General features: G+C 46.8%; 35 protein-coding genes, 5 tRNA genes, 1 rRNA gene, 1 pseudogene and 1 riboswitch (1 of these 43 running past the window's edge). Of the genes and pseudogenes, 34 read left to right on the top strand and 8 right to left on the bottom strand.

All coding sequences use genetic code 11. The annotated features are described in order from the left end of the window. The 7 genes from AC1DLI_RS12330 to AC1DLI_RS12300 all read left to right on the top strand — a co-directional run. A 23S ribosomal RNA gene (locus AC1DLI_RS12330) occupies window positions 1–145 on the top strand; the annotation flags it as partial. Window positions 146–303: 158 nt separating this feature from the next. Continuing rightward, window positions 304–380 (top strand) — tRNA-Met (locus AC1DLI_RS12325). Between the two features lie 40 nt (window positions 381–420). Further along, window positions 421–497, top strand: a tRNA-Asp gene (locus AC1DLI_RS12320). 30 nt (window positions 498–527) lie between these two features. Next, window positions 528–602 (top strand) — tRNA-Gln (locus AC1DLI_RS12315). A 32-nt stretch (window positions 603–634) separates the two neighbouring features. After that, window positions 635–714 (top strand) — tRNA-Leu (locus tag AC1DLI_RS12310). Window positions 715–975: 261 nt separating this feature from the next. Continuing rightward, window positions 976–1,050 (top strand) — tRNA-Gly (locus AC1DLI_RS12305). A 759-nt stretch (window positions 1,051–1,809) separates the two neighbouring features. Continuing rightward, window positions 1,810–2,406: a P-loop nucleotide/nucleoside kinase family protein gene (locus tag AC1DLI_RS12300; protein ID WP_477602898.1), complete on the top strand. Its 597-nt coding sequence runs from the start codon at window positions 1,810–1,812 to the stop codon at window positions 2,404–2,406. A gap of 114 nt (window positions 2,407–2,520) precedes the next feature. Here the strand turns inward: AC1DLI_RS12300 and AC1DLI_RS12295 are convergent, their stop codons facing one another. Together AC1DLI_RS12295 and AC1DLI_RS12290 are read right to left on the bottom strand one after the other, a co-directional pair. Then, window positions 2,521–3,909, bottom strand: a complete 1,389-nt coding sequence (locus AC1DLI_RS12295) for a DUF5808 domain-containing protein (RefSeq protein ID WP_477602896.1) — start codon at window positions 3,907–3,909, stop codon at window positions 2,521–2,523. 10 nt (window positions 3,910–3,919) lie between these two features. Further along, window positions 3,920–4,315 carry a GntR family transcriptional regulator gene (locus AC1DLI_RS12290; protein WP_477602894.1) on the bottom strand — a complete coding sequence of 132 codons (396 nt, stop codon included), beginning with the start codon at window positions 4,313–4,315 and terminating at the stop codon, window positions 3,920–3,922. 196 nt (window positions 4,316–4,511) lie between these two features. Between AC1DLI_RS12290 and AC1DLI_RS12285 the strand changes: the two genes are divergently transcribed. The 4 genes from AC1DLI_RS12285 (at window position 4,512) to AC1DLI_RS12270 (ending at window position 8,694) form a co-directional block, all read left to right on the top strand. Continuing rightward, the gene (locus tag AC1DLI_RS12285; protein ID WP_477602892.1) at window positions 4,512–5,507 is read left to right on the top strand and encodes a Gfo/Idh/MocA family protein; all 996 of its coding nucleotides are present in this window, start codon (window positions 4,512–4,514) and stop codon (window positions 5,505–5,507) included. Window positions 5,508–5,610: 103 nt separating this feature from the next. After that, complete coding sequence (locus tag AC1DLI_RS12280; protein WP_477602890.1) at window positions 5,611–6,375, top strand: NUDIX domain-containing protein; 765 nt, start codon at window positions 5,611–5,613, stop codon at window positions 6,373–6,375. 23 nt (window positions 6,376–6,398) lie between these two features. Beyond that, a complete protein-coding gene (locus AC1DLI_RS12275; protein WP_477602888.1) occupies window positions 6,399–7,208 on the top strand; it encodes a ribose-phosphate pyrophosphokinase in 810 nt (269 codons plus the stop codon). 1 nt (window position 7,209) lies between these two features. After that, a complete protein-coding gene (locus tag AC1DLI_RS12270) occupies window positions 7,210–8,694 on the top strand; it encodes a nicotinate phosphoribosyltransferase (protein WP_477602886.1) in 1,485 nt (494 codons plus the stop codon). A 71-nt stretch (window positions 8,695–8,765) separates the two neighbouring features. On the opposite strand, the gene AC1DLI_RS12265 is transcribed toward AC1DLI_RS12270, so the two are convergent. Next, complete coding sequence (locus AC1DLI_RS12265) at window positions 8,766–9,227, bottom strand: SRPBCC family protein (RefSeq protein ID WP_477602920.1); 462 nt, start codon at window positions 9,225–9,227, stop codon at window positions 8,766–8,768. A 379-nt stretch (window positions 9,228–9,606) separates the two neighbouring features. On the opposite strand from AC1DLI_RS12265, the gene AC1DLI_RS12260 reads away from it, so the two are divergent. The 7 genes from AC1DLI_RS12260 to AC1DLI_RS12230 all read left to right on the top strand — a co-directional run bounded on the left by AC1DLI_RS12260 (window position 9,607) and on the right by AC1DLI_RS12230 (window position 20,955). Further along, on the top strand, window positions 9,607–11,025 hold the full coding sequence (locus tag AC1DLI_RS12260; protein ID WP_477602884.1) for an RtcB family protein: 1,419 nt from the start codon (window positions 9,607–9,609) through the stop codon (window positions 11,023–11,025). Between the two features lie 252 nt (window positions 11,026–11,277). Continuing rightward, window positions 11,278–12,060 carry a nucleotidyltransferase domain-containing protein gene (locus tag AC1DLI_RS12255; protein ID WP_477602882.1) on the top strand — a complete coding sequence of 261 codons (783 nt, stop codon included), beginning with the start codon at window positions 11,278–11,280 and terminating at the stop codon, window positions 12,058–12,060. Window positions 12,061–12,100: 40 nt separating this feature from the next. Beyond that, window positions 12,101–13,366 carry a methyltransferase domain-containing protein gene (locus AC1DLI_RS12250; RefSeq protein ID WP_477602880.1) on the top strand — a complete coding sequence of 422 codons (1,266 nt, stop codon included), beginning with the start codon at window positions 12,101–12,103 and terminating at the stop codon, window positions 13,364–13,366. A 5-nt stretch (window positions 13,367–13,371) separates the two neighbouring features. Next, window positions 13,372–15,957, top strand: a complete 2,586-nt coding sequence (locus AC1DLI_RS12245) for a metallophosphoesterase (RefSeq protein WP_477602878.1) — start codon at window positions 13,372–13,374, stop codon at window positions 15,955–15,957. 119 nt (window positions 15,958–16,076) lie between these two features. Further along, a riboswitch (cyclic di-GMP riboswitch) is annotated at window positions 16,077–16,163 on the top strand. 79 nt (window positions 16,164–16,242) lie between these two features. Further along, on the top strand, window positions 16,243–19,149 hold the full coding sequence (locus tag AC1DLI_RS12240; RefSeq protein WP_477602876.1) for an EAL domain-containing protein: 2,907 nt from the start codon (window positions 16,243–16,245) through the stop codon (window positions 19,147–19,149). A 120-nt stretch (window positions 19,150–19,269) separates the two neighbouring features. Beyond that, on the top strand, window positions 19,270–20,079 hold the full coding sequence (gene speD / locus AC1DLI_RS12235) for an adenosylmethionine decarboxylase (RefSeq protein ID WP_477602874.1): 810 nt from the start codon (window positions 19,270–19,272) through the stop codon (window positions 20,077–20,079). Between the two features lie 6 nt (window positions 20,080–20,085). Beyond that, window positions 20,086–20,955 (top strand): SDR family oxidoreductase, encoded by an 870-nt coding sequence (locus AC1DLI_RS12230; RefSeq protein ID WP_477602872.1) that lies wholly within the window; start codon window positions 20,086–20,088, stop codon window positions 20,953–20,955. A gap of 8 nt (window positions 20,956–20,963) precedes the next feature. On the opposite strand, the gene AC1DLI_RS12225 is transcribed toward AC1DLI_RS12230, so the two are convergent. Then, the gene (locus AC1DLI_RS12225; RefSeq protein WP_477602870.1) at window positions 20,964–21,848 is read right to left on the bottom strand and encodes an SDR family oxidoreductase; all 885 of its coding nucleotides are present in this window, start codon (window positions 21,846–21,848) and stop codon (window positions 20,964–20,966) included. Between the two features lie 133 nt (window positions 21,849–21,981). Here AC1DLI_RS12225 and AC1DLI_RS12220 point away from each other — a divergent pair, with 133 nt between their 5' ends. From AC1DLI_RS12220 to AC1DLI_RS12205, 4 genes are all read left to right on the top strand, one after another. Further along, window positions 21,982–22,938, top strand: coding sequence for a helix-turn-helix transcriptional regulator (locus AC1DLI_RS12220; protein ID WP_477602868.1), 957 nt, complete (start codon window positions 21,982–21,984; stop codon window positions 22,936–22,938). A 128-nt stretch (window positions 22,939–23,066) separates the two neighbouring features. After that, window positions 23,067–24,299 (top strand): aminopeptidase, encoded by a 1,233-nt coding sequence (locus AC1DLI_RS12215; RefSeq protein WP_477602866.1) that lies wholly within the window; start codon window positions 23,067–23,069, stop codon window positions 24,297–24,299. 721 nt (window positions 24,300–25,020) lie between these two features. Then, window positions 25,021–25,281 (top strand): hypothetical protein, encoded by a 261-nt coding sequence (locus tag AC1DLI_RS12210; protein ID WP_477602864.1) that lies wholly within the window; start codon window positions 25,021–25,023, stop codon window positions 25,279–25,281. A gap of 198 nt (window positions 25,282–25,479) precedes the next feature. Further along, complete coding sequence (locus tag AC1DLI_RS12205; RefSeq protein ID WP_477602862.1) at window positions 25,480–25,773, top strand: hypothetical protein; 294 nt, start codon at window positions 25,480–25,482, stop codon at window positions 25,771–25,773. A gap of 201 nt (window positions 25,774–25,974) precedes the next feature. Here AC1DLI_RS12205 and AC1DLI_RS12200 read toward each other — a convergent pair whose 3' ends face one another. Next, complete coding sequence (locus AC1DLI_RS12200; RefSeq protein WP_477602860.1) at window positions 25,975–27,024, bottom strand: sensor histidine kinase; 1,050 nt, start codon at window positions 27,022–27,024, stop codon at window positions 25,975–25,977. A gap of 244 nt (window positions 27,025–27,268) precedes the next feature. Here AC1DLI_RS12200 and AC1DLI_RS12195 point away from each other — a divergent pair, with 244 nt between their 5' ends. The 10 genes from AC1DLI_RS12195 to AC1DLI_RS12150 all read left to right on the top strand — a co-directional run bounded on the left by AC1DLI_RS12195 (window position 27,269) and on the right by AC1DLI_RS12150 (window position 38,418). After that, window positions 27,269–27,784: a DNA topology modulation protein gene (locus AC1DLI_RS12195; RefSeq protein WP_477602858.1), complete on the top strand. Its 516-nt coding sequence runs from the start codon at window positions 27,269–27,271 to the stop codon at window positions 27,782–27,784. Window positions 27,785–28,069: 285 nt separating this feature from the next. Then, window positions 28,070–28,270: a hypothetical protein gene (locus tag AC1DLI_RS12190; RefSeq protein WP_419871458.1), complete on the top strand. Its 201-nt coding sequence runs from the start codon at window positions 28,070–28,072 to the stop codon at window positions 28,268–28,270. A gap of 159 nt (window positions 28,271–28,429) precedes the next feature. Further along, window positions 28,430–28,774 (top strand): hypothetical protein, encoded by a 345-nt coding sequence (locus AC1DLI_RS12185; RefSeq protein ID WP_477602855.1) that lies wholly within the window; start codon window positions 28,430–28,432, stop codon window positions 28,772–28,774. Further along, the gene (locus AC1DLI_RS12180; RefSeq protein ID WP_477602853.1) at window positions 28,761–29,552 is read left to right on the top strand and encodes an alpha/beta hydrolase; all 792 of its coding nucleotides are present in this window, start codon (window positions 28,761–28,763) and stop codon (window positions 29,550–29,552) included. Before AC1DLI_RS12185 ends, AC1DLI_RS12180 begins: the two co-directional genes overlap by 14 nt. A gap of 649 nt (window positions 29,553–30,201) precedes the next feature. Beyond that, complete coding sequence (locus AC1DLI_RS12175) at window positions 30,202–31,185, top strand: ABC transporter permease (protein ID WP_477602851.1); 984 nt, start codon at window positions 30,202–30,204, stop codon at window positions 31,183–31,185. 17 nt (window positions 31,186–31,202) lie between these two features. Next, the gene (locus tag AC1DLI_RS12170) at window positions 31,203–32,084 is read left to right on the top strand and encodes a carbohydrate ABC transporter permease (RefSeq protein WP_364151227.1); all 882 of its coding nucleotides are present in this window, start codon (window positions 31,203–31,205) and stop codon (window positions 32,082–32,084) included. A 65-nt stretch (window positions 32,085–32,149) separates the two neighbouring features. Then, window positions 32,150–33,718: an extracellular solute-binding protein gene (locus tag AC1DLI_RS12165; RefSeq protein ID WP_477602848.1), complete on the top strand. Its 1,569-nt coding sequence runs from the start codon at window positions 32,150–32,152 to the stop codon at window positions 33,716–33,718. A gap of 104 nt (window positions 33,719–33,822) precedes the next feature. Next, complete coding sequence (locus tag AC1DLI_RS12160; RefSeq protein WP_477602846.1) at window positions 33,823–35,583, top strand: sensor histidine kinase; 1,761 nt, start codon at window positions 33,823–33,825, stop codon at window positions 35,581–35,583. Beyond that, complete coding sequence (locus tag AC1DLI_RS12155; RefSeq protein ID WP_477602844.1) at window positions 35,561–36,274, top strand: response regulator transcription factor; 714 nt, start codon at window positions 35,561–35,563, stop codon at window positions 36,272–36,274. The genes AC1DLI_RS12160 and AC1DLI_RS12155 overlap by 23 nt, the downstream gene beginning before the upstream one ends. A gap of 134 nt (window positions 36,275–36,408) precedes the next feature. Then, entirely contained in the window at window positions 36,409–38,418 is a 2,010-nt protein-coding gene (locus AC1DLI_RS12150) for a beta-galactosidase (protein ID WP_477602842.1), read from the top strand. 59 nt (window positions 38,419–38,477) lie between these two features. Here AC1DLI_RS12150 and AC1DLI_RS12145 read toward each other — a convergent pair whose 3' ends face one another. Beyond that, window positions 38,478–38,756 carry a sensor histidine kinase gene (locus AC1DLI_RS12145; protein ID WP_477602840.1) on the bottom strand — a complete coding sequence of 93 codons (279 nt, stop codon included), beginning with the start codon at window positions 38,754–38,756 and terminating at the stop codon, window positions 38,478–38,480. Between the two features lie 17 nt (window positions 38,757–38,773). Beyond that, window positions 38,774–39,235, bottom strand: coding sequence for a hypothetical protein (locus AC1DLI_RS12140; protein WP_364151558.1), 462 nt, complete (start codon window positions 39,233–39,235; stop codon window positions 38,774–38,776). Here AC1DLI_RS12140 and AC1DLI_RS12135 point away from each other — a divergent pair. Together AC1DLI_RS12135 and AC1DLI_RS12130 are read left to right on the top strand one after the other, a co-directional pair. Beyond that, window positions 39,195–39,935, top strand: a pseudogene (locus tag AC1DLI_RS12135) (group II intron maturase-specific domain-containing protein); the annotation flags it as partial. The gene AC1DLI_RS12140 and the pseudogene AC1DLI_RS12135 overlap by 41 nt on opposite strands. A 261-nt stretch (window positions 39,936–40,196) precedes the next feature. Then, window positions 40,197–40,673, top strand: a complete 477-nt coding sequence (locus tag AC1DLI_RS12130; protein ID WP_477602838.1) for an N-acetyltransferase family protein — start codon at window positions 40,197–40,199, stop codon at window positions 40,671–40,673. Window positions 40,674–41,197: 524 nt separating this feature from the next. On the opposite strand, the gene AC1DLI_RS12125 is transcribed toward AC1DLI_RS12130, so the two are convergent. Continuing rightward, on the bottom strand, window positions 41,198–42,494 hold the 3' portion of the coding sequence (locus AC1DLI_RS12125; protein WP_477602836.1) for an alpha-amylase family protein. 785 nt of this gene lie beyond the right edge of the window; only the last 1,297 of its 2,082 coding nucleotides appear in the window; its start codon lies off the right edge, out of view; the stop codon is at window positions 41,198–41,200.

Raw genomic sequence — 42,494 nt, 5'->3', positions numbered from 1 at the left:
GAAAGCATCTAAGCGTGAAGCCCCCCTCAAGATGAGATTTCCCAGTATGTAAGACCCCTTGAAGACGACGAGGTTGATAGGTTCGGGGTGGAAGCACAGCAATGTGTGTAGCTGACGAATACTAATCGGTCGAGGGCTTATCCTAAACAYGTTTGCATGGACCCATACATCCGGCAGACAGCAGCTAATAAGGTTTCAGCAAACCTAACTTTCGTATCCAGTTTTCAGGGCGCAATCTGCTAATGTTTACATTAGTAAACGTCCGACTAAGTGGCGTTTGTTCTGATTATAAGCAACAATTGACGCGGGGTGGAGCAGCCCGGTAGCTCGTCGGGCTCATAACCCGAAGGCCGCAGGTTCAAATCCTGCCCCCGCAACCAATCCTTGGTTTTACTTTCGGATTTATCCGAGCATACATATGGAGCTGTGGTGTAGTGGCCCAACATGCCTGCCTGTCACGCAGGAGACCGCGGGTTCGAATCCCGTCAGCTCCGCCATTTTAACAAAAGTGTACGAAATATAGATGTTGGGGATTAGCCAAGCGGTAAGGCAACGGACTTTGACTCCGTCATTCTCAGGTTCGATCCCTGAATCCCCAGCCATTTTCTTTAAACGGCTGGAATTTTTTAATTGCGCGCGTATGGCGGAATTGGCAGACGCACTAGACTTAGGATCTAGCGGGCGACCGTGGGGGTTCAAGTCCCTCTACGCGCATCATACGAAGAAAGAGTCCTTGCTTAGCAGGGGCTTTTTTTTATGCTCTTAGGATGGTTTTCTGGGAACTTTATTATATAAGTTCGACGTATTTTACCCCTGTGGGCAACTTTAATTAGAACGATTTTATAATTAACTTGAAAATAATCAACAAAATTAATTATTATTTTTTAGAAAACACTTGTAAAACACTCATCATAATGTTATTATATTTCTTGTCGCCGAAAAATCAAATCTGAAATACGGTCGATAAAATTACATGCGGAAGTGGCTCAGCGGTAGAGCATCGCCTTGCCAAGGCGAGGGTCGCGGGTTCGATTCCCGTCTTCCGCTCCAATATTACCATTCAAAACACCTTGCGCTGCAAGGTGTTTTTTGTTATGTATTTAGAGGGACAAAGTGAAGTGTCCAGGCCAGGATACCTCTAGAAGACAGCTCTCCAGAAGCAGGCTGATACTTCGTCTTATTTTAGCAGGAATATTTCCATCTAATTATCTTGAAAAAAATCTATGATTTAAATAGATGGATTTTCACCGGTTAATTAAACGGATTTCGCTTGGCAGCAGGGAAAAGACGTGAATTAGATGGGGTTATTCCTGCTAATTATCAAGAATTACAGTACATTAGCGGGAGAAATTCCATCTAATTGGAAAGATCCTGGCAAAGCGTAAATATGAAGCAATATGATCTTCTGAAAGTGTGGAATGACAGTACTCTAGGATAGGATGAAGAAATAGTCGAGAGCTGGCGGTTATGATATAAGATGAAGGTAAAGTCGTGAGCTGGCTGTTGGAGTTAGGATGAAGGTCAAGTTGAGAGCAGGCCGGTTGGAGTTAGGATGAAGGTAAAGTCGAGAGTTGGCTTGTTTGGAGTTAGGATGAAGGTAAAGTCGAGAGCTGGCTGTTAGGAATTAGGACGAAGGTAAAGTCTAGAGTAGGCCGGTTGGAGTTAGGACGATAGTATAGTCGAGAACTGGCAGTTGAGATCAAATGAAGTTAAAGTCGAGAGACAATAGTTTCGGGTTTTGACGGAGGGATATCCGTATTGCGCAAGCTAGGTATGAATAATGAAGTGTTAAGGGAGGAAGGGATTTTTATGCGTAAACTTGTGTTTTTTGTAGGCGGTGCAGGAGCAGGCAAGACAACGCTTGCGAAAGCTTTGGCGAAGAAACGGGGCGTTTCGATCATCGACATGGATACGGTGCTGCGACCGGCTGCAGTTGCGCTCATGACGCAGGCAGGTCTGGATCCAAGTGACCGGGATTCCAGCAGCTACAAAGCGTTATGCAGGGATTTAGGCTATCGCATCACGATGGATGCCGCTCTAGAGAATATTGCTAATGATGTCGATATCTTTGTGATTGGGCCGTTTACAAAAGAAACAGAGACCCCGGATTGGATCGAGCAGGAGCTCTCATCAATAGGGGCCTCCTTATTGGATGTTGAGGTAAAGGTCGTATTCGTTTATCTCCGAGACGATAAGCTCCACTACGAACGGATCAAGCACAGAGGCTTGATACTCGACCAGTACAAGTTGGACAACTGGAGCGATTTTAGCCGCTCGCTTGTGAAGCGAGAGCTGAAGTGGCGTATTCCAGCGGCATCGGTGCTTTATTTTGACAACTCTCATGGCTTAAACGAACAATCGCTGGAAATGCTTGAGCAGTTTATTTACAGCGCCAGATCCTCCTAGCTTGCATTGCATGGAGTTCTCCTAACTCGAAGTGCTGTAGTAGCCCTTCTAGCTTGCAGTGCTATATGAGCCCTTCTAGCTCGCAGTGCTAGGGCGATCTTCTAGCTGACAGTATTATGGCGTTATGTGCGCATTGAGCTCGTTAAAGAGTGCTTCAGTCTTTGCTGCATCTTTTTCATTGAAAATGACAGTATGGTCTTCTAACTGAATGAAAATGTAAGGCGGCGAATTTTTGAATACATAAAGCTTGGCTGCTCCCAGCTTCTCTAAGGAAAAGCTGCCTCGTGCATATTCTGCCGTCGCTGTGCCATTCGTCCTGAAGCCGCTTGGGAGAGACTCTTCCAGCGTAATCCCCTTTACGTCGCTGAGATTAAAGCTGTAATCATACAAAGGGTAGTCAATCGATACGGTGCCGCTGTCAGCAATCGTCAGTGCCGGCGACGTATGGTCGGACTGCACGGCAAAAGCAGCAAGCGGAAGGATGATAAGAAGGGCCAACGCCATTCCGCCGTATTGAATCCATTTTCCGCCTCGCGTGGCCATATTCAGTGTCGTACCGACACCCACGCGTTTGGGTACCATGACGGATTTATCATCTGGGTTGTAATAGGTAGAGCCATTGATCCAGAAGCCGTCGTCGTCGCTCGGAATAGCCTCCCCGTCCGTCTCTGCCAGACTCTCCTCCAAAGCGCGTACCTTGTTATGAACAAAAAAGATGCTGCCTAGCGGTACTAACGACACCATCACAATGCCGATCATCCACTGTGTAAAGCTAAGTGAGCTGCTTCCTGTTGTTAAAATCAAATAAGCGACATAAGCGTTGATGCTCTCAAAAATGGCGAGAATAGGCCAAAGCATCGACCAGTAGCGCCGTGCTGCGCGATTAATAGCGGCATTGATATCGATGTTATCGCTGTAAACCTTCGTTTTCATATTGCCGAAGGCAGCGTATATAACGTACAGGATGACGGTCATCGCCAGCGAAGCGATCCCGGTCATTCTTAATAGTACGTCTTTGTTCTGAAAGGATAGAAGAATGGGGACGATGGATAGCAGTGCGGGAATCAGGAACCAGTATGGCGATACGAGCATCGCTTTTTTTAACTGCGTGATCTTGGTATCGATTCGAATCATTCGTTTCTCACCCACGAACCACTCGTTTTCCCGTTTTAGAGCCGCGGCTTTATAATGGATGCTGTTGAAGGGGAGCTTTGACGTGTAAAGAAATGCGGCAATCCAAACGATCATATAGATAAGCGATAATGAGAAATATTGGCCGAGAAAGAAAAACGGCACCAGGGAAAGCAGCATGGCAACCCCATAGATGGTGTATGATTTTTTATATTCGGCTTGAAGCTTCTTCATCGTTTCATCCTCTAAGGCATGCGAAGGAAGCGTGACGCCGAATAATATTTGATTGTTTGGCACGGCTTGCTTTAGAAACAGCACAAGAATACTGATATAAGCAATTACGGCTGGAATAACGAAATAAAAATTGTTCATAAAAAGTCTCCTATTCTGGTAGGGGATGATTTTTGCTGGCTGCTGCTGTAAAGATATTCGAGCAAATTTGCATAAACTCCTCTTGCCCGACTCCCTTAAGGCTGGCTTCCGAAATGACAAGCTCTAATTCGCGTTCAAGTTTACTGTTGAAGTCTGCCTGCTTGTTCCATACGGTACAAACCGTAGCGCCGCGCCGCCTGTCAATGGATATGTAACCCTCGGCTTTCAAAATGGCATAAGCTTTGTTTACCGTCATGGCATTGACGCCTAGATCATCGGCGAGCTGCCTAACCGTAGGCAATCTTTCGCCATAACTGAGCCCGCCTACGCCGATTCCGATGACAATTTGGTTGCGGAGCTGTACGTAGAGCGGAAGGTCACTGTTGTAATCAAGCTTCAAAATCATCGGATCACCCCTTGCAACAATGTATTATTTGTATTGCAAATACTAATACAAAAGAACCGGTAAGTCAAAAATAGGGGCGGCAGTCTTTGGACATGCTGTCCCCGGGTTGGCTATAATAAGCAGATGCGGATTTCATATCCAAACCATTAATGAGATTAATGTTTTACCCAATAAAATCGCTCAAGGAGAGAATAAAATGATTAAATTCGGCATTATCGGAACGAACTGGATTACGGAAGCATTTATTGACGCAGCGCGTGAAGTAGAGGATTTCGCTCTAACGGCTGTCTATTCGCGTTCGGAGGAAACAGGGGCAGCTTTCGCAGCGAAGCATCAGATTGCTGCTGTGTTTACAGATGTAGCGGAGATGGCGGCAAGCGGGCAGATCGATGCCGTTTATATCGCTAGCCCGAACTCGTTTCATGCGGCACATGCTATTACTTGCATGAAGCATGGCGTTCATGTGCTCTGTGAGAAGCCGGTCGCTTCGAATGCCCATGAAATGCGTCAAATGATCGCTGCGGCCAAGGAAAATGGCGTGCTACTGATGGAGGCGATGAAGTCGACGTTTCTTCCCGGTTTCCAAGCCGTGCAGGAGAACCTGGATAAGCTGGGAGAGGTGCGGCGTTATTTTGCAAGCTACTGCCAATATTCCTCCAGATACGATGCTTACAAGGCAGGAACTGTCCTTAATGCCTTTAACCCGGTGTTCTCAAACGGAGCGTTGATGGATCTTGGGATTTATTGTTTGTATCCGCTAGTAGCCTTGTTCGGAAAGCCGGACGTTATTAAAGCTACTGGCGTTATGCTGGAATCGGGCGTAGACGGCGAGGGTAGCATCGTTCTGCAATACGCGAGCATGGATGCCGTCATCATGTACTCGAAGATTACCCATTCTTCACTGCCATCCGAGATTCAAGGGGAGAGCGGAAGCATTGTCATTGATAAAATCAGTGAGGCTGGAAAGGTTGAAGTCCAATATCGGAACGGAACAACCGAGGATATTTCTAAGCCGACAAATCCCAAGTCGATGTACTACGAGGCTAAGGAATTTATGGAGCTGATTAATGCCGGCAGAACCGAATCATCCGTAAATACATACGAAAATTCGTTGATCACGCTGGAGATTATGGATGAGGCAAGAAAGCAGATCGGCCTTATATATCCCGCGGATAAAGCAGGCTCTGAATGACGATTGGCCTATTTTCACCAAAAAGAATTGACAAAGTCATTCAATAATGTCATTATGATAATATCAAATCGAAACAATAATCCTGATCAGGAGAGCGGCAACCATGGTTGAAAATGAATCCAATTATTCCGCAAGCCGTTACCGCACGCCGGATGGCGCGCCTGCAGATATCGTCATCTTTACGATTGTTTCAACGGAAAAGCTGTCTACGAAAAAAGCATTGCCAACCCGCGAGCTGCACGTGATGCTGATTCAGCGGAACATATGGCCCTATGAAGGGAAATGGGCGCTTCCGGGTGGCTTTACCAAGGAGAACGAGACCGTATACGAATGCGCAGCACGCGAGCTGCAGGAAGAGACGGCAGTTGAGGATGTTCACATTGAATATTTTAACGTGTACAGCGCACCTGGGCGTGATCCCCGGGGCTGGATCATCTCGCATGCTTTTCTGGCGCTTGTAAATGAGCGGGCGTTAGCGCATAGGACAGCCGCGGTTGACGCCTCGGATGTGCGATTGTTCACGGTCGAGGAAGCTTTGCAGATGGACCTCGCCTTTGACCATAAGCAAATATTGAGCGACGCGCTGCAAGGCATTCGCAAGAAGATGCTCACCACGACGATCGCAAAGGAATTTTTGCCGGAGGACTTTACACTAAGCGAGCTGTATCAGGTTATCCAGACGGTTGTTCCGGATTTCGAGGAGCCGAACTTCATTCGCAAGCTGACGTCAACGAAAAGCCGCAGCACGATTATCGAGGAATCCACAGACGAGAACGGAACACCGGTACAATCCAAGCAGTACTCGCAGCGAGCGGCGCAATTGTACCGTTTTACAAAGGAAGAGCCCCAGTTGTCTATCTATAGCTGAATGCTTACGAGGAGAGTGACGGCATGCTGAAGTTTAATGGAGTGGAGCTTGGTTTGAAGCAGTTTCCGAATGGGGAGACGCTCATTAACGGTGATGAGATTCTTACGCATATGGCGGATTTCAACACCATCGTATGGAAGTATGAGAATGACGGAGATCTCGTGAAGCTTATGTTCGTCAAGAGCTATCTTGATGACCGGAGAGTCAAATGTACGTTAACCGTCTATTATTTGCCTTACAGCCGAATGGACCGGGTGGAAGGTACATCCGCATTTACGTTAAAATATACGGCTGCTTTCCTTAACAGCCTAAACTTCGAATCCGTCACGATTATTGAGCCGCATTCGGATGTATCGCTTGCGCTGATCGACCGCAGTATCGGAAAGTATCCGACGATTCAGCTGCTAGAGCAGGTTGCCGCCCAGGTAGGCTTCCATGCGGAGCAGGATTATCTGTTCTTTCCGGATGCAGGGGCGCAGAAGCGGTACAGCAAGGTACAGGGCTATAAGCAATTGGTAGGCTTTAAGGCGAGAGACTTCCAGACGGGGCAAATTAAGAGTCTTGAGGTTGTTGGAAACGTAGAGCGTACGGGTTTCAAAGCGATCATCGTGGATGATCTTTGCTCTTATGGCGGGACGTTTATGCTTAGCGCAGAGAAGCTGAAGGAAATCGGCGCCTCGCAAATCTATTTACTAGTCGGGCATTGCGAGAATTCGATTTATAAAGGAAAAATATTAGAATCCGATCTCATCGATAAAGTATTTACGACCGACACGATACTCAGTCAAGCCGGGCATGAAAAAATTCACGTATACGAAATGGGAGGCCTATAAAATGACTCAAACATTCGTTTATCCAGCAACGCTACTATGTGATTTTTACAAGGTGAGCCACAAAAACCAATATCCGAAAGGCACCGAGCTCGTTTACTCGACCTGGACTGCGCGCACAAGCCGATTGGAAGGCATGAACGAGGTTGTAGCTTTTGGCTTCCAATCGTTTATTAAACAATATTTGATTGCCTATTTTAACGAGCATTTCTTTGCCAGAACGAAAGCGGAGGTTGCCGATGAATACAAAAGGCTTATCCGGCATGCGCTTGGCGAGGCGGAGCCCGATGCTTCGCATATCGAGGAGCTGCATGAGCTGGGCTATCTGCCGATTAGAATTAAAGCGATAAAAGAAGGCGCATTAGTGCCGGTAAGAGTACCGATGCTGACAATCGAGAATACGAAGCCGGGATTTTTCTGGCTGACCAACTATTTGGAGACGTTGATGTCGTGCCAGCTGTGGATGCCGGCTACGAGCGCGACGCTTGCTTTCGAGTACCGCAAAATATTGGAGGCCTACGCGCTTAAGACGAATGGGGACCCAGCAGGAGTTCCGTTCCAAGGCCATGATTTCTCGATGCGGGGCATGGGTGCGCTTGAATCGGCGCTCGGCAGCAGTGCGGGACATCTCCTTTCGTTTACGGGAACCGACACGATTCCAGCCATTTTCTATTTGGAAAATTATTATAACGCCGATATTGAGAAGGAATTGGTAGGCACGTCGATTCCGGCAACGGAGCACAGCGTGATGTGCGCGCATGGCCGTGACGAGATGGCATCGTACCGCTATTTGATCAAAGAGGTATATCCTAGCGGCTTCGTCTCGATCGTATCGGATACGTGGGATTTGTGGAGCGTGCTGGACGTAGTTATCCGCGGCTTAAAAGAAGATATTATGAGCAGGGACGGCAAGGTGGTCATTCGCCCGGACAGCGGGGACCCGGTCAAAATCATTTGCGGAGACCCGGATGGGGAGAGCGAATTCGAGCGCATGGGCGTTATCGAAATTTTATGGGATATTTTTGGAGGCACCGTCACCGAGAAAGGCTACAAGCAGCTCGACAGCCACATTGGAGCGATTTATGGCGACGCGATTACGATTTCGCGCTGCAGCGAAATTTGCGAGAAGCTGGCTGCCAAAGGCTTTGCTTCGACGAATATGGTATTTGGCATCGGTTCGTTTACCTACCAGTACAACACCCGCGATACGTTTGGCTTCGCTTTGAAATCGACATTTACCATCGTAGACGGTGAGGAGCGCAAAATCTATAAGGATCCCAAAACCGATAATGGCGTGAAAAAGTCGCAAACAGGCCTTGTACTTGTTACGGAGCAGGACGGAAAGCTTGCTTACACGGACAATCTAAGCGTTGCAGAGTATGAAGCACGCAAAGCGGAGGATCAGCTGGAGGTTGTGTTTGAGGACGGGAAGCTAGTACGGGATTTAAATTTGGCTGAGGTACGCACGAACTTATTGGCTCATTTATAATATAGGATCAGAGAAACAGCGACAGCTTGGACTAGAAAAATAGAGTCCGGGACTGCCGCTGTTTTATTATGTTAATAGTTAACGTGAGCGTCCGGAGCCTTATCGAATACTAGATTTAAGAGGATGCCATGCTCAAGGAACGCTTTCAGCCCGCAGAGCACGATCGTGAAGCCTCCCATTGCGTCAATGGCTTGTCCTACCGTTTCATCCGCATTTCCAGTGAACCCCGAATTTGTAATCGTGACGAACGTTTCATTTGCTGCCCGGGAAGTGAACGTCCACTCGACCGTAGAGCCGAAGTCGATGAGAATACGCTTGTTCTCCACGATATCTTTTACAGCGATGTCTGCGGAAGCGCCATACATTTCCCAATCCCAACGGACCATTTTTCCCGTTTCTAGTTTTCCGCTGCCTTTGGTAAACCAGAATTTCGAAGTGATCTCGGGATCGATAAAAGCTTGAAAAACCTCTTCAACCGGTTTTCTAATTAGCATTTCCGCTTTGGCAATCGGTTCTTGAGTGAGAGCAGCCATCATCATTTCTCCTTTTATCATAAAGTCTCCTTAAATCATAGCATACTTTTCATTAAAAATAGGAATGGATGGCTCTTCGCAGGCAGCTGCTTAAATTGGGATTTTTATAAAGTGGTTGACAGATGTTGGGTGAGGGGATTATTATGATGTAAATCAAATGAAGGGAGGCCGATGAAAATGAACCAGTATTTATTAGAACGAATCGCAGCTTTATATAGCAAGTCCATTTCATCGGCCTCTGCGGGGCCTATGACTGTTTTCTAATCGTTTGCATGCCTTATGCTGCAAGGGTTAGGGAATAAAGGCGCAAGCAAAGCCATGGACATCTTGAGGTCCATGGCTTTTTTGTGTTCATTTGATCATGAGGAGATTACCGTTTATGAAAGAAACGTATTATCAAAAAGTACAGCTGCCTTCGGGGCAGGTGCATGTGTATGCAGGGCCCGAGCTATTCGCGTCCTTGGACTATAAAGTGTTTGAAATGGCGAACAACAACTTACAAATTCCGAATCAGGTCTATATGAGCTATACACCGGATGTGCATGTTGGCGTAGGAACCTGCATTGGCACCACAGCGGTGTGGAATGCCGCTGACGGCTTCGTATCCCCTTCGATCGTAGGCAGCGATATCGGCTGCGGGATGCGCGTGCAGCTAACGAGTCTCCACAAGGATGATTTGAAGGAGGTTAAGCTGCGGCGGAAGCTGGTCCGGGCGATTGAGAAGTACCTGCCTGCCGAGGAGCATGCCAGAGGACATTTCTCCGACATCCGTCTGGAGCATGTTCTGAAGAAGGGGCTGCATGGCCTGCCGAAAAAATATATACCGGATGCTTATACGCCTCGTAAAGCGACCTCGCTTACACATGTGGAGAGCAGCCAGTTTTATTTTGACGAAGAGGTGCTGGATAAGTTTCCGGAGATGGTCTGGCATCGAGCGCATCGCCAGCTGGGCACGCTGGGAGGCGGCAACCATTTTGTAGAAATACAAGCGATTGAGATTGCTGAGGAAAACCGGGAAATTGCAGAGGCGTGGGGCTTATACGACGGTCAAGTCGTCATTATGATTCATTCCGGCTCTCGCGTCTGGGGAGGAGCGGTAAGTCAGTATTGCGGCACTGATATCGCAAAAATGATGCGTCATGAAGGCATCGGCACGGCTGATCCCAAGCTGCTGTACGCGCCGCTCTCGCATCCGCTCGGTCAAACCTACGTGAATTTGATGTATTCCGCCTTAAATTACGCAGTCGTGAACCGTCACTTGATTGCCTATGCCGTTCGAGAGGCCGGAAAGGATATATTCGGTCCGAAGTTCGAGCTGCGCACGCTGTATGATCTTATGCATAACTATGCATGGGAGGAGAAGCAGGATGAGCACGCCTACTTCGTTCACCGGAAAGGGGCGACAAGGGCGCTTCCGGCAGGGCATCCGGATAACCCCGAGCCCTATCTCATCACGGGCCATCCGGCGCTTATTCCCGGGTCGATGGGAACCGCGTCGTATATTATGGTCGGCAGCCCGGAAGGAAAAGCGAATCATTATTCCATCTGTCACGGAGCGGGGAGAATTCGTTCGCGTAATGCAACGAAGCAGCTGATTTCGGTAGAAGAGGTTGCGGCGGCGATGCGGGTAGGAACGGATGATGAAATTGTCGTCAACCAGCGCTCCATGGAGTCTCTGGTCGATGAATCGCCTCAAGCCTACAAGGATGTCGATCAAATTATAGAAAGCGTCGTTGGGGCGGGGCTCGCGCAGGTCGTTGCCAAATGCAAGCCGCTGGCTGCAGTCAAAGGAACTTAAAATAAAGGAACAAAGGGGGTCCGGAGAGAATGATAAATCAATATCTAGAAGAAAAGGTATTTTTTGAAAGCAATCATTTAGGCCATTTACGTCCTGAAAAAGAAAATAGCTGTACCCATCGGACCCGTTGTTTGATGTAAGGATAGCCATGCGCTGCGATCATGTTACCAGAGCGCTGATTATCCTTATCTCATGACCATGGACGAATCCGTCCATGGTCTTTTTTTTTTATGAAAGAAAGGAGCTAACGAAATGAACAGCATACATACGGATATTTTAATGGAGCTGCACAAGATCGAGCAGGAGGAGCAGGTCCGGATTGTTTATGCCTGCGAATCGGGAAGCAGGGCTTGGGGCTTTCCTTCCAAGGACAGCGATTACGATGTGCGGTTTATCTATGTCAGACCGGTTGAATGGTATTTGTCCATCTTTGACAAAAGAGACGTGATTGAGCGCCCAATCAGTAATCTATTGGATATTAACGGCTGGGACCTGAGAAAAGCGCTTAATTTGTTCCGAAAATCCAACCCGCCGCTGCTGGAATGGCTGCAGTCGCCGATTCCGTATTACACCAAATATACGGTGGCAGCGCAAATCCGCGGCATTTCACCGCTCACCTTCTCGCCGAAGTCATGCATGTACCATTACCTCAATATGGCAAAGGGAAATTACAGGGATTACTTGCAGGGGGAGCATGTGAAAATTAAAAAATACTTTTACGTGCTGAGGCCGATTCTGGCTTGCGGCTGGATTGAGACCTACAATACGATGCCCCCGATCGAATTTGACCATCTGGTTGATGCGCTCATCCCGAGAGGGAGTGAGCTTCGGATCACGGTTGAGCTGCTTTTGCGCCGTAAGAAGGCAGGGGAGGAGCTTGATTATGAGCCAAGGCTTCACGCCATTAATGATTATTTGGAGGAGCGAATCGCTCATTTCGAACAGACGGCATCAGCGCTAAGGCTAGGCGAGGGCGCGCGGGATGAACAGCTCGATGAGCTGTTCCGCAGCGCGTTAAACGAAGTATGGCGTTAATGATTTAGGTTGTTATTTTAGAGGCAAGGGGAAGGTCAAAATGGCTATCGTGCAGTTGAAATCGACGAATCCGAGCTTTTCGTTCGTCATTAGAAAAAATCCGCAATCCGGCATGCTGCTTCGCGCTGTCCGCAAAGGGATGGCTTACGGCTGGTATACGGATGAAGCAACCTTCAATGTGTATTTTAAGGACGCCGACAACGAGGTTTCTTACAAGCAGCACCGAGAGGATCAATTCGAATATCTTAACGTGTCCAGGTACAACACACCGCTCTTTGTACTGGGGGCGGTCAATGAATTTTTTGCGTCGCCGCTCAAGGCGCAGCATGCCAGTGACACGGAGGAATATGAGCATACCTTTTTTATTAATATGATTCATATCCAGCTGCTTCGGTATATTGATTTTTTCGGGAAGCATCTGACGGACTATACATTTGAAGCGGTGCATCAAGCAAACAAAAGCTATTCGCTTACGATTAAGACGCGAAAATCACTTTACGAGCTTATGCATGTCGTCAGCGTGCTGTGTTTGTTCCTATCTATGTTCAGCGATGAATATATCGATATTTCCGATGATATTTTGATCAAATACGTGAAAAGCATCCAAATTATCGATGCGCCTTTCTATATTCGCAGCTTGTTTTCCCGAAACTTCCTGGCTTCGAGGGATCGTTTCAAGAAGTATAAGGAGGAGCTGGAGAAGACGGATCGTTACAGTGTCCAGCTTGCCTTCGGAGGAACGGCACAGCAGCGGAGAAGCTATATCGGAAGCGTGCTGCCATTCGATAAATCAATCATGGATGTAGGCTGCGGCGAGGGATTTTATGCGATTCCGTTCGCTTCCAAGATCGAAGCCAGCTACTATGCGATCGATATTGAGGAGCCATTGCTCGAGATCGTGCAGCGGAAGGCAAAGGCGAAGGAGCTCGACAACATTGCGACCTTCCCTTCCATCGACCGCTTTCTGGAGGAGTATAACGGGGAACAGGTGGATATTGTGCTGACAGAGGTAATAGAGCATATGAGCCTGGATGAGGCGGGTGCGCTTATCCGGCAAATTTGCGAGCAGGTCGACTTTGACCATTTTGTGCTGACCACACCTAATGCGGAGTTTAATGCTTATTACGAGCTAAGCGAATTCCGGCATGATGATCATAAATGGGAGCTTGGACGTACGGCATTTCAGGAATGGCTGCTTGAAGAAGTTAAAGCACAAAACGTAGAATGCACTTTTGTGGCCATCGGTGACGGAGTAAACGACGTACAAACGACGCAGGGCGCGATTTTGAGGAAAAGGAGGGGATAGCAGAAATGGAGATTAAAACGAGAGTCCATACCATTTTTATGCTGATCGGCTCGACGGAATGCGGTAAGACGACATTTGCGAATGAGGTTCTAATGCCTCAGCTGCGGTTTCGCGATGAGCTTAAAGGCGTGAATGCAAATGTGCAGTATATATCCTCTGATAGCATTCGGCAGGAGCTGCTGGGCGCTGATTATGATAAATACGATCAAGTGATGCTTGAGGCGAGCGATCAGGCCTTCCGGCTATTGTTCGAGAAGCTGCGCCTCGTGACGACCTTTCCGATCAATGCGGAGTTTGTCGTGGTCGATACGACGGGCTTGGCGGATCATTTCCGGGCGAAGGTGAGGGAAATCGCTAAGGAAAATAATTATAACCTTGAAGTTATTTTGTTCGACTACCGGAAGCGGGATGATTATTATGCCTCGGAGCGCTCGAAGAAGCTGATTACGAGTCATATTAACCGCTTGCGCAAGGAGGTGCTGGGCTCACTCTCCGGGGAGAAATACGGCAAAATCCATAAAGTACGCGCTAAGGACTTTTATTCGCCTATTGAAAAGCAAGCCAATGAAGACTACAAGGTGGTCATCGAGGATGCTGACGAGTATCTGAGCACCATATTGCCGCTTGATCAGAAGACGATCATTGTAGGAGACGTCCATGAATGCGTGGATGAGCTGAAGGCTCTGCTCGTTAGCAGCGGCTTTCAAATAGAAGGTAATCAACTGCTTGAGACAGGCAAGGTAAGCGGGACGAAAATTTTGCTGGTTGGCGATTGGATTGACAAGGGGAACCGTACCAGAGAAATCATAGAGTTTCTTCATGCGAACAATGAAAAGTTTTTGTTCGTTTTAGGCAACCATGAGAACTTCGTATACAAGTATCTGCGCGGTGAAATTAAAGGTGTCGAGGAGGAGCTGCTGCACGCGTACTTCGATTCAACGGAGGTGCTTAAAGCGGATGAGGAGCTGCTTCAGCAATTCAATCATCTCGTATCGCTTTCCAAGCCCTTTTATCGAATGATAGGCAAAAGAGGGCCGTCCTTATATGTCACGCACGCACCCTGCGAGAACAAATATATCGGCAAGCTGGATGTGAACTCGGTAAGGCATCAGCGGAATTTCCGAATAGACCGTTCGGCTCCGCTAGAGGAGCAGCTTCTGTTCCTCAAACGGGATGCAGCAGGGAACCAGCCTTATCATGTATTTGGACATATTGCAGCCAAAAATACKTTCCGGATTAAGAATAAAATCCATCTCGATTCCGGCGCGGTGCACGGCAACCTGCTGACCTCGGTTATGCTTTCAGCGAAGCCGTTTTTCAAATCGCAAAAATCGGCGCATCAGGCGATGAGTGACGAGCTGCATACACTGTTTAAGGAAGAGCGCAAGGTGTCGCTGCAGGAGCTGGACGATGAATCGGCTCGCAGATTGCAGTACAGCGGGGGCCATAAGATCAACTTTATATCTGGCACGATGTCGCCGGCGGATAAGGATGAAGCTGCCCAGGAGCTCGAGTCGCTGCGGAAAGGTCTGGACTATTTTGCGGAGCGCGGTGTGAAGGAGGTTGTGCTTCAACCCAAATACATGGGATCCAGATGCAATGTCTATTTGCATGCTGACGCAGATCAATGTTTTGCGGTTAGCCGCAATGGGTACAAAGTCAATAAGGTTGACCTGTCGGCTGTGTATGAGAGGCTGCTGCAAAGATTCGGGAATTATATGAAGGAAAACGACATCACGATGCTGCTTCTAGATGGTGAGCTGCTGCCTTGGCAGGCGCTTGGGGAAGGGCTTATCGATCGCCAGTTCAAGCCGATTGAGAAGGCGCTTGAAACAGAGCTGGCTTTTCTAAAAGCGAACGGGTTCGAGGAAGCTTTCTCGAAGCTCTCGCAGGAATATAAGACTAGCGGCTTTGAGAAGGATCAGTATCAGCTTAGCAAATCGGCGCTGAATGAAAAATACGGCCTGACCGTCTATCAGAATTATAAGCATGTCCATACGGTATTGGAGAAGCATGTACCATTAGATGAGCATCTAGTGGCATATGAAACTTACAAGAAGCAGCTAGAGCTTTACGCAGAGCCAGGCGAGCTGGAATACAAACCGTTCTCACTGCTCAAAATTGTATATGCGGACGGAAGGGAAACGCTTCCGGATTGGAAGACATCGGAAATGTACCGTTTCGTCTCAGATGATCCTTTCATCATGCTTTCGCTGTCTGATCCGGAAAGCTTCGATCAAGCGGAGAAGTATTTCCAAACGCTTACGGTAGATAACCATATGGAGGGCGTCGTCATTAAGCCTGAGGTACTAGAGCCCTATACGGTTCCTTATATGAAGGTGCGTAATAAAGACTATATGTCGATCATATACGGCTATGATTATCGCTTTCCGCATAAGTACAATAAGCTGATCAAGCAGAAAAGCATCAATATGAAACTTCGAACATCTTTGAACGAGTATCGGCTGGGGCAAAGCATACTCGCTGTTCCCTTTGCGGACATTGCACCGGACAATGAAGGATACATGGGAGCCGTGGCCAATCTATTGTTCGAGGTTGCCAAAGAGAAGGAAATCGATCCGCGCCTGTAAAACATAATCATCCCATTTGACCTCCTGTACCGGGAGGTTTTTTGGTGCTGCTCGGTTTTATTGAAAATTGGACATAGCATATAGCAGTATATTGTGAAATAATCATATATGTAAAAAGTCCTAGTAAAAAGCAAACTTGTCGAAAGACAATGACGCAAAGCCTACAGACCTAAAGGAAAGCTTCCAAAGGTGGCTGGGTTGCCAAAAGGATGAGTGATTATTAATATCCTCCTCCTAGTCACATCAGGTTACCGCAAACGTTATACATAGGAAGGGATATTAAAGATGGAACAAAATATTAAACGTTATCGTGGGAATGATAACAGCTTTGAAATCGTTCAGAAAATAGCAAATTTAGGCTATTGGGAATTCGACCATATTCGCAATCAAGCATCCTGGTCGAACCAAATGTTTGCGATATATGGAATGAGCTCGGATTTCACGTTGAAGCAGGATGACTTTTTTGATTTTATCCATCCCGACGACCGGGAGCGGGTCGAACGGCAGTTTTATGCTTCGGTAGAACAAAAAACAGAGAGCGTCAGCGAGTATCGGATCGTTCGCCCGAACGGCGAAATAAGAGATGTAATAGAAAATATAACGTTTGTCCTCGGTGAGGACAATGAAGTGGTATTGACCGTAGGCACAATCCAGGACGTAACGGAAACGAAAAAACTGCAGCATCGATTGACGGTCGAAGAGCAGCATTACATATCCATATTCGAGAATAACCCGGATGCGGTCTTCTCGTTTGACTTGAATGGCCAGTTTATGTCTTGCAACGCATCGCTTGAGCAAATGTTTGGTTATGCGCGGGATGAGATTATGCACGGGAGTTTCCATCATTTTGTGGAAGAAAATAGCTTGGAGCGGACGATTTTTCATTTTGAGGAAACTGTGAATACGCTTACTCCTCAAAATTACGATACGACGGGCATAACCAAAAGCGGGCAGATCATTGAGGTTAACGTAACGAACATTCCGATTATCGTTAATCAAGAACTGATCGGCATTTATGGCATCGCCAAGGATATTACGCAAAAAAAGATGATTGAACGATCTCTTATAGAAGCGGAACTCAAATATCGAAGTATTTTGGAACAATCCATCGTCGGTATTTTTGTTGCGCAAAGGGAAAGGTTTGTTTATACAAACGAGCAGCTTGATAAGATGCTGGACTATGATACGCTAGTCGGCGTAGAGGTAGAGAAGGCTGTCCATCCGGATGATCGGGAAGCCGTTGTATCCCAGGTTATGCAGCTTACGGAAGGAGAGTATATTCCGAATTTTTGTCATCGGGCAATTAAAAAGGATGGCACTGTCATTCATTGCGAGGTTCATTACAACCGTGTTACCCACATGGGTGAGAAAGCGATTGTGGGCATTGTTATGGACATTACAGAACGGAGCAAGGCGCAGGAGCTCAATCACCATTTGGCTTACCATGATTATTTAACGGAGCTGCCGAATCGCAGAATGTTCGAAGAGCAGCTGGACAAACAGCTCAGAGTAAGTGACTATTTCAAACAAAAGCTGGCGATTATGCTCATTGATTTGGATCGCTTCAAATACGTGAATGACACGCTAGGACATCCGATTGGTGACGCTCTGCTCAAGCAAATCGCAAATAGGCTGAGATGCAAGCAAGGTGACGGACAAGCAGCCTACCGGATTGGCGGAGATGAATTTGCCTTTATTATTTCCAACGTACAAAAGCAAAGCGATGTAACGCATATGGCGGACCATATTATTAATCTTATTAAGGAACAATGTGTTGTTGAAGGGTACGAGCTGAATGTCACGGCAAGCATTGGAATCAGTCAATCGCCTGAGGATGGTAACTCAGTGGAGTCATTGATGAAAAACGCTGACGCCGCTCTTTATTTTGCCAAATCCAGAGGGAGAGACCAGTCGCAAAGCTACTCTTCTTCGTTAAATGTGCAATCATTTAAATTGTTTTCCCTTAGCAATGACCTGCGTAAAGCGCTTGATAAAGGGGAGCTGTTCCTTCATTATATGCCTCGCGTACACGCGCAAACGATGGAAATCGTCGGCGTAGAGGCGCTGCTGCGCTGGAATCATCCGGATTGGGGGCTGGTGTCGCCGACAGAATTTATTCCGATCGCTGAGGAAACGGGGCTCATCGTTCCCATTGGGGAATGGGTGCTGCGCGAAGCCTGCATGCAGAACAAGCGCTGGCAGAGCATGGGCCTGCCTCCAGTAACTATATCGGTTAATTTCTCGGTTCAGCAGCTGCTGAAGCAAAATATTTTGCAGACGATTGATCAAATCGTGGCGGAAACGGGCTTGTCTCCAGACAGACTGGAAATTGAAATTACGGAGAGCTCTTTTATTAGCAACGAGAAGATCGTGACCGAGCTGCTGCTCGAGCTGAGGAAGAGAAAGATCAAGGTTTCGCTCGATGATTTTGGAACTGGATATTCTTCCCTTTATTTATTGAAACGTCTAGCGCTCCACACGATTAAAATCGACAGGTCCTTTGTAGATGAGATGTTGACGGAGCCGTGCAATAAGAGCATTATCGAATGCATCATTCGTTTGGCAGGGGAGCTTAACATGCAGGTTGTGGCAGAGGGCGTCGAGAATGAGGCGCAATTCAACTATTTGCGGGAGCAGCATTGTGACGAGATTCAAGGCTATTACTTTAGCCGGCCGGTAGAGGCGGAAAGCATTGTACAGCTATTGAAAAATAAATCGTTGATGAAGCCGGCCTCGCTAAATCAAAGCAAGCAGCCGATCGTTAATCGCCGGCAGTACTTCCGGATTGAGCTTAAGCATTGTTTGTTGGCAGAAATGACGATTACTATGTTTAAGGGCAGAAGCGTAAGGCTTGGAAGCACAGAGGTGCTCGTTAGAAATATCGGGCCAGGCGGCTTAAGATTTATGGTAGGTGTTAAGCTGCCGGTTAACAGCGATATTCTGCTGATGTTCAAAACTCAAATTGCTAATCAAATGTATGTGCTGTACGGCTTTATCGTTTGGTTCAATGAAGTGGAGAATGATATCTATGAATACGGTGTGCAGTTCCAGATGAAGGAGAAGGAGCATAACGAGCTTGTTAATGCGTTAAATATTCTTGCGATTAAGCAGCGCGACGGCGTTATGCCTCAAACACAAATTTACGTGGGCGATCCCGTTCTCCGTATCAAGGAATTGAAAAAACTCAATTAAAGCATTTTGCGTTCGGCTAAAACCGAGCGTGAAATGCTTTTTTTATTGCGATTAGCAGTTTTGCCGCATCGGTCTTTGGGTAAAAGGAGATAGTAGTTATTGAAAAGGAGGAGTGTGCACTTGAAATTAACGCCGGAACAACGAATTCAACTGCATGGCTTCAATAACTTAACGAAGTCACTCAGCTTTAATATGTATGATGTCTGTTATACCAGAACAAAGGAAGAGCGCAAAGCCTATCTCGCCTATATCGACGAGCAATACAATTCAGATAGGCTGACCAAAATTTTAAATACGGTATCCGATATTATAGGAGCTCATGTGCTCAATATCGCCAAACAGGATTATGAGCCGCAGGGCGCCAGTGTCACCTTGCTTGTATCGGAAGGGCCCGTAGCAGGCGGTCCAAATGATTCGTTTGAGGAATCGCCGGGCCCGCTGCCTGATACCGTTGTGATGCATTTGGATAAAAGCCATATAACGGTTCATACGTATCCGGAATACCATCCGAATGAAGGGATCAGCACGTTCCGCGCAGACATTGATGTGTCTACCTGCGGCGAGATTTCACCGCTTAAAGCGCTGAATTATTTGATCCATTCCTTTGATACCGACATTATGACGCTCGATTACCGGGTGCGAGGATTCACTCGTGACATAAACGGGCATAAGCTGTTTATTGATCATGACATTAACTCGATCCAAAATTACATACCGAAGGAAGAGTGCCTTTTGTATGACATGATCGACGTCAACATTTATCAGGAGAATGTATTTCATACCAAATGCAAGCTGAAGCAGTTTGACCTGAACAATTATTTGTTCGGCTATACGAAGGATACGCTGTCCGTGAAGGAGCAAGAGGAAATTACGAGAAGATTGAAGACCGAAATGGACGAGATCTTTTATGGAAAAAATATAAGGAGCTGATCCAGCATGCCAAATTCCGCATCGAAAAAACAAGTGAACCCGCCGCAGCACCAAAACCGTCAACCGGGTATTGAATCTGAAATGAATCCGCTTCCTATCTACGAGTCTGACTCGTATAAAGCGGCAGGAAAGCTGAAGGGCAAAACCGCGATCATTACGGGAGGTGACAGCGGTATCGGCAGAGCGGTAGCCGTTGCTTATGCCAAGGAAGGCGCCGATGTTGCGATCGTTTATTTGAATGAGCATGAGGATGCGAAGAAGACGAAGGAGGTCGTGGAGAAAGCGGGCGTGAAATGTTTGCTGATTCCCGGCGATGTAGGAGACGAGTCGTTCTGTAAGAGCGTTGTTGAACAGACCATAAACGAATTCGGCAAGCTTGATATTTTGGTAAACAACGCAGCGGAGCAGCATGTTCAGCAGAAGCTCGAGGACATTACGTCTGAGCAGCTGGTGTCTACGTTCCGAACGAATGTCTTCAGCATGTTTTACCTAACGATTGTTGCTCTGCCGCATCTAAAGGCATCCAGCTCCATCATTAATACCACGTCGATCACGGCTTACCGCGGTAACCCAACGCTGATCGATTACTCGGCGACGAAGGGTGCTATCGTATCTTTTACAAGAGCGCTGGCTGTGAATGTAGCAGAGCAGGGCATCCGCGTAAACGGCGTAGCTCCCGGACCGATCTGGACGCCGCTCATCCCCTCAACGTTCGATGATCAGGCGGTAGCGACGTTTGGCTCTGATACGCCGATGAAGCGGCCTGGGCAGCCGCATGAGCTAGCGGCTGCTTACGTCTACCTCGGTTGCGACGATTCCAGCTACATGTCCGGCCAAATCATGCACATTAACGGCGGCGAGGTCGTTAACGGTTAAAGGTTACGCTACAGGAAGCCATGCTGCTTCGCATAATTCCCCCAGTGCGGCTGTCTGCCATCGACATCCATGATGTCGAATTCATCGGACAGCTGCCAGCTTGAGAACACCTGCCCAGACCTCTCCATGAGGTCTTTTTTTGCTGCAAGCGCAGCAACTCCGCGGCCGATGAAATAAGGCGTTTCGGATTGGGCGAAATGCTCGGCATCGGGTATGCCGCTATGCACGGCGTCAAGCCAGGTGGCTTCCGTAACGCCAAAGTGCTCCAGCATTTCTTCCGAGCGGAGAAAGCCAGGCGTTACGGCAACGGCGGATACCTCGTGCGGTTTTAGATCCGCTGCCATCGCTGCCGCAAGATGGATGGGCGAGATTTTGGCCAAGCTGTAAAATAAGCTTCCGCGGTACCGGTAATCGATTCCGTCGGTGACTTCAATAATCAGCCCTCTCTCTCTCTTCACCATGAGCGGTGCTCCATAGTAGCTCGTAATGAGATGCGCTTTTACGGCACGCTCCTGCATAAGCAGCCCCTTGCTCAAGGAATGCTCCCAAAATGGCTTTTTCCATTCCGTCAGCTGCTCGCCGCCCCAAATATTGTTGACAAGGATATCAAGCTGACCATTTTGTTCTTTATTGATTTGCTCGAATAAAGCCTGAACCTCCGCCTCTACCGTATGGTCGACTCTGACTGGAATGCCGATGCCGCCTTTTGCTGTGACGAGTTCAGCCGTTTCTTCAATTGTTTCTGCCCGGTTCAGGTCCGAAGCCTGCCCGCGAATGCTCCTGCCCGTACAATATACCGTTGCGCCAGCTTCACCTAAGCTTGCTGCAATGCCGCGGCCGGCTCCGCGTGTCGATCCGGCAACTACCGCTATTTTACCGTGTAATGGCTTCATCGTATCTCTCCTGTCTTATTTCTGTTGTTTACTCTTTGTCAGTTTAGCAAACGATATACGACAGCTACTGTCATATATTCATGCTAGAATGAAATAAACAATGTGACGGACAAGGATGAAGGAGGCGGGGGGAATGCGGGCAAGTAGGTTAATCGCGATCGTATTATTGATGCAGAATAATGGGAAAATGACTTCAAAAGCGCTAGCCGAGAAGCTGGAGGTATCCGAGCGGACGATTATCCGCGACATGGAATCGCTGTGCGAGGCGGGCGTTCCCGTCTATGCGGAGAGAGGGCTGCATGGAGGCTGGGTTTTATCGGAGGGCTACCGGACAAATTTGACCGGCATGCAGGCGGATGAGCTTGTTTCGGTCCTTTTGGCGAATCAATCCGTCTTGCTGGATGATTTAGGGATCGCGAAACACTACGATGCCGCCATCCAGAAGCTGCTCGCGGCTGCACCCGTTGATGTTAGCAGGGGCGCGGCACTCGCTAGGCAAAAGATTCATATCGACGGAGCGGGCTGGCATCAAGTGCAGGAGTCACAGCCGTTCTTGGCGATTGTGCAGGAGGCGGTATGGGAAGAGAAGCTGCTGCGGCTCCGGTATCCGCGCGAGGACGGCATAGCCGAGCGAATTGTCCATCCGCTGGGTCTCGTTGCCAAACGAAGCGTTTGGTATTTGATCGGCGAAGCGGGCGGAGAGAAGCGGACATACCGCATCTCAAGGCTGCAAGACGCCGTCATGCTGGAGGAGCGGTTCGAGCGCCCGGCAGGCTTTGATTTGGCCGATTATTGGGAGCAGTCTATGGGTGAGTTTAAGCAAAGCTTGCCGAAGTACCCCGCACTGATTGCTATACAAGAGGATATGCTTGCCAGACTAACCAAAGAGCGTTACGTCAAAATAATAAAGAGTGAGCCCTGCGAGGGGCGCCAGGGTTGGCTGTCCGCACGAGTCGAATTTCAATCGGTAGAATCGGCCTGTGAAATCATCCTGAGCTACGGCTCCCGCATCCAAGTTCTTGAACCTTCCGCGCTGCTGGAACGGGTTAAGGTTGAAGTAAAAGCCATTTATGGGCTGTATTTTTATTAACAAACCAAGAGCTTTTTTATTCGAGCTCACGTGAAGCATGAATTTGACTACGGGCTTGTTTATTCGATACAATTTAGACGACAGCATGTATGAGCTTCGAGGCATTCACGAAGGGAGAATGGGATAATATGAGCGGTTTTGAACATCATTTAGATACTTATGCACAATTAATTGTAAAAATAGGCGTGAACGTACAACAGGGACAAGAGGTATTCGTTACAGGGGCCGTTGATCAAGCCGTGCTCGTCAGACTAGTGGCCAGCAAAGCCTATGAGGCAGGCGCGAGCAATGTGCATGTCGATTGGATGGATGATTCGTTGTCCAGATTGAAATACGAGAAGGCGGCAGACGAAGTTTTTACAAGGTTTCCTGAATGGGAGACAGGCAAGCGCAATTCGTTCGTGGAACGCGGCGCGGCGTTTATCTCGATCGTTTCATCCAGCCCGGACTTGCTCAAAGGCATCGATTCGAGCCGAATTTCGAGCTTCCAGAAAGCATCCGGCCAAGGGCTGAAGGAATTCCGCAGAGCAATTCAAGCAGATAAGGTAAGCTGGACCGTCGTCGCAGCTGCGAGCAAGCAATGGGCAGCGAAGGTATTTCCGGAGGCAGGCGAAGAGGAAGCCGTCGAGCTGCTGTGGAAAGCGATATTTGATTCCGTCAGACTGCATGCGGAAGATCCAGTAAAAGCATGGGAAGAGCATAATGCGAACCTACATAGCAAAGGCGAGACGCTGAACCAGAACCATTTTCAAAAATTGCATTACACTGCACCCGGCACGGACCTGACGATTGAACTGCCAGAGAAGCATATTTGGGTCGCTGCGGGCAGTACGAACGTAAGCAACATTCCTTTCATGGCGAATATGCCAACGGAGGAAGTGTTTACGGTTCCGCTCAAAACCGGCGTGAACGGCTACGTATCAAGCACGAAGCCGCTTAGCTATGGGGGCAACATTATCGACCGTTTCAAGCTGACATTCGAGAACGGGCGTATCGTGAAGGTCGAGGCGGAGGAAGGCCAAGAGATTTTGCAGAAGCTGGTCGATATTGACGAGGGCTCGCATTATCTTGGCGAGGTTGCACTAGTCCCGCATGAGTCGCCGATCTCGCAGTCAAACATTTTGTTCTATAACACGCTGTTTGATGAGAATGCCTCGAATCACCTTGCAATCGGCAGCGGTTATGCGTTTAATATCGAGGGCGGCAAAACGATGTCCCCGGAAGAGCTTGAATCAAGCGGCGTCAATGCAAGCATTACGCATAACGATTTCATGATCGGTTCGGCCGAGATGGATATCGACGGGATCACGAAGGACGGTAAAGTCGTACCGATTTTCCGCAAAGGGAATTGGGCAATTTAACCCTATTAATGATGCGCTGTCGTCAACATTGAATCTGTGACCCATGAGAAGGACGCTTTGGGGAAAAGTGACCCGACTCTGTAACATGTGGTTATAGGGAAGTCCAACAAACCCAATAATGATAAGTGATTGAATACAATGTTAGACATTTTATGACTTGGATGATCAACACACAGAAAGAGGTTCCCTCTTTCTGTGTTGCTCATCCTCTTCTTTTTTTAGGAGATAAAAATATTAACCACATTTACAATAGCATTTCGTGTTGGAATAATATGGATTTAGTAGGAGGCAGATTCCTGATTGCGTTTTACTGTGAAAGAGTTGGCCATACATTTAGGAAAACATGAGGCCACGATAAAAAGATGGCTTAATGAAACAATGGAAAAACGTACAGGACGGATGTGGTTTCAATTGCAAAAACTGTGGTTTTCAAACCTCAGAAAAAGTTCCGTTCGGTCAGAAAGTGGTTATTGAATATGCGTGTGGATTGTTACCTTCTGATTCGCCTGAATACCACAAGAAGAAAGAGCTGTTTATATCATTTTTCGGAATAGTCTATTAATATATGGATCTTTATTAAACTAACGGGACATGATAGATCAACCCCGAAAGGGCTGCCACATGGCAGCCCTTCGCTACGCTAACTGGCAGGATAGTTTAATCAATTAACGAATAATTAACGTATGTAATTTGCGAAGTTGTCAGAGTAATGGAGGGACAAATGGCTCGATTTCAAGTTGTTCAAACCATAAACCATGAACATGCTTTTGTTATAAGAGGTGTCTTGTTAGAAGGTGCGATAGAAGAATGGATGCAAATTCATGTGTCTCTTAATAAATCCATGCAAGTAACCGGGGAAATCAGTGAAATAGTTAAAACTACAAATAATCAGTATGAAATCTACATTCCTTGTTCAGACTTCGAAGAAATAGACATGTGGCAAATGTTGAATTTGAAAGACGATGTAATAGATATAAAATAGTTTCTATGCTCTAAGCAAGATTGAACTAAAGGAGAACGATAATTGAACAATCAAGGAGCAGTATGCTACGGCAGCTGCTCCATTTCTTCGTTAAGTTAACGGGCAGGATAGTTGAGAGATAAATGGTAATAAATCCCTAGAACATGATACAATTAAAAAGGTTGTTTTTATGAATGAGTAATATTTGGAGGTATTCTTATGTCAAAAAAATCAATATTAATAATTCTATCAATGACGATTATAATTGGTGCAGCTGGAATATTTTATTATGATAATACATTTGCTCGAAGTATTGCCTTAGTTACTGTAACAGAAAAAGGAAAAGATTTTATTATGATTCAGAAAGTGAATGGAACGGTTGAAAGAATTAAAACAAAAGAATTAGTAATGCCATTAATTGAGGTAGGTGAGTTTTATTTTATTACTTATTATAGTAATAAACTTCGTTCTCCGTTTTTAAAAAGCATCGAACCTTCAGAAGCAAGTTTCTAACCTATTTCTTACCTATCGTTGCGCTAACGGGAAACGATAGTTCAACTTCAGAAGGGCTGCCACAATTGGCATCCCTTCGCTACGCTAACTGGTAGGATAACGCAATCTGGTTAGATTTGTGTAACGAAAATAACCTACGCACATTTGTAATGCTCTCAGTTAGCGGATTTACTTGACCTTCCTTTGGTCAAGAAATGAGCCTTAGATTGCACCAATCGTTGGGAGCCAAACGATGAATGTCGTCCCTTCGTTCTCCCTGGACAACACTTCAATATTGCCGGCATGTTCATCGATGATCCATTTGGCAATGGAGAGCCCAAGTCCATACCCAGAAGTCTTCCCCCGTGAAATATCCGCTCTGAAAAAGCGTTCAAAAATCTGGGAGAGCTCGTTCGAATTCATGCCTATGCCCGTATCTGAAATGCGGATTCCAGCATAGCCATCCTTCTGCAGACCACTTAATTCGACGTAGCCGGATGACGTGTATTTGAAGGCATTCTCAATCAGAATGAGCAGAAGCTGCTGCAAATAATCTGAATCTCCTTGGATGTGAACCTGTAAGAGCTCATCGATGTGCTTCACTCTCCATTCGACCGTACGAGGGAGCAGATTCGCTTTCCGAACGGCTTCGTTTACAATCGGATGAATAGCAACACTCTTTTTCACCATGACGTTACCGTAATCGCCTCTAGCCAAGGTCAGTAAATCGGTGGTGAGACGGGTCATCCGCTCCGCTTCTGCTGTTATATCGTTAATCGCCTCCAGGGACAAGTCCAAATGATGCGGCTCCAAGGGCTGGTGCGGATTTCTGGTGAAGGTGCTCCAAAGCTTTTTTAATAAATCACCGTTGCCACGGATTGTGGTCAGCGGCGTGCGAAGCTCATGAGACGCATCGCCAACGAACCGACGTTGTGCGTCGTAGGCTTCGTTTAGGTCCTGATAAGCCTCCTGCAGCCGGACGAGCATGCTATTGAGCGTATCTGTTAGAAGCCCGATTTCGTCGTTGGGCCTACTTCTTGGGATCCGCTTTATCAGATCGCCCCCGCTCTCAATTCGATTGGAGGCAAGGATGACATTGTGCAGTGGTTTCAGTGATCGTTTAGATACAATTAAGCCCAATAGGAAGGCGATGGTCAGCACGCTGATCGACGATAACACCAGAATCCATTGAAGGTTATGGAGAATTTTTGCTTCCTTGCCCGTATAAATACCAACCTGCAGAAGCCCGACTATGCTGCGGTCCTGAAGCACGATAGGAATGTTGAGAATGGTGAATGGATCTCCATTTATATTGATGTTGCTGTAATTGAGTTTGAGCTCTGGACTTGGATCGGGATAGTGAAGCGTGATGCCAGCTTCGTCGAGGTTTCTGGAGTAGCGAACCTTCTGATGTTAACGGACAGTTATCTATAATTGTGTTTCATGGTAATATGAGGAATGTCTTTTTGGATTTATGGAAACGAAGATTTATCGAGAACCACGGAGGGCTTCTTTTATGAAAAAAATAATACTTATAGGTTCCGGAGGTTCTGGAAAGTCGTCTTTGGCTCGAAAGTTAGGTAACAGTTTAGCTATTGATGTATACCATCTAGATGCAATGTTCTGGAAACCAGGATGGATAACCACTCCCAAAGATGAACAAAGAACGGTTCAACAGGAACTGGTGAGTCGTGGGTGTTGGATTATCGATGGTAACTATAACGGTACAATGGATATCAGATTGCAGGCTGCGGATACAATAATTTTTTTAGACCTGTCGAAGTGGTTGTGTCTATACCGTGTAATAAAGAGAAGAGTTCAGTACCGCAAGAAAAAAAGGACGGACATGGCAGAGGGCTGTGAAGAAAGAATCAGTCTTCACTTTTTGAAGTGGGTTTGGGAATATCCTAAGAAACATAAACCTGTAATTTCCGAAAAACTACAAAGACTTTCGCAAGAAAAAGAAGTCATCATTCTAAAGTCCCCTAAGGACGTGAGAGGGTTTTTGGAAAAAGTGGATTCATTAAACTAACGGGCAGGATAGTTGGAAATTTGCAACATTCATATGGGTCTTCACGTCTAATATTGAAATGTAAAAATTGATAAATGGAGGTGCATTAAGATTAAAAAGATTATTCTTTATCTTACATTATGTTGTTTTGTTTTCCTGATTGGTTGTAGTAAAGAGCCAACCGAGCAGATTTACATAAAACCTATTGAGTACCTTGAGTCATTTGGCTGGCATATTGAGGAAAAAATTAGCGAAAGAACTCAGGAGACAAAAGGCTTTCTACCTGCAACAAACGTAGGTATTGATTTGAAGCCGTATAAAGAAATTTATATTACAACCTACTTGCTGAAAGAAAAACAAAAAACAGGAAAGAAAATATACGCTGACATTTATCAAAATAATGAAGATATTATTGGAGGAGCTGGACATTTAGAGACTTGGGAGCCTGGAGACTTCTCTTTGAAAGATAAAGAAAAATTAATCAACGAAGGTATCATAAATAAATAGCATTTGTTATTCTTCATTAAGCTAACGGGTAACGATAGTTGAACAAGCATGGAGTAGTTTGCTGCGGCAGCTGCTCCCTTTCTTTGTTAAGCTAACGGGCAGGATAGTTCGATTACCACTTGGGTAAAATAACCAAAAAATTTATGGGGGTTATTTATCATGTGGTGGAGAGGTATAATTTTGATTTGGGCAATAGGGGTAACCTGCTTTATAGTAATGGATTGTGCTGAAGCTTACAGCGAGGAGTCACCAACTAACTATAATGCCGACATTCAACGTAAGAGTTTGGAAGAGGTGCTTATTTTCGAACTTAGTCCTAAGATTGTGAGCGTACTTAGAAAGGAGTATGGTAATAACATTCTCATCGGCGGCGCTCATATCATACCAATCAGAAAATCGGATTCTTATCCTCAACAAGAGTTCATACTTGAAGGGGAAGTTACGACACACGATTCTACCTCGGATATTTCAGAAAGGGGAACGAAATACGATGAGTTCGATTGACCATGATTCGATTAGACATACCGCTCCGCCAGGATTTGACCAGTACAGGGAGGACATTTCCCGCGGCCAAATTGAAACGGTTGAATACTTCTCTACGACGGTGGGCAGCAAGCGCAAAGCGATGATTTACATCCTTCCCGGTTATTCCGAAGATCAAAGGTATAACGTTCTTTATTTATTGCACGGTATCGGCGGCGACGAGGCGGAATGGTACAATCATGCGGGGCCGCAAGTGATTCTTGATAATTTGTATGCAGAACGAAAGCTTGCGCCCATGATCGTTGTCTTGCCCAACGGTCGTGCCATGGCGAACGACCGGGCGGAGGGAAATCTATTCGACGCGAACAAATTAAAGGCGTTCGAAGACTTCGAATCCGATTTGCTGCATGATCTCATTCCTTATATGGAATCGAACTATTCGGTTCTAATAGGGAGAGAGAACCGTGCTCTGGCCGGTCTATCGATGGGAGGAGGGCAATCGCTCAATATCGGTTTAGGAAATCTCGATCGATTCGCTTGGATCGGCGGTTTTTCTTCCGCGCCTAATACGAAGGAACCCGAGCTGCTTGTCCCGAATCCGGAAGAAGCGTCGGCTAAGCTCAGACTGCTCTGGCTGTCATGCGGGCTTCTTGACAACCTTAAGTATGTCAGCGATCGGACGCATGCCTATTTGGAATTGAACAATGTGCCACACATTTGGTACGAGGAGAGCGGAGGCCATGATTGGCCGGTTTGGAAAAACGATTTATACCATTTTTCCCAACTTATATTTAGATAACCTGTCTAGCGACTGACGGTACACCGGTGAATAATAATCGGAGGCTGCGGATTCAAGGCAGGCATCAACGGCACATCGCAAGGCGTTTCTACAACCGCACGTTGATGAATCAAATGGGCATGAAGCCGCTCCAGCAATATTTTGAACGAAGATAATTGTAATTGAGAAAATTTTACTATGTAACAACTCCCTGCCTGATCGCTTATGGATATATCTTTTTGAATAGAAAAACTGTGATTTGGAATTTTATCGGAGGGATGTGATGATACGGCAGTTGCAGTTGCATTACTAGATAAAACTGGATTTTGGGCATGCATAAACGTTCATGACTTGTTAGGACGGTTGCGGGAAGTTAACCCGTTACCGTTCTTTTTCGTATGTCACATATTTTAGCCGCATTCAACATGGGAGATTAAATGGTCTCGTCAGGCCGCTCGCCAGATACCAATACTCGATCCCGAGACATCATTTCCGACCGCAGCACGGTATTCCCGGTTCGTGAAGTGGTTGTACCTCACACCTGTAAAATGAACGACAAGTCGACTTAGCGTGAGACTTGAGATCAAAAAATGACAACGCTTTCTTTAAAATGTTGGCTTACGAAGCTCTCTCCCTCCGGTGTAGACTTGATATCAAGGGAGGGACATATATGGATCTTGGCACACAAATGACAAACGGTTCAGCCAATAATCAAAGTCGAACGGATTATTGGAAGCGATTCAAAAAACAAAAGGTACTTCATCTTTTCGTGGGGCTCGGAATGATTTTTCTGCTGATCTTCGCCTATTCTCCAATGTTCGGCATCGTGATGGCGTTCAAAAATTATTCCATCTCCACCGGAATAAGAGGAATCTTCACAAGCGAGTGGGTCGGCCTTAAACACTTCGACGAGTTCGTCAACGATTATCAATTCGGAACCATTGTCCGCAATACGCTGGTCTTAAGTTTTCTCAAAGTGATCTTTGCCTTTCCGGCTCCAATACTGCTGGCGATTTTGCTGAACGAAGCGAAAAATCTACGGTTCAAGAGGTTTGTCCAAACCGTCAGCTACTTGCCCCATTTTATTTCGTGGGTAGTAGTAGTAGGACTAGCTTTCGCTTTCCTGTCTGCCGATATCGGCCTTGTCAACAAGGCGCTGATGAGTCTCGGTTGGATCGACAAGCCGCTCGACATTCTTACGAACCCCGATCATTTCTGGGGGCTTGCGGTAGGAAGTGCGGTGTGGAAGGAGATGGGTTGGTGGACAATCATTTTCTTGGCCGCCATCGCGGGAATTAATCCTTCCCTGTATGAGGCCGCGCAAATCGACGGCGCAGGGAGATTGGCGCGTATTCGCCACATTACGTTGCCCGGCATGCAGGGAACGATCATCGTCGTGCTGATCTTGACGATAGGCAGCATACTGGGCGGAGGTCWGGTAGGCTCGAATTTCGAACAAGCTTTCCTGCTAGGCAACAGCATCAACAATCCAACCTCGGAAATCGTACAAACCTACGCGTTCAAGGTGGGATTAAGGGACGGGCGCTTCTCGTATGCGGCTGCCATCGATTTGATCCAATCTGTGATCTCCGTGACGCTAATCTTCTCCAGCAACTATATCGCCAAGCGATTGTCGGGATCTAGCTTATTTTAGGAAGGGGGAGACAGGCGATGACGCTTAGCCAACGACAAAAGGATCGCATAATGGATGCAGGAGTCGCGATCGTACTGTTCATGATCATGCTGTGTATGCTTTATCCGTTTTATTACGTTCTTATTTTATCATTTAACAAGGGGACTGATTCGCTTCTCGGTGGCGTTTATTTGTGGCCACGGACCTTCACATTCGAGAACTATGCCCGCTTTTTGAATGATCCTCATTGGTATCAAGCCTTTTTGGTAACCATTTCGAGAACCGTTTCAGGAACCGTGCTGGGGGTTTTGTTTACCTGTCTTGTGGCATACGGGCTCTCGCATCGCGATCTTATGTTTCGTAAATCGTATTTCACGATCGTTATTTTTGCGATGTATTTCTCGGGAGGACTTATTCCCTACTACGTGGTGCTTCGCTCACTTGGGCTTCTGAATTCATTTGGCGTATACATCATCCCATCCATGCTGAGCACATTTTTCTTGTTGATTGCCATCTCGTTTTTCCGGGAAATTCCTCAGGAACTGAAGGAATCCGCGCATATAGACGGAGCCAATGAAATCGTCATTTTTTACAGAATCATAATGCCGGTATCCATGCCCCTAATCGCGACTATGGCTCTTTTCACAGGTGTTGGTCAATGGAATTCCTGGCTGGATTCCGCTTATTTCGTACAATCGGAAGAATTGAGAACGCTTGCATTCAGAATGATGGAAGTGATCAACAAGAGCAGTGCACCCGTAGACGCTCTTGCCGCAGCGAATAAAGCGGCAGCCGGTGTTACAAGCTATTCGCTTCAGGTAGCGGCAATGGTTGTCTCCATTGCACCAATTGTATGCGTATATCCATTCCTTCAAAAGTTTTTTATCCAAGGTATTATGTTGGGTTCAGTAAAAGGTTAACCGATTCGCATAATATTAAAGCGCATGCTTTGATATATAATAAAACATTCATTGGAGGGGTTACATTGAACAAATTCAGAAGCAAGAAATTTTTGTTCTTATCGCTGGCAGTTATGCTGGTGCTTAGTTTGCTGGCCGCATGCTCCCAAAATACGGCTGATCCCGGAGAAAGCAATGAACCCGGGAACGAAACGAGTTCGAACAGCGGAGAAGAAGTAAAGGAGCTTTCGTTGTTTATCGATGCTTCTTGGTATCCTGTAAAGGAATGGAAGGGTTCGGTTGCCGAGAAAATTACAGAGAAAACAGGCATCAAGCTCAAAGTTACGGTTGCAACCGACGATAAGCAACTTCCCCTCATGATCGCTTCGGGAGATCTTCCGGATCTTGTTTTCACCAACGCCAACATTGACCGGATGTCCGATTCCAAGCTCTCCTATCCGTGGAACGAGCTGATCGAGAAATATGCGCCTGAATTCAAGATCGACAATACAAGAATCGCGATCCATACGATGGATGATGGCAATTTCTATACGGTCCGTAACTCTTTTGCGACTCAGGAGGAAATGGCGCAAAATAAATATGCGATCGGCAGCGATGGCAATCCCGGGATCGCCGTGCGTGAGGATATACTGAAAGAACTCGGCAATCCGTCCATCCAGTCGCTGGACGACTTTACGAAAGTACTGGGAATGGTTAAAGAAAAGTATCCCGATATGGTACCGCTCATTATGGATAAAGATTGGATCGAGCAATACTTCATTCAGCAGATCGGCGTGGAAGCACTGATGGATGGCTGGTACGAGCAAGACGGAGAAATTGAATATGCCATTAAGCATCCGAAAATGCTCGATTACTTCAAATTTATGAATAGTTTGTATCGAAACGGTTATATTCTGGCGGAGAATTTCGCTCATGCGAATGACCAAATCGACGATCAATACGCAACAAGCGGAAAGGCATTTGCTCATAGTCATACAGTAAGCGTGGCGGATATGGATAATATCGCTGTTAAAAAAAATGGAGGAGCTTATACGTTCAAGATGCTGCCGAGCGCCTTGTCAAGCGATGCTAAGTCGGTTAGTACGGGTCTTGGCTTTGCCGGCACCTTCATCACAAAGGAAAACAAAGATCCTGAAGCTTCAATTAAGTTCATTGAGTATTTGGCTAGCGACGAGGGCAAGAAATTGACTATGTTCGGGGTTGAGGGCGAGCATTGGACTTGGAACGAAGAAGGATATCCGAATCTGAACTATGATCCGTCGGACAGCGAATTCGTGAACAGCAACGGCATTAAATGGTGGTATTTGTATAATGACGGGTTCACGGAAGGCATGCTTGGATATGTTCCGGGTACGCAAAAGACGCAAGCCTTGATGGAAAGGAAAGCGATGACGATATATAAACCGGAAATTGGCTTAATCCAGACGCAGCCGGATTCGGAGGGAAAAACGATTAAAACAAAAATTGACGAAATGATCAAAAATGAAAAGGTGAAAATTTATTTGTCCAAAACAGAGGAAGAAGCAATTGCCAATTACGAAAATATGATTAAAACCGCAGAGAGCATGGGCCTGCAAAAGCTGGTGGATTGGGCAAATCAAACGTATCAGAAGAAAAAGGATTTGTTTAAGTAAGAGGGTTGTCCGGTAGAGGCTGTAATTGCTTCTCCCGGACTTTGCTTGCTCATGGTAATATAAAGACAAGACATAGCGATTAAGATCGGAGTGAGTTTGTCCCCATGAGCATTACGCGTAAAATGATTTTGGGATATATCATTCTTATTTTCATTCCGGTTCTCGGCTTCGGGTACCATTACTACACACAAACTTATGGCAATCTGACCAGGCAGTTCGTGGAAAGCCGGCAAAAGATTCTCGAGCAGGCATATGCCAACATGAAAAGCGATTTTATACGCATTCAATCGGTTCAGCGTTTGCTGCAATATAATCCTTATGTCACGGATTATCTGGATGGCGTGTACCAGACCGATGCGGATAGCGTTTATGCGCTTATTCGCTACATTCGGCCGCTGTATACGCAGTCGTTGTTCGCCAATCCTGAGATTGAATCGATTGTCATCTACAAGATGAAAAATCGCGTTTTACCGGTAACGGATCTCTTCCGTGATCAATCTTTGCTAAATGCGCAAATCGAAGAGAAAGTCGAACATTTGAAACCGGGCAAAGGGTTGTGGATACGCGAAGAGCCCGAAGCGGCAAAGCCTGACTTGATCTATTATCAGCATATTTACAATACGCAATTTACGGAAAGAATCGGGCTTCTGGAGATTCGAATTCGTAATAGTCTGATTGGGAATTTTTACGCTGCGGCCGGAGTGGAAGGGAATTGGCACGCCTTCTTGTTGTCACCTGATGGTCGACCGCTTAACGAAGGCGAGGCGGCATCGGCGCTTGACGAACAGACTCTACATCGGTTGGGGCAAGACGATAGTGCATTTTTCATCAATCGAAAGTCGATCGTCAACGGAATAAATATCGATGAACTGAACGTTAGAGTCGTTGTTGCGGGACGAGCCGGCGAAGTTTTTTATTCGATCAAGCAGCGAGAACTTATTTTAGTAACATTAATCGTCCTTTTGTTGGTCGGCTTGTCCGTTGCTTATTACGCGATGGCATCGACCATAACCAAACGGATTCTGAGATTAGCCAGATTTATGCGAACGTTGAATAACGATAATTTGAGACAGCACATCATTAAGCACGACAAGTTGGATGAAAAGGATGAAATCGGTTTTCTTACAGCCACCTACAACTCCATGGTTCAACGCGTGGACGAATTAATCAATAATGCACACCGCGCCGAGCTTCGGAATAAAGAAGCCGCTTACATGGTACTGCAGGCGCAGATCAAACCGCATTTTTTGTACAATACCCTTGAAACGATCCGAATGGTCGCCGAATCGAACAACGACAGAGAGGCCGCGGATATATCATTCTGGTTTGGGAAGCTAATGCGATACAGCCTGTCATCGAAGCAGGACGTGACGATTCTTGAGAGAGAACTTGAAATGATCACCTTCTATTTGAAAATCCACAAGATGCGCTTGCAGGCCAGGCTAACTTACGAAATTGACGTTTCAGTCGAGGCGAAGCATATTGCGTGTCCTCGCTTTATATTGCAGCCGATAGTGGAGAATAGCATCGTGCATGGCGCGTCCGCCGTTCTCCGGCCCGTTCATGTTCGGCTTCAGGTAGAAGAGACGCCTGAAGAAATCCGGATCAGGATAGAAGACAACGGCCCTGGAATTGCGTTAGATAAACTGCTCGCCATTCAAAATCAAATAACGAATGGATCAGAGCTCAGATCGGAAGGGGAAGAAAGCCGGGGTATAGGCATTTATAATGTAAGCGAGCGTATCAAATCATTTTTTCGCGGCACTTCAAGGCTAAACCTTGAAAGCAGGCAAGGGGAGGGGACCTGCGTCACTATCATCATCGATAAAGGGGAGGCGAAGAATGAAAGTATTGATCGTGGATGACGAGCCATTGATTTTGAACGGCATTGTCAAGATCGTCAACGAGTCGATGCCTCTCGGTATGGAGGTTCGAGCTGCTTCCAGCGTGCCCGAAGCGCTTGATGTGATGAAAGCCTATCTGCCGGATGTTACCGTGACGGATCTGCACATGCCCGAGAAGAACGGATTCGATTTGATTGAAGAAGCCAGAGAATCGGGATTATGCGACCGCTTCATCATTTTGACCGGATACGACTACTTTGAATATGCGCGGAGAGCGCTGCGTGCGGGGGTCGTCGACTATTTGATGAAGCCGGTCGATAGGGATGAAATCGCGGAACTGCTGAAACGCATTGCCGAGGAGCTTCCCATCGAGCGTGATTCCAGCGGCTACGCTATTCATGCCCAGCGCATCTTGGCCTACTTGGACAAGCATTATATGCAGGATCTTTCGCTGGAGCATCTTGCAGGGCTGATGGATCTACATCCGCACTATATCAGCAGATTGTTCAAGAAGGAAACGGGAGAAAACTTCGTAAACTACTTGAACGGCCTGCGAATTCGCGAAGCGAAGAAGCTGCTCAACCATCAGCAGCATCTTACGGTCAATGCAATCGGTCAGCGGGTAGGGTTCGAAAGCAATCATTACTTTTCTAAAGTATTCAAGAAATTTACGGGGGTTACCCCCGGCGCCTATCGTGAAGACCGCACTTAAACTTATACGGAATAGAGGTGTCCGGCCATGTTCTAAGACAATCCATCCTATAAAATGAAAATTAGCTCAATTCGCGTTGAGCTTATCCGTGTCAGCGCGAATAACGAGAAACGAACATAAGGAGGAGTAGGACAATGAAACAGCTGCTTTACGGTGTGGCTTATTACGACGAATACATGCCTTACGAACGGCTCGAAGAAGATATACGCATGATGAAGGAGGCAGGAATCAACCTCGTCCGCATCGCCGAATCGACGTGGAGCACGCATGAACCGCAGAATGGCGTTTTCGATTTTTCTAGCGTCGACCGCGTGCTTACCGCGATGCACCGGGCGGGCATTCACGTCATCATTGGTACACCGACTTATGCGGTTCCGACATGGATGGTGAGAGAGCATCCCGACGTACTGGCGGTTACCCCGGACGGTCCCGGTCGATATGGGGCGCGGCAAATAATGGATATTACAAATCCGACGTACCTGTTCTATGCGGAACGCATCATTCGCAAGTTGATCGCGCGCGTTTGCGGCCATCCCGCCGTCATCGGATATCAAATTGACAACGAGACGAAACATTACCGTACAAGCGGTCCGAACGTACAGCTGCGATTCGCGAAATACATCAAGGACAAATTCGGTACGGTGGAACGGGTAAATCAGGAATTCGGGCTCGATTACTGGAGTAATCGGATTAACAGTTGGGAAGATTTCCCTTCGGTTGTCGGCACGATTAACGGAAGCCTGGGGGCGGAATTCGCTCGTTTCCAGCGGCGGCTCGTCACTGAATTTCTGGCATTGCAAGCTTCGATTGTAAACGAGTACAAACGCCCAGACCAATTCGTTACGCATAATTTTGACTTTGGCTGGAGGGACGGTTCGTTCGGTGTGCAGCCGGATGTTGACCATTTTTCCGCGGCGGAAACGCTGGATATCGTCGGTGTAGACATTTATCACCCATCGCAAGACAATCTCACCGGCAAAGAGATTTCGTTCTGCGGCGACACCGCCCGTTCACTCAAGCAAGCAAATTACTTCGTGCTGGAGACGCAGGCACAAGCTTTCCCGAATTGGACGCCATACCCCGGCCAGCTGCGGCTTCAGGCGTTCAGCCATCTGGCATCAGGGGCCAATATGGTCGAGTACTGGCATTGGCATTCCATTCACAATGCTATCGAGACGTATTGGAAAGGACTTCTCAGTCATGACATGGGTCCGAACCCGACCTACGAAGAGGCGATGACAATCGGACGCGATTTCGCGAGGTTGTCTCCGAAGCTCATTAACTTGAAGAAGAAGAACCGTGCAGCCTTGCTTGTCAGCAACGAAGCGTTGACGGCGCTTCAATGGTTCCCTCTGCCCGGAAGGAAAGCCGATTACAATGACATCGTCCGCCTCATGTATGACCGGCTGTATGAAATGAACATCGGCTGCGATATTTTGTCGCCAGATTCGGATGCACTCGATCAATACGACCTAATTGTCATCCCTGCGCTGTATGCGGCATCGGACGATACGCTGGATCGATTGAACCGGTATGTGGAAAACGGCGGACATGTTGTTTACACGTTCAAGAGCGGTTTTGCAAACGAACATATCAAGGTCCGGACGAATGTGCAGCCCGGACGTATCGACGAGGTTTGCGGCATTCGGTACAGCCAGTTCATCCAACCTGATAAGGTGATACTCAAGGGAGACCCGTTCGGGGTAGGTGCGGAGCACAACACGGTAGAAGTCTGGATGGAGCTGCTTACCCCGACGACTGCGGAAGCGCTCGCTTGGTACGAGCACCCGCACTGGGGGGCTTATGCAGCCGTTACCGAGAATCGTTACGGCAAAGGCATCGCGACGTATATCGGCTGCATGCCGAGCGCTCAAGTCATGGCGAAAGTACTGGAACGGGCCAGCAAGGCAGCAGGACTATGGGGCCCCGAGCAAGATTGTCGCTACCCATTAATCGTGAAGTCCGGAACGAATGAAGCAGGCCGGGAGATACGCTACTTTTTCAACTATTCTGACGCGTCTATTTCGTTCACTTATTCGTACGAGGACGGTACCGAACTGCTCTCGAACCGTAAAGTTTGCATAAATGAACAGATCGAACTCGACCGTTGGGGTGTCGCGATTGTCGAAAGTGTTACATCGTAGTCTTAACAAGCAAATCGAAAGCCGCGCTTCTCTTCAGAGAGCGCGGCTTTCGATTGTAACTATATATCCATTTCCTGTTGATTTTCCTCGGTAATAAGCACGGCGGGGATGCGAAGTACTATCATGGTACCGACACCTATCTCGCTTGTGATCGCAATATTGTAGTTTCCCCCGTAATGCAAGCGGATTCTCTCTTGAACGTTTTGCAAGCCAAAGCCGCTGCCTCCGGTCTCGCTAGAATTATGTGTAACCGGCAGGTTGCGTCGGAAGTTTTCCAACACTTTTTCAGGCATTCCGATCCCGTCATCCTTCACTTGAATGAGCAGGTCGTCTGCCATTCGGCGAACGCTTATCGTTATGGTACCTCTCTTTCTTCCTTACAGAGTATTCCGTGCAGAATAGCATTCTCAACTAATGGCTGCAAGATTAGCTTCAATACCTTGAATTGCAGCAGTTCTTCGTCCGGCTCCAGGACCAATTGTAATGATCCATTGAACCGCTTATTCTGGATGGAGAAGTAGGCTGAGATCTGCGCAATCTCATCCTTCAAGCTGACTACATCGCTTCCCCGATTTAAGACCGCACCGGCAACAATCTTGTACAGATAGAACTGAAGCGAATATAAATCTTTGTCCTGTATGAAGAAGAAGCTCATCGTCCAGTCATTCCAGTATCCCAAGGCAATGAATAGTCCAATCGAAGCAAGTGCAGGCTTCGCCAGCGGCAGGATCAGACGCAAGAAAATGGTAAAATCGTTGGCTCCTTCCAGCTTCCCCTCGCCGCAAGGAGGTCCACTTAGTCCATTATTATCGAACATCGTCCTTGACGAATTAGATAAGGAACTGGAAAAGAGGAACCTTCGCTTCGTGAGATATGCCGATGACTGTAACATTTACGTGAAAACGTGGAAAGCAGGACATCGCGTGATGGAATCCATTACCGCATTTATCGAAGGGAAACTGAAACTGAGGGTCAATCGAGAGAAAAGTGCGGTAGACCGCCCATGGAAACGAAAGTTTCTAGGGTTTACATTCAGTTGGGATAAGAAGAACCCGCGCATAAAGATCGCAAAACCATCCTTAGAGCGAATCAAAGCAAAGATCAAAGCGATCACCTCACGCAGCAAAGCGATCCCAATCGAGATGCGAATGAAGGAGTTAAATCAATATTTGACAGGTTGGTGCGGTTATTATGCCCTGACAGATACGAAAAGTGTGTTCCGAGAGTTGGATGAATGGACAAGAAGAAGACTTCGGATGTGTGTCTGGAAGCAATGGAAGCAACCAAAGACGAAGGTTAGAAAACTGCTGTCGATGGGAGTCCCGAAACAGAAAGCCTATGAATGGGGAAATTTGAGAAAGAAATACTGGCGTATCGCGTGTAGTCCAATTCTCCACCGATCACTGGATAACCAATACTGGGTATCCCTTGGTCTGAGAAGTCTCACGGACAGATATGATCAATTGCGGAATAGGACATGTACCGCCGTATACCGAACGATACGTACGGTGGTGTGAGAGGTCGGGGGCTAGGCGCCCCCTCCTACTCGATTGTAATATTTGATAAGGCGAATCTTTTTGTTGAGCTAACGGGCAGTATAGCACAACGACACCAGGCTGCCGGCATGAATGGCAGCCTTTCGTTACGAAAAGGGCAAATTAATTATAAATAAAGTCGCCTTATTTATCTTTTATTATTAATGATACAATTGCTGTAGTAAATCGGATTTTCTAGCTGAATAGCTACGATTTTTTTATGGCATGGGAGGATGTTCAAAATTGAATGTAAGGATACGGGATTCTATCGAGACTGATATTGCTGATATCATCAAATTAAGAAGACAAGTCGATGATTACCATGCAATTTTGAGACCAGAACAATTTATTAGTGCAGATCTGTACAATGAACAAACCGTGAAGTCCTATTATGAGACTGAAAAATCTAGGGTGGTTGTTGGCGTTCTACCGCAAACGGAAGAACTAATAGCTTATGCAGTATTAAATACAGAGAGGACCACTGAAAGATCGATATTTAGACAAAGATCGATGATTTATGTAAACGATCTTTGTGTTAGCGAAGCGTATCGAGGAAAAGGGATTGGGCGTGTTATGTTTCAGTTTATTATAGATTACGCCAAGAAGATGAATGTAGACGCAGTTGAACTAGACGTGTATGCGGCTAATAAGGAAGCTGTCGGATTATATGAGTCAATGGGCATGAAAGACAAGTATAGACGCTTAGAGTTAAAACTCTAATAAATGGGGATCGGTTACGCTAACGGAGAACGATAGTTGAATGCCAAAGGGCTGCCGGGTGGCAGTCCTTTGTAACGTTAACTGGCAGGACATCGATAACCGCAACAGGCCATCAGATTTAATGGAGAGACGTTTTCATGTCTGTTTCTGGTATTTCTACTGTTCTCCAAATTGGGCTTGAATTAACTTCAAATAGAAGAACTATTTGATTTACTCGAAGCTGTGTTACCAAGAAGAACTCCTGAAAACTTCCTAGTGACGATTAATTCCTTAATGTTAGATTCTTAGATTGGAATTCAATTTGGGATTAAGTTAACGGCCTTGGCGAAGAGATAATGACGAATTCAGTGATTAGAATAAGGGAATTATACTTCTTAAAATAAAAGCATGAAAAATGTAATTAAAAGCAATAATTTTAAACGAATCGATTTTCAGCCCTGTCCCGGATTCCGAGAAAGTCTGGGTCGCAATCCCCATTTACGAACTGTAAATCTCGGCTTCTATCCTGACTGGAGAAGGAATTTTCAACGGGAAGCCCCGTTAAGGTGAACACTTTCTAATCCGGCATGTGCCGTCTTCATGATGTTGACCATATCCGCATACGGCTGATCCTGCTGATTGACCAGGCCAACGTTGTAGCTCTCGCCGTCCGGACGCCCGGTAACCGGCTGATCGTAGTAGGCAAACCAGCCTGAGCCGACAAACAACGGATGCGCAGCCTGGCTTTCCACAAAAGCTCGGTAAGCCATTCCTCTTTCCATGATGCTTGTTGTCATTGTAGCCGCACTGATATAGGAAAGTCCGCGTTCGGACGAGCCGAATGAATGTTCCAGATTCAACAGGGGCTTTCCATAATCTTCGTATCTGGATATCCAACTCGCATCTCTTATATAACTGTCCACGGAAAAGGCATCTACAAACTCCATAGCCGCTTGATCCCAATCTAAGCTGGTTCGCCAGGTAGGAACGATAGACGTGCCCAGGAACAGATGGTTCGGATCGTATTTTTTAATAATGTCCCTGATCATGGAATAGTAAGTTCTGGATGCCAGCCTGATATATTCCGATATATCGACCGTGGGAACTTCGGTAATATTGATCTTGGTATCTTTCAAAGCGTCAAACGATACAGCGTTCGTGCCCAGAAGCTGATTGACCGCGGCGAGGCTGCCATTATATCTTGGCTCAAGAAAATCCACGAATGCGCTTTTTGCCGGAGAGGACGAAGAATAGGTCAGCACCTCTTTTACGATATCGGCATTCCAACCCGCTTCATTATCGTAAGTATAACCGATCAACCACTTGCTGTATCTAGCATTTTGAAGCTGTGTCTTCAGCGCGTACTCGATGATGGGCCCGCTCTGCGGGTCAAAAACGTCGTACGTCCATTGTATCCTTCTCAAATTCGAGGGGTCTTGCAGCGATTGAATGTACGGAAACGTTATGTTTTTTGGTTTGGTCCACTTGCTGAAGGTGTTAAAGCCCCACTGGATTAAACGCTTCTTCGTGATATCCTCCCATTTCGACTCAAATCCGCTTCCGTATTTTTTCATAACATTGGCGGTAACGAAGCTGACGTATTCGCCGTTGGCATCTCTGGTGTAGGCGGGAGCGTAAGCGGTACGATCGGGCAATTCCTCAAAAATCTGCTTAGAGGTGCCGTCCGGTTTCAGGATCGACGTCTTATATCCGGTTTCCCATAAACTTGCTGCATCCACTCCTTTAACAATAAAGGGATATCCGTCCGGCGTAATAAACCACCATTTTCCGTTAATTGTTTGAAGCTTGAAGTACCCGGTGCTTGCTTGCTTTCCTAAGCTT

The sequence above is a fragment of the Paenibacillus sp. 01T443 genome, assembly GCF_056398325.1.
Note: the sequence above shows the minus strand (reverse complement) of the source record. Positions and strands in the feature narration are given on the sequence as shown.

Bases quoted from the DNA above. Each gene is read 5' to 3' on its own strand.
- AC1DLI_RS12300 (WP_477602898.1), top strand. From the start codon at position 1,810: ATGCGTAAACTTGTGTTTTTTGTAGGCGGTGCAGGAGCAGGCAAGACA.
- AC1DLI_RS12295 (WP_477602896.1), bottom strand. From the start codon at position 3,909: ATGAACAATTTTTATTTCGTTATTCCAGCCGTAATTGCTTATATCAGT.
- AC1DLI_RS12290 (WP_477602894.1), bottom strand. From the start codon at position 4,315: ATGATTTTGAAGCTTGATTACAACAGTGACCTTCCGCTCTACGTACAG.
- AC1DLI_RS12285 (WP_477602892.1), top strand. From the start codon at position 4,512: ATGATTAAATTCGGCATTATCGGAACGAACTGGATTACGGAAGCATTT.
- AC1DLI_RS12280 (WP_477602890.1), top strand. From the start codon at position 5,611: ATGGTTGAAAATGAATCCAATTATTCCGCAAGCCGTTACCGCACGCCG.
- AC1DLI_RS12275 (WP_477602888.1), top strand. From the start codon at position 6,399: ATGCTGAAGTTTAATGGAGTGGAGCTTGGTTTGAAGCAGTTTCCGAAT.
- AC1DLI_RS12270 (WP_477602886.1), top strand. From the start codon at position 7,210: ATGACTCAAACATTCGTTTATCCAGCAACGCTACTATGTGATTTTTAC.
- AC1DLI_RS12265 (WP_477602920.1), bottom strand. From the start codon at position 9,227: ATGGCTGCTCTCACTCAAGAACCGATTGCCAAAGCGGAAATGCTAATT.
- AC1DLI_RS12260 (WP_477602884.1), top strand. From the start codon at position 9,607: ATGAAAGAAACGTATTATCAAAAAGTACAGCTGCCTTCGGGGCAGGTG.
- AC1DLI_RS12255 (WP_477602882.1), top strand. From the start codon at position 11,278: ATGAACAGCATACATACGGATATTTTAATGGAGCTGCACAAGATCGAG.
- AC1DLI_RS12250 (WP_477602880.1), top strand. From the start codon at position 12,101: ATGGCTATCGTGCAGTTGAAATCGACGAATCCGAGCTTTTCGTTCGTC.
- AC1DLI_RS12240 (WP_477602876.1), top strand. From the start codon at position 16,243: ATGGAACAAAATATTAAACGTTATCGTGGGAATGATAACAGCTTTGAA.
- AC1DLI_RS12230 (WP_477602872.1), top strand. From the start codon at position 20,086: ATGCCAAATTCCGCATCGAAAAAACAAGTGAACCCGCCGCAGCACCAA.
- AC1DLI_RS12225 (WP_477602870.1), bottom strand. From the start codon at position 21,848: ATGAAGCCATTACACGGTAAAATAGCGGTAGTTGCCGGATCGACACGC.
- AC1DLI_RS12220 (WP_477602868.1), top strand. From the start codon at position 21,982: ATGCGGGCAAGTAGGTTAATCGCGATCGTATTATTGATGCAGAATAAT.
- AC1DLI_RS12215 (WP_477602866.1), top strand. From the start codon at position 23,067: ATGAGCGGTTTTGAACATCATTTAGATACTTATGCACAATTAATTGTA.
- AC1DLI_RS12210 (WP_477602864.1), top strand. From the start codon at position 25,021: ATGGCTCGATTTCAAGTTGTTCAAACCATAAACCATGAACATGCTTTT.
- AC1DLI_RS12205 (WP_477602862.1), top strand. From the start codon at position 25,480: ATGTCAAAAAAATCAATATTAATAATTCTATCAATGACGATTATAATT.
- AC1DLI_RS12195 (WP_477602858.1), top strand. From the start codon at position 27,269: ATGAAAAAAATAATACTTATAGGTTCCGGAGGTTCTGGAAAGTCGTCT.
- AC1DLI_RS12185 (WP_477602855.1), top strand. From the start codon at position 28,430: ATGTGGTGGAGAGGTATAATTTTGATTTGGGCAATAGGGGTAACCTGC.
- AC1DLI_RS12180 (WP_477602853.1), top strand. From the start codon at position 28,761: ATGAGTTCGATTGACCATGATTCGATTAGACATACCGCTCCGCCAGGA.
- AC1DLI_RS12170 (WP_364151227.1), top strand. From the start codon at position 31,203: ATGACGCTTAGCCAACGACAAAAGGATCGCATAATGGATGCAGGAGTC.
- AC1DLI_RS12160 (WP_477602846.1), top strand. From the start codon at position 33,823: ATGAGCATTACGCGTAAAATGATTTTGGGATATATCATTCTTATTTTC.
- AC1DLI_RS12155 (WP_477602844.1), top strand. From the start codon at position 35,561: ATGAAAGTATTGATCGTGGATGACGAGCCATTGATTTTGAACGGCATT.
- AC1DLI_RS12150 (WP_477602842.1), top strand. From the start codon at position 36,409: ATGAAACAGCTGCTTTACGGTGTGGCTTATTACGACGAATACATGCCT.
- AC1DLI_RS12145 (WP_477602840.1), bottom strand. From the start codon at position 38,756: ATGGCAGACGACCTGCTCATTCAAGTGAAGGATGACGGGATCGGAATG.
- AC1DLI_RS12140 (WP_364151558.1), bottom strand. From the start codon at position 39,235: ATGTTCGATAATAATGGACTAAGTGGACCTCCTTGCGGCGAGGGGAAG.